Origin of the sequence: Microcoleus sp. S13_B4, from assembly GCF_036700885.1 — a bacterium.
Lineage (GTDB): Bacteria > Cyanobacteriota > Cyanobacteriia > Cyanobacteriales > Microcoleaceae > Microcoleus.
Window position 1 is genome coordinate 1 of the sequence record NZ_JAUBPU010000035.1, and the last position, 57,671, is coordinate 57,671.

The following is a 57,671-nucleotide window of genomic DNA, read 5'->3' on the forward strand; positions in this document are numbered from 1 at the left end:
ATATTTTTTGGATACTCAATAATTCTGCTCCAATATACCATATTCTGTTAACATAAAATTTAGATGCGTTTGCCCTGCCTTTCTACCTGGTGGCGCCGGGTTTTTTGTGTGTTTTTATGCCGTTCTGGGAAAACAATGCCTGTTTTTGACTTTAACATAATCGGCGCTTATCCTTCCCTCACATTGAGGCAGGAAAAACTCATGTTTTACTCGGCTTGAATATATCGATCACTCTTGTTATTAATATGCGATCGATTATTCAGCAAGCCCTAAATATATCTTTGAGTATGCTACAACTAAAGCCAGCGAGACGTTGAGCTTGAGCCATGTTTTGAAAGCCATGATCGCGATACAAATTAAGGGCAAAGTTTCGTGCGATTGCCCAAGACTGAACGAGTCCAACGGTGCGAATGCGACAAGCATCTTCTCCTTGAGTGACATCACGGACATAATGGACTTTGTTTTCGACTCCCCAATAGCCTCGAATTCTTTGAGCAAGGCAAGCGGCTGTTTCAGTTAAGGAAGTGACGTAGTAGCGAGTTTCCGTAGAGAATTCAATGATGTTCGCTCGATAGACATGGCGTTCGGATTCAACTCTAATTAAGGTTTTTAGTCCCGGAAAATCAGGAATTACCGTCAAGTCTTGACTGATGCTGACGGTACGTTTTTCAATCCGACCATGCCCTTTATTAATCTGGAATGACGTTTCTTGCGGTTGAAATGTGGCGGATACTGCTGTCAATAATCCAGATTGATTGCCTTTGAGTGCGCCCACGTAATGATTGCTACTATCAATTATGGTGTGAGCAGTTTTTTTTGGGTGCTGATGGCATCAAAGGCGAACACAACACCTTTGAGTGCCATCTGCTCAATAAAAGCAGGGATTGCCGTAATTTCATTCGTTTTTGAATCTACCTCATAGGGTTCGAGAATCAACCCACGTTCCACAATGTAGGCACAAACCCAGCATAATTGCTGGATGGGAATCGACCGTTGGGTCGTTAGTGGGACATTCATAGGACCCACGTAATACTTTCCCATCCAGTGCAATCGTTTCTCCTGGCAAAGGTTGAATCCCAAAAAACCTCGATAAACAACCCGAATAAGTCTGATACTCTAACCGCAGTAATGTCCGCCGAATCGTACTGTACGAGGGTAAGCGCCCCGAAGGCGGTTGAAATAAAGTTACTAATTGCTCGTGATGGGCTTTTAACCAATCACCAATCGCCAGAAATCCACGATTTCCGGCAGCAACACCTAACGTAAACAAGGCTAAACACAGTGCTTGATGATGGCGTTGCCCTGCTCTTCGACGGGTATCGGGTAGGTCTGCAAAGGCTTTGACAATAGCAATTTGAGACATAACAGATCCTGTGAATGACTACGATAGTTTATTATCATATCAGCTACTCAACTAGAATGAAATAGCCCTGAACTGAGTGGTATCTGAACCCAAAATAAACAGAAAAAAAGGCACTCTTTTAGGTTAAGCTATAAAAACACACAAGCTCAACAGATTGCCTTATGAAGATTATTGAATCCATCTTACAACAAATGCCAGGGATTAGTCAACCCCAAAAGAAGTTTTCAATCACTTTATTCTCAACTATTTTGCTGGTCTATGGTAAGGTCAACTTCACGAATCTCAGTCGTTATAGTTATTTGAGCGAAAAAACCTACCGTCGTCACTTTCTCAAAAGCTTTAATTTTCCACAATTTAATCAATATTTCCTCGAATCTGCCTTAAATCCTGAACACACAGTCATTGCCGTTATCGATTGTTCTTTTTTAAGTAAAAGTGGCCACAAAACTGACGGTAAGGGTTATTTTTATAATGGTGTAGCGGGGAAATCGGAACAGGGGTTGGAAATTTCTGTGATTTCTATTGTCGAAATTGAGAGTCGTTTATCTTATAGCTTAAGCGTACAACAAACTCCATCACGCCCTCAAATAAAGTCGGTAAAAAAAACTGCCACCAAATCCGAAGAATTGCTGGTCTAAGAAATCTCGCAAAAAACAGGAGCCTCAAAGCTCAACGCCTGACACCACAAGAGTTGATGACTATGCACAACATCTAAAGAATACTCGTTATTTCTTCCCAAATTCTGTACGTTATTTGGTCGCTGATGGCTATTACTACCGCTCTAAATTCTGGGATGTTGTGCGGGAGTTAAATTTAGACTTTATTGGCAAGTTAAGAGTTGATGCTAACCTACGCTATCTTTATACAGGTGAACAAAAGAAACTGGGAGCTCCACGTAAATATGATGGTAAGGTTGACTGCCATGATTTGAGTCGTCTTAATTTTGTTAAAGACCTCAAACCGGGAGTTTCATTATATACATTAGTTGTGTGGAGTTGTTGTTTAAATTGCCCAATTAGTTTGGCTTGTATTTCTGAGGTTCAAGCCAACGGACAAATTAAAAATGCTTTATTATTTAGCACTGATATTCACTTGCCCCCTGAGCAAATTGTTGAATATTATCAGGCTCGTTTCCAGATTGAATTTATTTTTCGTAATGCCAAGCAATTTACGGGATTGTCTGATTGTCAAGCTCGTCATTTACCACGGCTTGATTTTCATTTTAATGCCAGTCTTATTGCCTTAAATTTGGCCAAACATCAACTCTCTAGTTGTCATTCATCTGCCAAGTCGTTTGTCTTTTCAATCTGTTCTTATAAACGCCTAGAATTCAATAAGCATCTACTTTGTACCTTTATTGATAAGTTAGATTTAGACCCGGATTTGATTTTAAATCATCCAAATCTTCCTTCAGTCTTGTCTTATGGTACTCTGGCTGCTTAAAAACTGTCCGGAGTATTGATCTCTATTTAAGTACAAGTTTTGAATTTGACTGCCGGCAAGTCTAATAAAGAGTTTAAATGAAAGTTCATCACTCTCGCTGTAAATATAAAGTGCTGAGGGGGGAGCTAAAATTATGATTTTTATGAACCCAACTTCTGAATAATATGAATTGACATGACAGTGAGCTGGTTATTTAATTGTAATTAGGCGGACAGATATATGTCAATTTCAGACTAGCAGTTATTCAGGAGACTGAAGCGATGCAGTTACAATTTAGCAACAAACAAATAATCTGGAGCAGTTTGCTGTGCTTTTCGGCAATTGCATTTCCCGTAACGAGCCAAGCTATAACAGTACAAGAAGTACCGAATCCCCGTCAACTAAATAACACTTGGGTAACAGACAAGGCAAACATTCTCAGCGACAGCACCGAAACTCAGCTAAATCAAATGATTTCGGATTTAGAGGAAAAAAACGGCTTAGAAATCGCTGTTGTGACAGTGCCGGATACTAAACCATCTGCGACACCAAAAGCATTTGCTACAGAATTATTTAACTCTTGGGGTATTGGCAAAAAAGGTAAAAATAACGGAGTTTTATTGTTGATTTCGTCGGGGAAACGTCGCGTTCAAATTGAAACAGGTTCTGGCATTCAAATCCTTTTGCCGGATGCGAAGGTAGTGGGAATTATTAAAACCGAAATTACGCCAAAATTTAAACAGCACGATTTTGACGGGGGTACATTAGCCGGGACAAAGGCGTTAGTAAATGTTTTACAAACTCCGACGGTAAATGGTCAATCTCAAACCACACTGCCTGTGGCTCCCATTGTACCAGATCAAGGGGTGAAACCGTCACCAATATCTAGTCAATCGCCTGTGATTAGCAATAGTACATCCACAGGTGAAGATTCATCGAATCCAATCTATGACTTACTTGGGTTGTTATTCATAGCATTCATAGCCTTTATACCTTGCTTCATTATCTTCAGGATATTTCGCAGCTTATTTTCTGGGACATCTCCTTCCCCCTCCCACCGCCGTTATCCGCGAAATTACAGCAGTAACAATTGCAATTACAGCACTAACAGTCCCAATTACAGCAGTAACAGCCACAACTATTGCAGTGGGGCTGGCCACTACAGCAGTCACAGCATCCATTACAGTAGCAGTAGCGACTACAGCATTAACAGCAGCAGCGATGATTGCGGTGGCGACTACAGCACTAATAGCAGCGACTACAGCATTAGCAACAGCGATTGTGGGGGTAGCTTGGGCGGTGGCGACTCCAGCGGTGGCGGTGGGGGTGGCGATTACAGCATTAGCAGTAGCGACTGCGGGGGTAGCTTTGGCGGTGGCGACTCCAGCGGTGGCGGTGGCGGTAGCGATTACAGCAGTAGCAGTAGCGATTATTGCGGTGGCGCCGACTACAGCAGTAGCAGTAGCGACTACAGCAGTAGCAGTAGTGACTACAGCAGTAGTGGGGGTGGCGGTGGGGATTGGTAATTCGGGAATGGAGGCAGAAACCGAGTTTTTTTAACAGGAATTAGTCCCCGTCTGCGGGGACTTCGGTTGTGGAGTTGCGGTTTCAACCGCCCCACTCGCGAGAAGCTAGCTAACTAAAATACTCTTCAACAATTTTCAAAATCCGCGAGGCTGCTAAACCGTCACCGAAGGGATTAATTGCCATTGCCATTGCGTTGTATGCTTCGTAATTGCTGAGCAATTCTGCGGCGGCTGTGAAAATTGTATCAGAATTAGTACCTACAAGTTTAGCGGTTCCTGCGGAAATTGCTTCGGGTCTTTCTGTGGTCTCTCGTAATACTAAAACTGGTTTACCCAAACTAGGTGCTTCTTCTTGCAAGCCGCCGGAATCTGTGAGGATTAAATGACATCTCTGAATCGCTCCTACTAATTCTGCGTAATCTAAAGGTTCAGTTAAAAAGACTCTCGGATTGTCGCCCAAAAGAGCTTGCAAAGGTTCTCGAACAGTGGGATTTCGGTGCAGGGGTAGCAGTAAAGCTGTATCGGGAAATTTATCTAAGATTTGGAGAAATGCGTCAGCAATTCCTTGTAAGGGTTCGCCCCAATTTTCGCGGCGGTGAACTGTTGCTAATATAGTGCGATATTTGCTCCAATCTAAGTTAGGAATGTTGCATTCTGGTTCGCGTTTGGCGACAGAAAGCAAGGCATCGATTACTGTGTTGCCTGTACGGTGAATTTCTCCCAAAACACCCGATCGCCTTAAATTCTCTTGGGCCAGCGCTGTCGGGGCAAAATGCAGCCGTGTGAGCTGAGATATCAACCGTCGATTAGCCTCTTCGGGGTAAGGATTGAATACGTCGTCTGTCCGCAATCCGGCTTCTACGTGACCTACGGGTATTTTCTGGTAAAATGCAGCCAAAGTAGCGGCAAACGCTGTCGTTGTATCGCCCTGAACTAACACGATTTCGGGCTGCCATTCTTTAAACAAGGCTTCTAAACCCTGCAAACTCCGGGATGTAATATCTGTCAAGGTTTGCTGGTGCTGCATAATTGCTAAATCCCGATCGGCTTTTAGATCGAACATTCGCATTACTTGCTCGACCATTTCTCGGTGCTGACCGGTTAAAATTACTTGGGTGTCAAAGGTTGGCGAACTTTGGAACAGTTGAATGACTGGGGCTAGTTTAATCGCTTCCGGGCGAGTTCCCAAGACGATGCAAACGCGGTGTGTAGCTTTGGGCATGGTAAAATTGGGTAGTTGAGATTTGTGAGGGTTTTAAAGGCTCAATATTTTATAGCAGGTTTGAATCGTTGGTTAATAAGAGTTATTTTTTTATGAACCGCAGAGGGCGCAGAGGGCGCAGAGGAGAGAAGAGAGATAGAAGGTGTTTTTTTGTGGCGTTATATCGTTTCTGCTTGCACTGTTGGTACATTTTTATTTTTTAATTTGTCATGCCCTATCGTTACATTCTATTTTATAAACCCTACGATGTTTTAACTCAATTCACTGACAACTCCAGCGAAACTAAACGCAGCACTCTCAAAGACTATATTCCTATTCCTAACATTTATGCAGTAGGAAGGCTCGATCGCGATAGTGAAGGTTTGTTGCTGCTAACCGATGACGGACAAATGCAGCACCGCCTCAGTGACCCGAAATTCGCTCACCCCCGCACTTACTGGGTGCAAGTTGAACGAATTCCCGATGCAAGTGCGATCTCCGCTTTGCAAACTGGTGTCACAATTCAAGATTATCGGACTCGATCGGCAAAAGTGCAATTATTGTTAGAAGAACCACCTTTGCCGCCCCGGGAACCGCCGATTAGATTTCGCAAAAACGTGCCCACAGCTTGGCTGGAAATGACTCTCACAGAAGGCCGGAACCGCCAAGTGCGCCGGATGACCGCAGCAGTAGGGTTTCCGACGCTGCGGCTAGTCAGATGTGCGATCGGGCCTTTACGTCTGGAAGGTCTCAAACCCGGTGAATGGCGCGAACTAACTCAAGCTGATTTTAGATTTTAGATTTTAGATTGGGGAATTACAGTCAACAGTCTTGACATTTAGGACATTCTTGATAGCTGAAACTATTACGGCGGCTGGATTTCCCTTTTTCCTTCTTCCTTCTTCCTTCTTCCTTCTTCTTACTTTCGAGGGGGCAAAATAAAACTCTCGTTTCCATTCTTATCTTTTTGCACCTGAGCTCCCAACTTGACAAGAGCTTGTTTCGCCCTTTGACGCACCACCTTATCAGTTGTTTGAGCATAAACCGTACTCCAAGCAGTAAACCGCACCGGCACGCTATCGGGATCTCGGCGCAAATACTCAGCAGTTGCTCGAAACATCGGCGCTAATTTCCGCCATTCCGGGCTTCCTTCCACCCAATCAGCGGCCATTTCGTGAGAGTGAATTGACTCGGGAATATCCCCCAACAGCAGCAACTCATCCAGACCTTTAGTTCGCCACACTATCCATGATTGGGAATGAATTTGCGGCGAAAGGGAAAGGGCGCTAGTACCGCGCTCTATCAAATTAACAGCAGTTTCAGGCTTTCCTTGATAAAAAGAAATAGCTGTGGAAAGAAACAGGTAGATGTCAGCCCACCGCGGGTCGCGCTGCGTAACAATGTCAAAATAATCTTGGCTGAGATTGTAGCCCGTCACATCTCGCGCTTCGTCGTCGCCAAAATACTGCAAAAATTTGAGAAATGTCCAATCTGCAATTAAATTGTCAAACCCAAAACCAGGGACACCTTTGAGCATTTTCAGCCGCAGGGCTTCTTGCTGGGCTTCTTGCTGTGTGGTTTGCTTGAACCTGGCAGGAGACATTGCAGAGAGCGGCTTTTGCCCCTGAACACGAACTGGGGACATTCCGCCCAACTGCCCGCTAGACTGCATGGCGACGACCCCCGCCAGCGCTGCTAGACCGATAACTCCATTAACGACCAGGCTCAACCACTTACGCGAAAATTGTTCGATTTTAGGTTCCACGGCACTTTTAAATCCAAGTTTTAAATTAAGTTTATGGAAAGAGAGTAATAATTGGTTGGCGATCGACTAAAAATCTCGTTAAACTGTCCAAAGGGATGGTGGAGCCTCCACACAATAGTTTAAGTAGTAGTGTGAGATTTTTTAGCAATATAAAATCTCAAATCAAAAATCTAAAATCGAATTGAGCCAAATTCAATGAATCAAGCCCGCAAACGCTTTTCTAAATTACAGGCAGCCCTGTTCAGTGGGGCGATGGCAACAACCGCTTCGATATCTTTACTCGTTCCCGGCCTGAGTCAATCAGTCCGCGCCCAGCTTCAAGATAGCCCCAAAGCTGTCTTAGACGAAGCTTGGCAAATTGTCAACCGAGAGTATGTTGATGGCAGCTTTAACAAGACTGACTGGCAATTGACTCGCCAAGAACTGTTGAGCAAAAACTATACCTCTCGCGAAGCTGCCTACACCGCTCTCCGCAAAGCCCTAGAGAAATTAAACGACCAGTACACCCGCTTCATGGACCCGAAGCAGTACGAAGCGCTGACGAATCAAACCTCCGGGGAACTGACAGGGGTGGGGATGAGGCTCGAAGAAGACGAGAAAACGAAAGTGATTACCGTAGTCGAGCCGATGGAAAATTCCCCGGCATTGAAGGGGGGGATTCTAGCGGGCGATAGGATTTTGGTAATTGACGGCAAAACTACCAAAGGCATGACTGTCTCGGATGCGGCTCAGGTAATTCGGGGCGACGAAGGTACGAAAGTCACGCTGCGGATTGCTCGCGAGGGCAAAAGCGAGTTTGATATAACTCTGACTAGGGCGAGAATTGAGGTAGCAGCGGTTCGCTACAGCCTCAAGAAGGAAGGCGGTCAGAATGTGGGTTACATCCGTTTGCAAGAGTTTAGCTCTCACGCCGCCGAACAAATGCAGGGGGCGATTAAAAAGCTCTCGGATCAGAAAGCTGACGCTTTTGTGTTGGATTTGCGGGGCAATCCCGGCGGGTTGCTGCGAGTGAGCATTGATATCGCTCGGATGTGGATGGATACAGGGGCGATCGTCCGCACAGTCGATCGCGCGGGCGATTCTCAGGAAATGCGCGCAAACCGCACTGCAATCACTAACAAGCCTTTGGTGGTGCTGGTGGACGACAACTCAGCCAGCGCCAGCGAGATTTTGGCCGGTGCTCTGAAGGACAACAAGCGCGCAACTGTGATGGGCGGCCAAACTTTTGGCAAAGCTTTGGTGCAGTCGGTGCATTCTTTGGCTGACGGTTCGGGATTGGCGGTGACGATCGCTCACTACTATACTCCCAACGGTACAGATATCAGCCACAAGGGGGTTACTCCGGATGTCAAAGTAGAAGTAACCGACGAACAAAAGTTGAAATTAGCTAACAAACCGAAGTTGGTTGCGACTAAGGACGATCCTTGCTACGCGCAGGCGATCGCACTTTTGAAAACTAGCGCTTCCTTGGGTCGTCCCGTTCCTGCTGAGGCTCATGCTCCTAAGAAGTAGTTGAAACCGTCAGTCCTTAACAATTAGCTTTAAGATAAAACCCGCGCCGGCGGGTTTTATTTTTGTAGTTTTATTTAGCCTCAGATTGCTAGAAAATGGTTTGTAATAACAGCCAACTATTTAATCCTACTATAATACTAGCCACTAACCAAGCTAAGGTTTTCAGCCAAAATGGATTCACAAACTCTCCCATTAAGTTGCGGTTTGAGGTAAACATTACCAAGGGAATTACTGCAAAGGGTAATTGCAAACTGAGAATGACTTGACTGAAAACCAGTAAAGTAGTTGTACTGCCTTCCCCAAACAAGATAATTACGATCAAAGCCGGCACAATTGCAATCAATCGAGTCAGCAAGCGCCGCAACCAAGGCCGCAGCCGAAAATTTAGAAACCCTTCCATCACAATCTGTCCTGCTAGAGTTGCAGTCAAGGTTGAGTTCTGCCCCGAAGCCAATAAAGCAAACGCAAAAATTGCACTAGCAGAACCCACACCCAGCACTGGAGAAAGTAGTTTGTAAGCATCTTGAATTTCTGCTACTTCGTGATACCCGGAAAAATGAAAGCTTGCAGCAGACAATATCAGAATTGCTGAATTAATAAACAAAGCTATTGACAGCGCTACGGTAGAATCTATTGTGCCAAATTTAATGGCTTCCCATTTTTTCTCAGAAGCTTCTTCCCAAGCGCGAGTTTGCACGATGGATGAATGCAGGTAGAGATTGTGGGGCATCACAGTTGCCCCTAAAATACCAACCGCAATAAAAAGCATTGCCTGATTTTGCAAAATCTCTAGGCTGGGAACATAACCGAGTAAAAGTCCTCCGGCATCTGGTTTGGCAAAAATTATTTCTGCGATAAAGCAACCGCCAATAATTGCAATAATCGTAATCACCAAAGCTTCTATATAACGAAAGCCTTTACCTTGTAAAAATAACACCATTATCACATCTAGCGCAGTGATGCACACTCCCCACACTAAGGGTATGCCAAATAGCAATTGCAGTCCGATCGCACTACCAACAAGTTCAGCTAAATCGCAAGCAGAAATAGCAATTTCACAAAGTATCCACAGCACAAAAGTGACTCGCGGACTAAAATAATCTCGACAAGCTTGTGCCAAATCTCGTCCCGTTGCCACTCCCAAGCGCACGCAGAGTGATTGCAGCAAAATTGCCATCAAATTAGATAGCAAAATCACACTTAATAGCGAGTAGCCAAACTTTGCTCCCCCCGCTAAGTCAGTCGCCCAGTTTCCGGGGTCCATGTAACCCACTGAAACCAAATATCCAGGCCCTGCGTATGCCAGCATTTTACGCCAGAAACCTTTGCTGTTGGGAACGGGGATGCTGCGGTGGACTTCAGGCAAGCTGGGCCTATTTTCCGAGTCAGTCATTGGTTGTACCGTTCAACACTTTTCATATTTTTTTCATAATATGACAAGTTTAGCGGAATTTCATCATTCCCATGGCTCAAAATCCGGCAGAGTCACCGTATATATTAAGTTGTGTATATTTTGAGGTTGAACCGAGGTGCGCGCGATCGACTATGATGAGGTCGATCGGCAAAAATCACTCTTATCTGCGAATACTCTATTTCAAAACTCTAGTCGCATTGAAAATAGCTGCTAAAGCCACCCCAACATCGGCAAAAACTGCTTCCCACATTGTCGCTAAACCAAAAGCAGCCAAAGCAATAAATATGCCTTTGACTAACATGGCAAAAATGATATTTTGCCAGACAATATTATGAGTTTTTCGGGCAATTTGGATAGCTTCAGCCACCTTTGACGGTGCATCTGCCATAATCACAACATCGGCAGTTTCGATCGCCGCATCGGAGCCCAAACCCCCCATCGCTATGCCCACATCAGCCCTAGCAAGCACTGGTGCATCATTAATTCCGTCTCCAACAAAGACAATTTTATCGCCTTTTTTAGATTGACCGATCAGTTTTTCGATCGCCTCTAATTTTCCTTCGGGTAATAACTCGGCTAAGTAGGAATCTAAACCGAGCTTTTTCGCAACACTATCGGCTACAGCTTGATTATCTCCTGTGAGCATCACGATTCGCTCAACACCTAATTTTTTGAGGTCGCCAATAGCCTGTACTGAGTCTTCCTTAAGCTCGTCAGCAATCAAAATATACCCAGCGTAGCTGTTGTCTACCGCTAAATGGACGATCGTACCTTCAGCATTGCAGACATCGTGATGGATATTTTCTCGGTGCAGCAAACGGTCATTTCCGGCAAGCACAATTTGATTATTTACTTTTGCTCGAATGCCGTGTCCCGGTATTTCTTCGTAATCTTTCACATCCGATGAATCTATTTTTCCGCCGTAAGCTTCCAGAATTGATTTTGCAACTGGATGATTGGATTGAGATTCTACTTTGGCTGCTATTGCCATTAACTCTGTTTGGGAAAAACTCTTCTGAGGCACAATTTGTGCTACTTTAAAAACTCCTTTGGTCAGAGTTCCTGTTTTGTCCAAAACAACTGTCTTGACTGCTGTCAGGCTATCTAGAAAAGTCGAGCCTTTAACCAAAATACCGCCCTTGGCTGCACCACCAATTCCCCCAAAGTATCCCAGAGGAATGCTAATCACCAATCCGCAAGGGCAGGAAATAACTAACAAGACTAGGGCGCGGTAAACCCATAAAAAGCGATCGGCATTAGTTGCTCCTGAAATGAACAAAGGCGGAATTAAAGCCACTGCTAGCGATGCAAATACTACAAAAGGCGTGTAGTAACTGGCAAATTTGGTGATAAATTTCTCAGTTTCAGCTTTTTTGCTTCTGGCATTTTCTACTAATTCCAGAATTCGGGATATTGAAGATTCACCGAATAGTTTGGTAACTTTGACGGTGAGAACTCCTGTCTGGTTAATTGTTCCTGCTAAAACAGTTTCTCCAGCTTTCACTGTTCGAGGTACTGATTCTCCAGTTAGTGCAGACGTGTCAATCTGAGAATTGCCGTCGATAATTTCACCGTCTAAGGGAATTTTTTCTCCCGGTTTGACAAGGATGATATCGCCGACGGCTACGGTTTCTGGCGAAACTTTTTTGATGTCGCCATTTGCCTTGAGGTTGGCGCTGTCTGGGCGAATTTCTAAAAGTGATCGGATCGATTGACGCGATCGCCCAACGGCAAATTCTTGAAAAAGTTCTCCGATTTTGAAAAACAACATCACCCCGACTGCTTCAGGGAGTTTGTGAATAGCTACAGCGCCGAGTGTTGCTATAGTCATTAAGAAATTTTCATCAAAAAATCGACCTCGCAGAATGTTGCGACTCGCACTGGTTAAAACATTCCATCCGCTTAAAAGATAGGCTGGGATGAAAACCAGATATTCACCTATAGAATAGGGGGTGTTGTGCAGTTTTTCTTCAAAAATTAAACCTCCGATAAACAGTACAACAACCAATATCACAGGAATCAATTCTTGATTCAGGTTAAAATCTCCGTGGCCGTGGTCGTGGTCATGGCCGTGGCCGTCGTCGGGGTTATGATTCTCATGGCTGTGTTCGTGGTGGTCGTCGTGACTACAGCAGCCGGAATCGCTCGATTTTGCTTTTTGCATGGTTTTTCCTAGGTTTCGTCTAACAAATGATAGTATGAATAGATATTCATATTATAGGTTTAAAAATAAAACCTACTAGATTTTGAGTTAAAAATATAGTAGATTTTATAAAAATATTGTTAAGTTGGTAGAGAACGTTACGAGGGATTAAGAGTAATAACTATTCTCAGTTTGCGATTGAGAGAAAAAATGATTATCCATCGTCGTTAGTCATTAACTAATTAATCCGCCGGATAAACTCTAAGGGCAAACCATCAGTATCGGCAATAAAAGCTACTTCGTAAACATTTTGCCCGATCGCCTGTTGAGTCGGTTCTAATAAAACTTTCAAAGCTTGAAACTGGTTGGGTTGGTCTTTAGCAGCTTCCTCAAAACGTTCTTTCATAGACTCCAACCAGCTAGGCAAGTCAGTTGTCGCCTGAGTTAAATCAAAAGATAAATGATAATATCCAACATAATGCTCGTCTCCGAAAGCATCCGGTGCGGGTTTTGGTTCCGGGATTTGAATCAGTTCAATGCGTCCGTTGAGACCTTCCATCCAACAGGCTAGGGTGTAACCAGTGGTAAAGCGATCGCTCACAGTAAACCCCAACTGTTCGTAAAAGGCGATCGCCCGGTGAATGTTAGCAGTGCGAATCGAGGCGTGGTGCATTCGATTTTAGATTTTAGATTTTAGATTTTAGATTTTAGATTTTAGAAGGGAAGTAGGAATTCCAGCTTTGGATTTGAGATTTTAGAGGGTAAATTCGTAATTCGGAATTAAAAACGGTCGCATCTTTAGCGCGAAAGCAATAGAGCCTTCTTCCCTCTTCCCTCTTCCTTCTTCCTTCTTCCCTCTTCGTTCTTCCTTCACTTATTCAAACAACCGAAAATAGGGATATCTAATCGGAACTCCAGGCTCTTTTTCCAAATCAAAGTTAATCACTTCCCAACAAGGATCTTCTTGGGGCTCGGGGCTAAAATCCACAGGCAAACCGTACAGTCTCGGCCGCGGCGATTCCGACTGGCCGCGCCAAGGCGTACTGCGTTCCAAATAACCGCTGATTAAGTCGCGATAGCGTTGAGCGACGATCACGCGAGTTGCTCGGTAGCCTTGAGTATAGAGTCGATCGAGCGCTTCGTGAATTTCAAACCGAATCCCGTCCGGGTGCGTGTGCTGGCGATACCATTCATTCTCCCAGCGGCGCCAGTGCCGCCCAGACTGAAGGTGAACCAGTTCCCCCGTTTTTGGATCTGCCTCAAATGCCCCGTGACGCGGACACAAATAGGTATCCGTGAGCGTTAGAGCCGGAATTGTTTGGCGACAGTGGGGACACTGAATTTCCGGGCCAAACATCGGGTATTGCAAGGCAACTTCAATCATTTATTTGCGTCCCAGCATATTTTCTCTGCAAAAGTCCCAAATACTTTTATTATATCCCGTATCAAGAACCAGCTAATCTGCTAGAAGTATAAAGATCGACCAACTAATGAGCAATCTCAACGAATCTCAGTCTGCACTTTCTTCCTATTGGCCCAGACCAGATCTATCCCAAGCGGCTTTTGTCGCTGAAGGCGCTGTTGTCATCGGCAGGGTAGAGGTGGCTGCGGGCGCTAGTATCTGGTACGGGGCGGTGGTGCGGGCGGATGTAGAGCGAATTGCGATCGGCTCAAGTACCAATATCCAAGATGGAGCAATTCTGCACGGCGATCCGGGGAAACCGACTGTTTTGGAAGATTTCGTGACAGTCGGACACCGAGCCGTGATTCACTCAGCTTACATTGAACGGGGCTGCCTGATCGGGATTGGGGCGATCGTCCTCGATGGAGTGAGGGTGGGAACAGGCTCTATCGTCGGTGCAGGGGCGGTTGTCACCAAGGACGTTCCCCCTCATACCCTAGTTGCGGGAGTGCCTGCCAAACGCCTGCGGGATGTCTCTGAGGAAGAAGCAGCCGAGTTGGTGGAACACGCTAAGCATTACGAAAAGTTGGCTCTGGTTCACGCGGGGAAAGGAACTGATTTGGGATTTGGTCACTTGATAGAATAAGATTTTAGCAAAAAACTATTAGTTTCCAATGGCTTACACCGCGCAAAAAATCCTCACCTTTGAAACATTCCTCGATCGATATTGTGACAACTTCCGCTACGAGCTCGCTGACGGAGAATTAGTTGACATGGAACCCACAGGCCCCCAGGAAATCGTCAGCGGTAAACTGGCAACTCAAATCGGCATCGCCATCACAGCAGAAAAACTACCTTGGTTCATTCCCCGCACTTGTTTAATCCGTCCATTTTCAGACGCAGCTACCGCCCGCCGTCCCGATATTGTCGTGTTAGATGAAACCGCCCTTGTCAGCGAACCTCTTTGGGAAAGAGAACCTGTGATTACGCTGGGACGATCTATTAAATTAGTGGTAGAAGTCGTCAGCACTAACTGGGAAACAGATTACGCCCGAAAAGTTGAGGAATATGCTATTTTAGGGATTCCAGAATATTGGATAGTTGATTATCGCGGATTAGGGGGTGTGGCTTTTATCGGTAAACCAAAACAACCTACTATAACCGTTTGCCAACTGATTGACCAAGATTACATCCAGCAACAATTTCGCCTCGGTCAACCGATTATTTCTCCTCTGTTAAAAAGCTTGCAAATTCGCCTAGATGATATTCTTCCCCGATAAAGTGGGGTGTCAAACTAGATATAGGAATTACGCACGGGGAGTCAGGGTTTCGACACTTCGACGGAGTTTATTCGGATTCATCTATCATCGGTTTTTGGGCAGCGTGTCGCACAAAAATAATCTGAACTCTATCATCAACAATCGTAAACAGAATCCGATAGGCATTTCGTCCCTTGCCGTAAACAAGTTGTCGTATTTCTTCTTCAAAAAAACTATTCTCAAACAAACGCGAAGGAACAGCGAGAAGGCATATTTTCTAGCGATAAGATAGCCTTGTACAAGCCTTCTAACCAATTTCTAGCCTTCTGAGAAGAATGATTACTCAACCAAAAATAAGATTCCTCGATCGCTTTTTGCGCTGCGGGTTGGATAATGACCTGATATTTCTGATTCATCGCTAACTGTCTAGCTTATCAAACAGTTGATTGAAAAAATCCTCCGCTTTTTGCCCTTCCCCTCGATCCATTTGTGCCAAACCCAGTTTAATTCCCTTTAAAGTCTCTAATAACTCAACCGCATCTAAAAGTTTCTGATAGGATTCAGCATCCTGAATAACTAACTCTGCTTTTCCGTTGACAGTTAGAACTAAAGGATGTTTTGTTTGTTTGAGCCGCTGCACAAACTCAGTCGTATTACGTTTAAAATCGGTGAGAGAATGTATGTCTCTTGAAAGGTTAATCATAATGATAACATGAAATTCGCATCTAATTAAATGTTAAACGATACCTGCGGAGTTTGTCAATCTAAGCTTAGGTGATATTCTGCCTCGATAAAGTGGCTTGCTGCAATCTAAAATCTAAAATCTAAATCAGAAACCGCGTTTTTTGCGTAAGTCCTATATATACTATTAAGACTCTGCCGGAATTCCGCCGATCGCCCTGCCCACTAACATCTATCATGAACGATCGCACATCCAATCCAAACATCCCCCCACAGGCCTGGAAACGTCCCATCGGCCTCGGTTGGGAGAATCCCTATACAGTCCGCTACGCAAGCAATCTCGACGACGGGCCCTGGCACGGAATGCCTCTGGGTGGGTTCGGTGCCGGCTGCATCGGGCGATCGTCCCGCGGCGACTTCAACCTCTGGCACATTGACGGTGGCGAGCACATATTTCGCAGTTTGCCCGCTTGTCAATTCAGTGTTTTTGAAGAAACTCAAGGCAAAAAACAAGCTTTTGCACTGTCCACTGAACCGCCTACCGATGGCAGTTTATCTAGTTGGAAATGGTATCCATCGGAAGGAAGAAGGAAGAAGGAAGAAGGAAGAAGGGAAGAAGAAGAAAGAACCGGGGAAGAGTCTAATTATTCGGGGAGTTATCATGCTTTGTATCCGCGCAGTTGGTTTGTATACGAAAATGTGTTTCATGCTCAATTAAGCTGTGAGCAATTTTCGCCAATTTTGCCGAACAATTATCAGGAAAGCAGTTACCCAGTTGCTATGTTTGAATGGGTGGCGCACAATCCTACAGATGCGCCGATTACTCTTAGCATCATGCTGACTTGGGAGAATATTGTTGGTTGGTTTACTAATGCCAATAAATCGCCGAAAGTGATGGTGCGAGATGATGGTAGTCCATTTTATGACTATCAACCCAGGTGGGGAGAAAGCGGCGGAAATATGAATTTGTTGGTGGAAGATTTTCACCGCATCGGTTGCGTGATGACGCGGTTGACTGCTGAGGACGAACCGCAAGAGGGGGATGGACAATGGGCGATCGCAACTATTACTAATCCGGCGGTAGAAGTATTCTATCAAACTCGCTGGAACCCGGCGGGAAACGGTGATGATATTTGGCGCAACTTTTCTGCTGAAGGTTTTTTGTTGGATGACAAAGACGAGACAGCCGCAGCAGCAGGAGAACAGTTGGCTTGTGCGATCGCAGTTCGCTTTACTATTAGACCGGGAAAAACTCGCAAAATCCCCTTTATTATAGCTTGGGATTTGCCCGTTACTGAGTTTGCATCTGGAGTTTGGTACTACCGCCGCTATACAGATTTCTTCGGCCGCAACGGCAAAAATGCTTGGCCGATTATTCGCACTGCAATGAAGCATTCCGATACTTGGCGCGAAAATATTGAAGCTTGGCAAAAACCGATTTTAGAACGGAAAGATTTGTCAGACAGTTTTAAAATGGCTTTGTTTAACGAGTTATACGCCCTGACAGACGGCGGTACTCTTTGGAGTGCGGCTGACGAACGCGATCCCAAGGGTCAATTTGCGGTTTTGGAGTGCATTGATTACCGCTGGTATGAAAGTTTGGACGTGCGGCTTTACGGTTCTTTTGCTTTGTTGATGCTTTGGCCGGATTTGGAAAAGTCGGTGGTTTTAGCGTTCGCTAGGGCAATTTCAGCCGGAGACGATACGCCGAGAATTATTGGCTGGAATCAAGCTTCGGCTATTAGAAAAGCTGTCGGGGCGACGCCGCACGATTTGGGTGCTCCTAACGAACATCCTTGGGAGAAAACCAATTATACTAGCTATCAAGACTGCAATTTATGGAAGGATTTGCCTTGCGATTTTGTGTTGCAGGTTTATCGGGATTTCCTGTTGACTGGCGGCACAGATTGTGAGTTTTTGCAAGAGTGTTGGCCGGCCATTGTTGAGGCTTTGGCTTATCTGAAAACTTTTGATGAGGATGGGGACGGAATTCCTGAGAATTCGGGAGCACCGGATCAGACGTTTGATGACTGGCAAATGCGGGGGATAAGTGCGTATTGCGGGGGTTTGTGGTTGGCGGCGCTGGAGGCTGCGATCGCGATCGGCGAAATATTGGAAGATGCAGCACCGGAGATAATTCCTAACCCTCAAGCAAAGATAGCATTATATCACAGTTGGCTGTTACAAGCAAGACCGAGCTATCAAGAAAAACTGTGGAACGGTCAATATTACCGTTTGGACAGCGAGAGTAACTCGGAAGTGGTGATGACAGACCAACTATGCGGTCAATTTTACGCGAAACTGTTAGGATTGCCGGATATTGTGCCGCCCGAATGTGCAGTCAGTGCTTTAGAAACTGTGTACAATTCTTGCTTTTTGAAGTTCAACGATGGCGAGTTCGGTGCAGCGAATGGGGTGATGCTGAACGGTTCGCCGGAAAATCCGAATGCGACTCATCCTTTGGAAGTTTGGACGGGGATTAATTTTGGGTTGGCAGCTTTTTTGGTACAGATGAGAATGGAGGATAAAGCGTTTAAATTGACGGATGCGGTGGTGAAGCAGATTTATGAAAATGGGTTGCAGTTTCGCACGCCGGAAGCGATTACGGCGGGGGGAACTTTTCGGGCGAGTCACTATTTGCGGGCGATGGCTATTTGGGCGATTTACGGGGTGTTGACCAATTTTAAATAGGGCAAAATGTATATTAGCTGGTGAATCCGACTAAAATTTAAGCTTTCAACTCCATTTTTAGCAAGGAAAACGGTTAATTCAACTATCAATAAAATTGACCGTAAAAAATTTTAGCCTTCGAGGAAGACATTAATCTTTCATGCTCAAACTTCAGCTTGGCTAAAATTTGAGCATGAAAAAGCCCGGAGATGGGAGGCGATCGAACTCGGCTATAAAGGAGAGAGAAAAAGGGTCTGAGGCAATTGTTGACACCAATGCAGTCCGCACCTTACTTGTATATAATTTGGAGCGATCGCCAATTTCAAGATAAAATAGAAAAATGTCAAATCCCTTACTTTCCCTCAACTACGAGCCCGCCATCGAATCTCTCGGTGGCGACTATTTTGATGAAGTCTCTGCTGCCGATTTTCCGCAACACATTCTCCGGTTCCGCAACGATGAATTATTGCCGAAATTGGGTTTAGACCCCGCAGAAGTAACCGACCAACATTTCATCGAAGCCTTCGGCGAATTTCACTGCGTCCGTCCTTTTCTAGCACTTCGCTATCACGGCTATCAATTCAACCAATATAACCCCAATTTAGGTGACGGTAGAGGCTTCTTATATGGCCAAGTTCGCGGGACTGACGGCAGACTTTACGACTTCGGTACTAAAGGTTCTGGCCGCACTCCGTACTCGCGGGGCGGTGACGGTAGACTCACTCTCAAAGGGGGAATTCGCGAAGTTTTAGCAGCCGAAGCTTTGCACCGGTTGGGAGTGCGGACATCTCGGTGTTTTAGTTTAGTTGAAACTGGGGATGCTTTGTGGCGAGGAGACGAACCATCTCCGACGCGATCGTCCGTAATGGTGCGTTTCAGTCATTCTCACATCCGGTTTGGAACTTTTGAAAGATTGCACTATATCCGCCGCCCGGATTTAACTAAAAAACTTTTAGATTTTGTTATTGAATATTATTATCCAGAACTGCATTTAGAAGCAAGTAATGCCGGTGTTTCGCCGCCCGAAAAATATGCGCTATTTTATGAAGATTTAGTCAAGCGAATAGCTGAATTAGTCGCTCAGTGGATGGCAGCAGGATTTTGCCAGGCCGTGCTGAATACTGATAATATGTCAATTACCGGAGAAAGTTTCGATTACGGGCCTTTCGCTTTTATCCCAACTTACAAGCCGGAATTTACAGCAGCTTATTTTGACTATTCGGGTCTTTATTGTTACGGCAATCAACCGTTGATTTGTAGGGACAATTTAGAGAAGCTCCAGGAACCGCTAGCAGCGGCGATTCCTCAAGCTGATATGGATGCGGCTTTGGCGAAGTTTGGCGATTATTATAATGCAGCTTATCGGCAGTTGATGCTCAATAGATTGGGATTTGAGGATTTGCCCGAGGCGGAGGGAGATGAGTTGTTGAAGGTGACAATTAAAATGCTGGCGGAGTCTCAAGTAGGCTATCACGATTTCTTTTTTGAACTGCGAAGACAGTTCGATCGCACTTGGCGAGATGATGCTAGTCAAATTTTTGCTGAGGCGGAACCTGCCGACTTGATAGCACCTTGGCGGCAGTTGTATTATCACGTTTTGCAAAGTTTGTCTGCGGATGATATGGATAAAATGGCGGACTGTTTGCGGAGGCACAATCCCGAACAATCGCTGTTGAGGCCGACGATTGAGGCTGTTTGGGAGGCCATTGCTATTGAGGATAATTGGGAACCGTTTTATGAATTGGTTAAACGACTTCAAGACCCCGAAAATTGATTGATAATAGCTGGCATTAATAGCGCTCGGGGGTTGGTTCACCTGCATTTTCTGTTGGTATTAAAGATTAGCGTGAACCAGCCCCAACGCAATCTGAGATCCTGAAAAATTGCCACATAAAAAATCTAAGAGTGAGAAATAAGGACGAATGACTACTTGAGCTTTTCAATCTCAAATTGTGCATCTTTGTAACCGCCAGTACGCCCTTGATCTAGAAACATTTTGCCGGCTTTTTCTAAATCGCTAATCGCTCCTGCTTTGTCTCCCAAGGAGCGGCGAACCATGCCTCTACCGTAGTAAGCAGCAGCATAATTCGGACTGATGCGAATAGCTTGCACGTAATCGGCGATCGCACTATTGTAATTCTTTAACTCCTGATAAATCTTAGCCCGATTGGCGTAAGCTTCAGCATTGTTGGGATTGAACCCGATTGCTGCTGTAAAATCTGCGATCGCCCCCTGGGCGTCACCCCCGGCGCTGCGAGCTAAACCACGATTGTTAAAAGCATTAAAATCATTCGGATTTACTGTCAGCGCTTGAGTGCAATCGGCAATTGCTTTCGGATAATCCTTCAAATTTAAATAAGCAATGCAGCGATTGTTGTAAGGAACCCCATCCTCATCGCTCAGCGAAATTGCCTGAGTGCAATCGTCAATTGCCGCTTGATACGCTCCCAAATTCAACTGGGTGCTACAACGATTAGCGTAAGCATCTCCACTCTTAGGATCGATGGCAATTACCTGAGAATAATCCGCCAAAGATCCCTGATAATCTCCTAGGTAAAAGCGAGCTCTCCCCCGACTGTAAAAAGCATCAACATTCTTAGCATCAAGTTTAATTGCCTCAGTATAATCTCCAATCCCCCCCTGCAAATCGCCACTCCCAGCACGAGCCAACCCCCGCGAATGATAAGCTTTAACAAGCTTCGGCTGCAACCGAATTACTTCGGTAAAATCCTGAATAGCCATCTTGTAGTCTTGCTGTTCTAAATAAGCAACTCCTCTTTCATAATATGTATCAGCATCCTTGGGCTGGAGATTCAAAGCTTGAGTGTAATCCTCAATCGCCCCACGCTTGTCGTTAAAATCGTGACGGGCGAGGCCGCGGTTAAAATAAGCCTGAACATATTTAGGATTGAGAGCGATAGCCTGAGAATAATCCGCAAGTGCTTCTTGATACTTTTTTAAATCATAATTAGCATTACCGCGGTGGTAAAAACTCTCAGCATTTTTAGGATTCAATTGAATTGACTTATTAAAAGCCTGCAAAGCTGCATCCGCATCTTTATTGCGAGACTTTTCTACTCCCTGTTCGTAATATTCCTTAGCTTTAATTGGATTCGGGCGGCCCCAATAACTAAACATAAATATCATAACTATCGCCGCCCCGACGCCCGCCCAAATCAGCAACCAAAATCGACTTCCCAAACGTGAATAAAAAGGAGCAGAAGAAACTAATATGGGAGAAATACTTTTCTTTTGAGCGGTATTCACCGGTTCTTGGCGGTGTCTCAACTTGCTGAGAGCTGCCAACACTTCCTCTGCCGATTGATAGCGTTTGCCAAATTGGTGACAAACCATTTTGTCAATTATATTGGCTAATCCCACAGAACATTGAGAGCGGTTTCGCCAAACAATTTCCCCCGTATGAGAAGGACTCGGATCTTGCAATTTTGGCAAATCCGTACCCGGTAAACCAGTGATAGCTTGGACTGCCATCATCCCGACTGCATAGAGGTCACTGCTAAATTGCGGGTTGCCTTGAAATTGTTCGATCGGCATATAAGCCGGAGTTCCAGTAGCAATGGTGCGCGGAAATTCTGTATCGTAGTCACTGACGTGACTCGCAACTTCTTTAACCGAACCGAAGTCAATTAAGACTAATTTGCCGTCTGGTTTGCGGCGGATTAAGTTGGAGGGATTAACATCCCGGTGAATAACTCCCTGAGAGTGTACGAAGGCGAGAAGCTGTAACACTTCTTCTAACAGAGCCAGCACTCGTTCTTCCCGCCAAGGTTGACCCGCTACAATTTCCCTATTTAGGGCGTGTCCGGGTACAAACTCTTCGACGAGGTAGAATTGATTGGATTCTTCAAAATAAGCGAGTAAAAAGGGAATTTGCTCGTGTTTACCCAGTTTTTCTAATATTTCTGCTTCTTGTTTAAATAAGCGGTAAGCGGTTTTGAGAACTGTGGAAGTGTTGCTGGGAGGGCGCAGTTGTTTGACTACACATTGAGGGTGGCCCGGCCGGCGAGTATCGACAGCTAAATAAGTTTGTCCAAAAGCTCCTGAACTGAGAATTTGCACTACGCGATAACGCCTGTCTAAAAGTTGACCAACCATGTTCATATCGGGACTTGCGAATTGGTAACGGGGAGGTGGTAATGGGGAATTGGTAACAGGGAGTTGGTAACGGGGAGTTGGTAACGGGTAGTTGGTAATTTGGCCTTCTTCCTTCTTCCTTCTTCCTTCTTCCTTCTTCCTTTTTTCTTCTTTTTTTAACATCTGACTGATGATTAATAACTTATTTAGGGTCGTTGATTTGTGCTTGTGCGTTTTGGAAACCATCGGCTCTTCCTTGTTCTAGAAAGAGGGTTGCAGCTTTCTGAAAATCCTCGATCGCCCCGGTACGGTCTTTGAGTTGGCGGCGGACGAGGCCTCGGCTGTAAAAAGCGCTAGCATTGTTGGGGTTGAGCCGCAGCGAGTGAGCGAAATCCTCAACCGCTAAAGGGTAATTTTTTAGTTCTGAGTAAATAGTACCGCGATTGCTGTAAGCTACTGCATCGCTGGGATTCAGCCGAACTGCTTGAGTAAAATCTTCTAAAGCTCCCTGTTTGTCTCCCGAAGCCGATCGAGCTAATCCTCGATTGCTGTAGGCCTTGGGATTGTTGGCGTTGAGTCCGATAGTCAAACTGCAATCTTCGCTGGCCTTTTGAAATTGTTTTAAATTCAGATAAGCAACGCAGCGGTTGTTGTAAGCTGCTTCATCTTTGGGAGCAAGGCGAATTCCTTCGGTGCAATCAGCAATCGCTTTGTCGTAGGTGGCCAAATTCAAGTAAGCGCTGCACCGATTGGTATAAGCATCCGCGAGATCTGGTTGCAATTCAATCGCCTTAGTATAATCTTCCATCGCTCCTTGATAATCTGCCAGATTAAACCGTGATCGACCACGACTGTAGTATACGCCAGCTTGTTTGGGGCTAATTTGAAGGGCTTGAGTAAAATCTGCCATTGCTCCTGTTTTGTCGCCTGCTGCCGATCGAGCTAAACCCCGATTGCTGTATGCTGTAGCATCCTTGGGACTGAGCCGAATTGCTTGAGTGTAGTCTTCAATTGCCCTGCGGTAGTCGCCCAAATCGTAGTAGGCTAAACCCCTCTGAGAGTATGCCTCACCGTCGCTGGGATTGAGTCGCACTACTTGGGTGAAATCTTCCACGGCCCCCCGCTTGTCCCCGATGTCGAGGCGGGCCATACCTCGATTGTAGAGAGCTTTGGTGTGGCTAGGATTGACTTTAATTGCTTGCGTGTAATCCTGTATTGCTTGCTCGGTTGCCCCCATGTCGTAGCGAGCGTTTGCCCGCTTGTAGAAAGTTTCCGCATCGCTGGCATTCAGGGCGATCGCTTGAGTATAATCGGCGATCGCGCCTGTTGTGTCACCTTGCTGCGCCTTGGTAACGCCGCGGGCTAACCATTCTTTTGCCCTCGCCGGACTTTGACTCTGCCACAAGTAAATTATCAGTGCCGTGAGGATTAAAGCTGCCGCTGTTGCAGCCAACAGCAGCAGTTTGGTTGGGCTTTGTCTTCGCGGTTGACTCATAGCGTCCGTGATGATTGTGGCTGGTGGCGGCTCAACCTCCAATTTTACGGCGATTTGTTTGAGGTCTGCTAAAACTTCGGCGGCCTCCTGATAGCGTTCCTCGCAGTCAGGGCGCACCATTTGATCGATAATATCTGCTAGGGCTGCCGAACAAGTTGCCCGGTTTCGCCAGGGAATTTCGTTTTTGTTGTTTTTTAAGGCACTCAGTTCGTTGGGTGAGAGTCCCGTCACGGCAAGCTGGGCGATCGTACCTAGAGCGTAGATGTCACTATTGTAACGGGGGTTGCCGCTCAATTGCTCGATCGGCACGTATAACTCCTGGGGCACCAAATCCTGTTTTTTTGCCTCATGCCGTTTAACCGAGTTCGGGGAAGTTTGGGCCAACAAATGACAGTTAGCAAGTTCCGGGTTAATTTCTTTGTCTAAGCTAAAGTCAACCAATACAAATTTGCCGTCTGACTCGCGCCGGATCGCTCTGTCTGGTTGAATTCTGCGGTGAATGAAACCTTTCTCGTGTATGAACACCAAAATCTCTAATATTTCTGATAGCAGACCAATTACTTGCTCTTCATCCCAAGGTTGACCGGCTATTAGTTCTTGACTTAAAGGTGAGCCGGCAATAAATTCTTCAATTAAGTATAAACTTTGATTTTCCTCAAAATACGCCAATAATTCGGGAATTTTGTCGTGTTTTCCCAATTTTTCAATTATTTCTGCGTTTCTTTGAAATATAACTTTGACTAATTCGGGAGTTTGCGAACTTGTGCCGGGGAGTCGCATTTCTCTAACCGTGCATTGCGGATACCCGGGACGGTGAGTATCTGCTGCTAGATAAGTTTTTCCCACCTCACTTGAGTCTGTGACTTTAAGGATGCGGTAACGTCTGTCTAGAAGTTGACCAATCATGCTTTGCCCTCTACCCTGTCAATGTTCCATTATTGCATGAAATCAGAATAGCCAAAATATTTGGCTGAGTAATTTAAGTTCGATCGAGCCGTGACTCCCACCCAAAAACGGATAGTTGCTTTCCCACAGGAGTCGTTAGCCTCCCAAAATTTTAGATCCGAGTTGAAGCTCCCCGATTCATCTGTGGAGTCAATCTAAAATCTAAAATCTAAAATCTAAAATCGACTGACTGAGCAAACGGGCGATGGGATTGGCGAGCCAAGTCCAGCGCTGTAGCCACGCTCTTCTAATATCTTAGAAAAAAAATGCTGAAATTGTTTATCCTCTCAATGAAAACTGTATAATTTAACAACCGGGGCGGAGGTGGCTCAAATGAACGTACAACTCGTGGAATCCCTAATTCAAGTTCTCCTGTCTCTCGAAGCCGCCGAGCAATTAGCGATTGTAGGAAAAAGATTAAAAAATCTTCCTTGCCCTTTGACTCAGAAACTCGTGCAGCTTGCCCAAAAGGGCAGGAATTTATTTTTTTTGAATGACGAACCAGAAATTTATATCCTCGAATACCGACAAGCAATTGCCTGATACTCAAAAACACGAGATTGAGAGAAATTTTAAATGTGTGAACAATAAAAATGTCTGAATCATTAACAAAAGGAGGCACGATCGCAGCGATCGCCACTGCCATAGTTCCCCAACAAGGCAGCGTTGGCATTGTGCGAGTTTCCGGTTCCGCAGCTTTAAAAATTGCCGAAACTCTGTTTTGCGCCCCAGGACGGCAAATATGGGAGTCTCACCGCATTCTTTACGGTCATATCCGTCGCCCCACAACTCAAGAATTAGTCGATGAAGCTTTATTGTTAATCATGAAAGCGCCGCGTTCTTTTACTCGCGAAGATGTGGTGGAATTTCACTGTCACGGCGGCATTATGGCGGTGCAGCAAGTCTTGCAGTTGTGTTTGGAAAATGGGGCGAGATTGGCGCAGCCGGGAGAGTTTTCGCTGCGGGCTTTTTTGAACGGGAGGCTTGATTTAACTCAAGCTGAAAGTATTGCAGATTTGGTGGGAGCAAAATCGCCTGCTGCTGCACAAAGTGCTTTGGCGGGTTTGCAGGGAAAATTAGCGCAGCCAATTCGCAAATTGAGAACAACTTGTTTGGACGTGCTGGCAGAAATTGAGGCGAGAATTGATTTTGAGGAAGATTTGCCGCCTTTAGATGAAGCTAAAACTTCTTTGGAAATAAATCATATTTTGGAGGAATTGTCAACAATTTTGGCAACGGCAGATCGGGGAGAATTGTTGAGAACTGGTTTGAAAGTAGCGATTGTTGGGCGGCCTAATGTGGGAAAGTCGAGTTTGTTGAATGCGTGGAGTAAGAGCGATCGGGCGATCGTCACGGAGTTGCCCGGTACGACGCGGGATGTGGTAGAATCGCAGCTAGTTGTGGGCGGCATTCCGGTGCAGGTGCTCGATACTGCCGGCATTCGAGAAACCGAAGACAAGGTAGAAAAAATTGGCGTTGAGCGATCGCGCGCAGCAGCAAAACAAGCCGATTTAGTGTTGTTGACAATTGACGCAGAATCTGGCTGGACTGAGGGCGATTCGGAAATTTACGAACAAGTAAAGCACCGCCCCCTAATTATAATTATCAACAAAATCGACCTAGTAAAAACCATCCCCCACTTACCTTTTCCCCCTGAAATTCACCGTATAGTTACCGCAGCAGCAGCCCTCGATCGAGGCATAGAAGACTTAGAAACAGCAATCTTAGATGCCGTCAGCGGGGGAGATTTGCAAGCAGCAAACTCAGATTTAGCAATCAACCAGCGGCAAGCAGCAGCCTTAACCAAAGCTAAAATTTCTCTGGAACAATGCACAGATACTATTAGCAACAAATTGCCTTTAGATTTTTGGACAATAGATTTGCGGGGGGCAATTCAAGCATTGGGGGAAGTTACGGGCGAAGAAGTGACAGAATCAGTGCTAGACAGAATATTTAGCAGGTTTTGTATTGGCAAATAGCAATGGTAAAAGATTGTTTATCTTTAACTGCCAAGCAGATATTATAATTATGTGTTAAACGTGAAACAGCCAACAGATAACAGCAGTGCCATTACCTATCTACCACATCACCCCCATTGACAATCTAGAATCTATTATTTCGGAAGGTGGATTGTTAGCTTACAACGTTATGCTTGAGACAGGAACTAACTACACTAATATCGCCTACGAAAATATCCAAGATCGTCGCGCTAGAATCCGCGTTCCCTGCGGTGCAGGTGGCGTACTGCATGATTATGTTCCCTTTTATTTTGCACCGCGCTCTCCGATGTTATACACCATTAATCAGGGCAATGTACCAAACTATACTCAAGGTCAAGCAGCACTTATTCACCTAGTTTCTGATGTAGAAGATATAGATGCTAGAGGTTTAGAGTTTGTTTTTACTGACGGTCATGCAGTCATGGGATTCACCGATTTTTTTGACGACCTCAACTATCTAGGTGCGATCGACTGGGATGTTATGGAATCTCGTTATTGGTTTGATACAAATGAAGACAACGACCGGAAACGCAGGCGTCAAGCCGAGTTTTTAGTTAGAAACTTTTTCCCTTGGGAGTTAATCACAGAAATCGGCGTCATCAATTCTACAATCAAAGCAAAAACAGAAAAAATTTTACAAAATTTTACGCATCAACCCTCCGTAATAGTGCAGAAAAATTGGTATTATTAGAATAAATAAAAACCTGGAAGTAAAAGTGATTGAAATCAAGGAAGGCAACCTTTTAGAAGCAAATGCAGAAGCCTTAGTAAACACAGTTAATTGTGTAGGAATTATGGGCAAAGGAATTGCCTTGCAGTTCAAGCAGGCTTATCCCGAAAACTTCCGCCAATATGAAAAAGCTTGTCGCGCCGGTGAAGTGCAGCCGGGCCGAATGTTTGTAGTATCTTCTGGCAATCTATTTAATCCCCGATACATTATTAATTTTCCGACTAAACGTCACTGGAGAGGCAAATCAAAAATCGAAGATATTCAAACTGGACTAAAAGCTTTGATTCAGGAAGTAAAGCAATTAGGCCTCACTTCTATTGCTGTTCCTCCGCTAGGCTGCGGGAATGGTGGCTTGTCTTGGAAGACAGTCAAACCGCTAATTGAATCAGCTTTTTCGGAACTGCCAAATGTGCAAGTTTTGCTGTTTGAACCGCAGGCTACTCCGCAAGCTGATTCGATGCGGGTTGCCACCGACAAACCCCAAATGACTCGCGCTCGTGCCTTATTTATTAGCTTGCTGGAATTGTACGGAATTCCTGGCTATCGCTTGACAATGCTGGAAATTCAAAAGCTAGCTTATTTTCTTCAGGTAGCAGGTGAACCACTAAAATTGCAGTATGTGAAAGAAAAGTACGGGCCTTATGCAAATAATCTCAATCATGTTTTACAGAAGCTGGAAGGGCATTATATTCGAGGTTATGGAGACAGAAACCGAGAGGCACAAATCTATGTGTTGTCTGAAGGTAAAATAGCCGCGCGGGATTTTTTACAAAATGCTGCTGATGCTAATGTTAGACTAGAGCGTGTGAGCGGGTTAATTAATGGTTTTGAAACTCCTTACGGCATGGAACTGTTGGCAACTGTTCACTGGGTTGCTAGAGAAAATAGGGAAGCAGCAGAGGATTGCGAAAGAGCGATCGAACTTGTACGTGAATGGAACATTCGCAAGAATGAACTATTTAAGCCTCAACATATTCGCAAAGCGTGGCAGCGGCTTCGCGAGCAGAGTTGGTTTTTGTAGCATATCTTCTGCCTTCTGACTAATGCTGACTGAGGACTAATTCTTACGATCGAGGTCTTCCCAGACTTGTAATATAAAGCACAGCTTCACCCGCCGGAATACCCAGAACGTCATTGACGCGATCGTCAAAAAAGCCCCCGATACCGCTGACACCCAAACGCAGTTGCATAGCTGCTAAATTCAACCGCTGGCCCAAATGACCCGCGTCCATGTGCAAATAGCGGTAAACTCGATCGCCATATTTTGCTACAGCCCTGTTCAAATCCGCCGTGTGAAACAACAGCGCCCCCGCATCTCTGCCCAAGTCTTGCCCCAAGCACAAAAAATGCAACTCCCTACGGAAATTTTTAAACCGAATTTGGCGCAATTCTTGAGCTTTCGGAGCGTAATAGTAACACCCTTCTTCTAACCCATTTACTCCCGAAACAGCAATAAAAGTCTCGATCAAACTTAGATCGAAATAGTCTGGATAACCGTCTAATCCTTGGTCGATGTAGTGCTGCGACTGATAAGTAAAATCTAGCATAGCTAGCAGTTCGCCCAAGCTCAAAGAAGCACCTGTATAAGCACGGGTAGAACGCCTTTTGAGCATAGTGTTTTCTAAATTTTCCAGGTTCACGCCCCAAGGAATCGAAGGAGTGACCGTCGAAACTTTAGTACAAAAGGGAAAGTTGTATTTATCCTCTAGTACCCCTTCACTTTCATCAAGTTTCCAGCCGTCAGCCCCGGTAGGGTCTGATTCTAAATGCGTGGCTTTGTGGAGGTATTTTAACAGTTGACCTTCGGAAATTTTCGGGTAATCTGTCGTGGTGTTTCCGGGCAAAGCTGTTTTAAATTTAGGCAAGTTTTGGTCAATATCTAGCAAGTCGGCTAAAGCAACTACACAAATCGCTCCTTCTTGCTCCGAGTCGATGTATAGTAATTCATTGACAGCTTCGTCGGCGAATCCTCCAATCAGGTGAGGTCGGTAATCGTTGACAGCGCAAGCTAACTCGATATTGCTCAATAAATGGCCAGTGTCTAGAAAAATTCGCCGATAAGCTCGGTCTTCGTAACGCCAAGAAGAACGGAAAAAAACAGTGGTAATGGCGATCGCCAATTGGGTATTTTCTAGTGCGGGCGACTGGAAACAGGCTGCTTGCAATGCCGGCCAAACTTGACTGTCCCAAAAATGAACAAGTGAATGAGTTCTGCACTGATAGTTGTAGAGTCCGGCCGGCAACTGGGCAGTGCCACGGGAGATTAAATAAACCTCTGCTGGGTAGAGTCCACCCGCCGACGGTGCCGATCGCAAATACAGGTAACTGTCATCTACCGTCTGCACTTTTGCCGTCAACCCGTAGCTGCACAGCAACAAGCTAGATAACCGATGCCACCAAGCGGCATCGGGTTCGGCATCCTCCGAGGGGTCTTTTAGATAAGGCTTGAGGTCAAAATACGCTCCAATTTTATATTCTTTGAACGGCACAGGTTGCTCTGTCCAATCTAGCTGTTTGCTTTTGGCGGCAATGGTTTCAGGGTCGTATTTTGTCCGTTCGTGGTAGTGCTCAGCAATGGAGAGAGGAAGTTCTGGCATATTTCAGTAGAGGATTGGCTTTGGTTTCTTGATCGATCTTGACATTACTAACCGCTTACTGGTCGAGCAAGGCAGAAATTTACAAATATAAAAAAAATCTTAGAAAAAATGCGACTGTTGTTACACAAGCTTAACATAATAAGAGACATAAGTATAAATACGCAGAGTAATAACCATTAATTACTGTTATGGATTGGCTGCAGTAGCTGTCGTCATGAGGAGTGAAAATGCAAAAGCTAAGCGCTGAGGAATTGCTTGCTCAGTATGCTGAGGGCCAGCGAAACTTTAACGCCGTTGACTTAAGTGAACATAACTTGTTTCAAGCAGATTTGACAGAAATAAATCTTTCTGGTAGCGTTCTGAGGCGAGCTTATTTGCCCTACGGAAATTTGACTCAAGCCAATCTTTATAAAACTGATTTGCAAGATGCTGAATTGGGCGACATTCAACTTTATCAAGCTAACTTGTCGGAAGCAACTTTATCAAGAGCAAACTTATCACGAGCTAATTTACGTCACGCCAATTTGCAAGGTGCTAATTTGCAGAAAGCCAATTTGCAAGGTGCGGATTTGTACAATGCAGATTTGACGAATGCCGATTTGAGATATGCGGATTTGAGCCGAGCTAATTTAGAGAAAGCAAAGTTAAGCAAAGCTCAATTAGCGGGCTGCAACTTATTTCGATCGCGCTTGGTTGATTTGTCGGAAGCGGAGTGCGATCGCACTACTATCGGCCCCGAAGGATATTGAGGATTTGCAGCGCTGCGGGCGATCGGCTTAATTGGTCGTGAAGCGTAGCTATCCCGTAGGGAATCGCCCTTTTTTACATTTCTTAACATCTATCGACACAGCGGAAAATGTGAGTTACAGTTGTAAAAAACTTATCGCTCCACAACATTGACAATAAATAACACACTTTGCCACCGGCAAACCGGGTAAAATTTATGAATTCTCCCGACGAAAAAGCCAGAGAACTCCGGCACAAAGAACAAGAACTGCGGAAGCGCGAACAAGAAATTCGGCTCCGCGAACTAGAATCCGAAATCGATCGCTCCGTGCCAGAACATCTAACTAGCAAGTACCAAGAACCAGACAGCCAAGTTAACGGCAAACTCAAACAGTGGCGCCGAAAAATTATAGCAGCCGCTCAATTTACAGGCATTGTCATTGCTGTTATCGTTGCAGTTCGCATAGCATCTTGGCTGGCAGCCGCGCTGATAGTGGGAGGCATTGCTTTGATAGCTTACAAAATGTTTATTGAAGAAGACAGAAGAAGTTGAAAATCCCCAGCCAAAAAATATCAAGAAATACCCATGAACCTTAAAGTAGAAACTAGCAACTTTCTCAACGATTTAGAGCGAGTAGCCGCCGTCCGCCGAGAAATTGCCACTCGCCTCAGCAACATCGCGACAGCCATCAACCAATCAGAATTAGCAGGAGGAGAAGGATCGGGAAAACTCGGTTTAGAAACAGACAACGCCGACATTAATGTGGCTAGTAAAAACTTGCGCCAAGGAGTCTTTCGGCTGCTAGTGCTAGGCGACATGAAACGCGGAAAAAGCACTTTTCTCAATGCGTTAATCGGGGAAAACTTACTCCCCAGCGATGTAAATCCCTGTACAGCTTTGCTGACGATTTTGCGCTATGGTTCAGAAAAAAAAGTTACGGTTTATTTCAATGACGGCAAAAGCCCAAAACAGCTAGATTTTAAAAGTTTTAAACAGAACTACACAATTGACCCCGCTGAGGCAAAACGCTTAGAAGAAGAAAAGAAACCAGCATTTCCAGATATCGATTGCGCCGTAGTAGAATATCCCTTAGCTTTGCTGGAAAAAGGCATAGAAATAGTAGACAGTCCCGGACTGAACGATACAGAAGCCCGGAATGAATTATCTCTGGGTTACATCAACAACTGCCACGCTATTTTGTTTGTACTCAGGGCAACTCAGCCTTGCACAATGGGTGAAAGACGCTATCTAGAAAATTATATCAAAGGTCGCGGTTTGAGCATTTTCTTTCTGATCAATGCTTGGGATCAGGTGCGCGAAAGTTTGATTGACCCGGATGATCCTGAAGAATTAGCAGAAGCAGAAGGGAAACTGCGGCGGGTTTTTCAAGCTAATTTGGCTGAATATTGTTTAACAGAAGGACACGATATTTACGACGAGCGAGTGTTTGCAATTACCTCAATTAAGGCGCTCAGGTTGCGGATGAAAAACCCGGATGCGGATTTGGCAGGAACTGGTTTTCCCGAGTTTATGGCGGCACTGAATACGTTTTTGACCCAAGAAAGGGCGATTTCGGAATTGCGTCCGGCGAGGACTTTGGCGCGTCAAATTTCTGCTCGTGTCCGCGAAGCTGTTGGGCGCCGCCTACCATTACTCGATCGCGATGTCAATGAGTTGAAAGAAAAGATTAATTCAGTTGAGCCAGAGTTTAAAAAGCTGACTCAGATTCGCGATGAATTTCAACAAGAAATTATCGAAGTTAGAGATAGTAAATCGCGGGCGATCGCAGATTCTTTCCGCGCCTACGTTCTTAACCTAGAAAATACCTTTGAAACAGATTTCTTACGGTATCAACCTGAACTGAGATTTCTGGATTTCTTCAGCCAAGACAAGCGAGAAGCCTTTGAAGCATCGCTCAAACGAGCATTCGAGCAGTACATCAACGACAAACTAGCAGCTTGGACTCTCACGGCTGAACAAGAGATGAATTCAGCATTTTCGCAACTCTCGCAAAGTGCGGCAAATTACGGAGCATCTTACACAAAAGTGACTGAAAAAATTACCGAAAAACTGACCGGGCAAAAAATACCAACAGCAGTCAGCAACTCGAAGGAAGATAACTCGCCAGCTTGGGCAAAATGGGCGATGGGATTGTTCTCGTTAACGACCGGAAATCTGGCGGGCGTAGCAATGGCAGGAGCGGGTTTTGATTGGAAAAATATCCTGCTTAATTTAATTACTGTGTTAAGCGTTAGTACGATTCTTGCTAGTTTTACGGGGATTGTTTTGGGGCCGCTGTATTTGGCGTTGTTGGGGATGGGTGTTGGGGTTTTGCAAGCAGACGGAGCTCATAAACAGTTGGTGAAAGCCGCGAAAAAAGAGTTAGTGAAATATCTGCCGCAGGTGGCTCAAGAGCAGTGGCAGCCGATTCACGATGCTGTAAAAGAGTGTTTTGATGTTTACGGGCGGGAAGTGGGCGATCGCATGAATGCGGATATTAATTCTCGGAAAGCTGAATTAGATAATTTGCTCGAGCAAAAAGAATCTCGCGAGATTAATTGTCAGGCTGAATCGCAGCGGTTCAAAAAATTAGAGGCTGATGTTTCTGCAGAGTCGCAGAGTATTGAATCGCTATATCAAGCTTTCCTAGCATCCGCTTGAAATAAACAACAATATGCCACAAACCGAAATTTATCAAGACCTGACCGACAATCTCAAATCAGCACTCGGTATTCTCGAACTCGACAAAAACTCCCAACTCTATCGAGATACCACCTCAATCTGCGACTATCTCGCCAAACCAACTTTTCAAATTGCTGTCTTTGGCCCGTTTAATTACGGCAAGTCAACTTTGCTCAATGCTTTGCTGGGAAATCGTGCTTTGCCGATCGACCTTGTGCCCACTACAGGTGCTGCCATTTATGTCAACTACGGCGAGGAATTGCACGCAAAAATTACCCTCAAAGACGGCACGGAAATTAGCGAACCGGGGACTGATGTTTTGAAACGCTACGCCATCCTTGACGACGCGAGACAAATGCGGGATGATGTGGCGGCCGTGAATGTTTACTGTCCCCATCCATTCCTGCAAACCGGTGTGGAATTGCTGGATTTGCCGGGAACCAATGACCGGGAAGAACAGGATAATTTGGTTCGGGATAAATTGCTAACGGCTGATTTAGTTGTGCAGGTTTTAGATGCTCGCAAATTGATGACTTTAGGCGAACGGGAGAACTTGAGAGATTGGTTGAGCGATCGCCAAATCAACACTGTAGTCTTTGTTGCCAATTTTCTCAATCTACTCGAACCAGACGAGCAAAAACAAGTTTACAATCGGTTGTTGTTTGTTGCCGAAAGTTTTCGCTCGAACTTGCCGAACAATATCAGCAATATCTACCGCGTCGATGCTTTGCCGGCTTTGAGGGCGAGGCTGAAAGGAGATGTGGCGGCAGCCCAAACTACAGGAATTGCCACGTTTGAATCGGCTTTGCAAAGTATTGTGGCAGCTCAACAGGAACAACTAGCAGTTAAGTTGCCCAGAATTGAAGCTATAGCTACTAAAATTTGCCAATCTCTCCGAGCCAAAGCTGAAACTGTCACCGCAGAAATAGCCACAGCTCAAAAAAAGCATACAGACAAAATTGAAATTAAACAAAAAGCCGAAAAACTGATATCAAAAGGCTTTCAAGCCAGCGTTTCCGACTTCGAGATTTGGCTTTACCAGCCCACACTTTTGCAGCGGTATCAATCGGAAATGGCGCTGTCGCTTCAGGAAGGGAGTTTTGATGCGTGGAAGCTAAAATTTCAGCGAGAGGCCTTACATCAGCAGCAAACGATCGCAGAATGGGTAAATAAAGCTTGCGAATTCTTTGAGAAAGAACAGCCGATCGCACTTTTGATTTCGTTTCCTCCATCCCCGCAAGTCAGTTTACCGGAACCGCCACCACCTCCAGCTCAAAAGTCGAACGAGGGCGAAGTGGCTCCAGTGGCGATCGCAACGGGCTTAGGTTGGCTGTTGGGCGGGCCTGTGGGAGCCGCAGTAGTCGGCGGTGCTAGCTATATTTTGAATAAAAGAACTGGGTATGAAAAGCCGCCTGAATCGTCAGAAGCTTATCTAAATCAAGTAAAGGAAATTTGCAGTGAGGCTGCTAAAAACTATCTCGCTCGCTTCAGCACCGATACTTTTTCTATGCTGCAACACTACAAGGAAATCGCTGGAAAAGTTATCTGTTTTCAAGGCAGCAAAGAGCCGCTACAGACCAATATTCAGCAATATCAGATACAGTTAATCAATAATTTGTTAGAAAATATCGAATCCTCCCTTCAAATGACCAAATCTGTAATTAATCGCCAATGATGCGAACCGACATTAGAGCTAGTACGAATCTTTAAAACACCAATTTATTTGCTGACTAGAAAGCGATTAATCCGAATATAAATCAGCAGCATAAACGTCTTTCAAGTCGGTAAAAACTGAGATATTGCACCATTATTACACTGGAGATATGACCCTGACTTTGGAAGCTGTGTCGGGCTAACTTCCACACCGATTATATAACCACAAGTTACACTAGACATTGTGCAAAAGTCTATATTTGTATGCGTTTTAAACACTTTGCATTAGGGCTTTTGTATTCACGAACACAGGGAGACTGAGCAGTGATTTATTCCTTTAGACAGTTGGATAGCTCAAGCACATCTGATCAAGGCTAGAGAAAAGATTCCTTCTAGCTCTTTAGGGTTATTTCTGTGACCTACTTTGATAGAGGTTTTTTGCATCTGTTCCTCTAATACTGTAAGTAAGTCCTAGTTATTTATTAAAGGAGGCATTTATGAATATCAGCAGACGCAAGTTGTTAAAGGTAACTTCTGCTTCGGGTTTGGTTGCAGCAGGGCTGGCTGCTTCAGAAGGGTTGTTGAAACCCGTGTTAGCTCAAGATGAACCGACCCAAGTAGATGTTAAAAATGAAGTTGCCCAAGGTCAAACCCAAAGCGGCGAGATGAGTTACAGGACACTGGGACGCACAGGAGAGCGAGTGTCTGCAATTGGCTTGGGGGGACACCATATAGGACGGCTTCGAGAGGAGCAAGAAAGTATCAAGCTGATCCGCAGTGCGATCGACCGCGGCATCAATTTCATGGACAATTCTTGGGATTATCACAACGGACGCAGCCACCGCTGGATGGGTGCAGCCCTCAAGGATGGCTACCGGCAAAAGGTGTTTCTGATGACCAAGATTGACGGCCGCACCAAGGGCGCTGCGATGATGCAGATTGATGAATCGCTGAAGGCGTTGCAGACGGATCGCATTGACCTGATGCAGCATCACGAAATTATTCGGATGGAAGACCCCGATCGCATTTTTGCTCCCGGCGGCGCTATGGAGGCGGTAGTGGAAGCGCAAAAGGCGGGCAAGATTCGCTACATCGGGTTTACAGGACACAAAGACCCTTTGGTTCACCTGCGAGTGATGGAACTTGCCGCTCAAAACAATTTCCGTTTTGACGCGGTACAGATGCCGCTGAACGTGATGGACGCTCATTTTAGAAGTTTTGAGCAACAAGTTCTGCCGGTGCTGGTGAAGAACCAAATAGGTGTATTGGGGATGAAATCTATGGGCGACCCTTACGTCCTTAGAAGCAATACCGTAAGTCCGATCGAATGTCTCCACTATGCGATGAATCTGCCTACTTCAGTCGTGATTACGGGCATTGATAGTATGCAACTCCTCGATCAAGCGTTTGAGGCCGCTCGCACGTTTAAGCCGATGGATCAAGCACAAGTTGCAGCAATGCTGAATCGCACTCGCGAGGCGGCGACAAAAGGGCAATACGAACTGTATAAAACTACTAACCAATTTGATAGTACCGCCATGAACCCATCGTGGCTAGGATAAGTGCTTTTGTATTCATCAGCACATCTAGACTTGAGGCCGAGCAAACGCAGCCTAATGGCGAGCACTTGGGAAATCTTCCCCAAATTTTTTCGCATTTGGCTCCGCTCGGGGCTGCCTAAAATTTAGATAAAGCAGTACAAAGTTTATGAATAACCCCTCTATAGAAGTGCAAAAAATCCGAGCCATTGGGTTGACTGTGACAGATGCCGATCGCTCCCAGGATTTCTATACGAAAGCCCTCTCGTTTGAACCTGTTTCGGATATTACGGTTGAAGGGCAAAATTACAGCGATCTCGAAGGCGTTGATGGGTCAAAAATCCGCATTGTTACTTTGCAGCTTGGGGATGAAGTGATTGAGCTGATGGAGTATCTTAACGTTGAGGGAAAACCCATCCCGAAAGATTCGCAAAGTAATGATTTGTGGTTTCAACATCTGGCAATTGTGGTCAGTGACATCGATCGCGCCTATGCAAACCTGTGCTCTTTTCCTATTGACCCCATCTCCACTCAACCGCAGACAATACCGCCTGAAAACAAAGAAGCTGCTGGCGTGCGAGCTTTTAAATTTAAAGACATTGACGGCCACAATTTAGAGCTAATTTGGTTTCCTCCCGACAAAGGACAAGAAAAGTGGCATCAAAAGGGCGATCGCTGCTTTTTAGGAATCGATCACAGCGCGATCGCGATTAGCAACACCCAGCAAAGTCTCCAGTTTTACCGCGACTTACTGGGAATGCAAGTTGATGGAGGCAGCCTCAACCAAGGGGAAACGCAAGTTCGCCTCGATAATTTGCCAGAAGCTAAAGTCAAAATTACCGCACTACGACCGATTCAAGGCGGTTTAGGAATTGAACTATTAGACTATCTAGTTACTCCAAAAGGCCGCCCCATACCAAGAGATTGGAAAAGTTGCGATATTGCCAATATGCAAGTGGAACTAATTGTTAACGATCTTGAGCAACTATTGGAAAAGTTGCGACAAAATGGGGTAGAGTTTGTCTCGCCACGACTTGTGCATTTCTCAGGTAATTCCAGTTCTTACCGCCAAAGTTGTCGGGTCAAAGATCCTAACGGACACGCAATCTTACTGACATCCCAGCTAGCTAATTATAGCGCTTATAATCACGACTAACACATTAATCTTTTTCACATTCTGAACTTTAGCCCTTAATTAAGTATCTATCTTATCTTTGTTATCTCCTAACATTTGAATCACTTTTCGAGCGACGACAAGACCGACTACCGCACCGCCGACCCATTTAATAACCTCCCCTGTTTGAATCGGGTGCAAGTGGCGCTCAAACATTTCATCTTTTAACCATTCCGTTGTTACTTTAAAATTATGAATTGGAGTAGGTAATAACTCTAAGTAACTACCTTGGCGGATTAAGTGACCGACTTCTCCGGCAACTTCAAAGCTATTATAAATGCTAGCCGCGCTTTCTTCTATCCCAAGTTTTAGCAGCGTTCCCCGCAGGTTAACTTCAGCAGGTTTTAGGCTATTTCCTAAAGCGAGAGCTTTCAAATTGTGAGCAATTGCAGCTCCCTGCTGATAAGCAACTTGAGCGGTGGCAGGTAAAGAATTGCCTTGAACCGTTGCACAATCTCCGCCAGCAAAAACTTCTGGAAAATCTAGCAGTTGTAGTGTAGGGTTCACTAAAGGGTTTCCGTGTTTGTCTCGGCTTTCCTCAGAAATTGCTAAATCTTTAATGAGCGAGTTAATGTTAGTTCCTGTCGTCCAAATTACTGTAGATGTAGGTAAGGTTTCTCTCTGTTCGTGGCGCAGATATTCAACTTCGTTGACCCGAATAGCAGTCGCTTTTGCCTCCATCATAAATTCTACGGGTACAGTGCGCTTTTGCAGAGCATTTTTCGCAATTTCGCGCAGGTGACTATTCATATCGTTGTCAAGAATTTCCTTGCCGTGATTGAGTAAAACGACCCTTACTTCTGCTGGATTGCCACCCATTGCAGCAAACCAATTAGGTAGTAAATCTCCTAATGTACCTGCCATTTCCACACCAGAAGCTCCAGCACCTACTACGGTGACTGTCAGGAATTTGCGACGCTGTTCTGCATCTTGAATCTGAAGAGCTTGTTGGAAGCAATCGCGTAGGTGTTTATCAATGGCGATCGCATCTTCTCCGGTACGGAAAGGGAACGCATGTTCTTGAGCTCCTTCTATACCAAAATATCCTGTAACGCTGCCTAAAGCTAAAACTAAATTGCTGTAATTGTAAGAATCCCCCGATGTTACTTTCACTTCGCGCTCGTGCAAATCAATGGATTGAACGGCATCTTTAACAAAGATGACACCGCTATCTTTTAGCAATTCATCATAGCGCGGCCAAACTTCTTCTGCACCCATCTCCCCGCTAAAATATTCATAAAGTAACGGCTTAAAGCAAAAGCGCTCCTCTTTTTCTATCAAAATTACAGAACGGGGATAGTGTTGATGGCTCAAGTGCAAAGCTGTAAATAGCCCCGCAAAGCCACCACCTACAATTACAGTTTGATAGATTGTGTTGTTCATAATACTGTTCGTTAATCTTGATAAGTTTTGACGTAATAAAATTGTTGTCTCCGTATGGACGGAAGAGTTTATTAATCCATTCAATGCTTTTAAAACAAAAGTTTTCCCCCTAACAATCTGTTTTATTAAGTCGAATAAAAACAAATTTTTGAGAGAATTTTTTATTTTAACACTATTATTATTTAGTCCTCAACTATACAAAAAAGCAACTCCATTATAACTAAGTTTAACTTAGAGGTAAGGGTTCTTCACAAGCATCTGTCTTAAGAAAGAGATAAATTTAACAAATATACTTCTTAAGAGATAAATATATTTTTCTTCCAAATGAGTATACGCTATAATTAGCAAGATCTTGAAGGAAATAAATCTATAGTAGCTAGCTTTGTCACAACCTTGACACAAACTTGTTATCAAGTTGACAAGTAAAATCTCTATAAGTGTAAAATAAATTAAAAAAATGACGGAGAAAAAATTATGAGCTTTTCCCCTGAGCTTCTGAAAGGCCAAAAAGCTCTCGTAACGGGCGCAAGTTCTGGTATCGGCGAAGCGATCGCCCGTTCTCTAGCTTCAGCAGGTGCATCTGTGGCAGTCAATTACCACTCGGAAGCTGAAGAAGCGCAGAAAATTGTGGCTGACATTAAAGCTGCGGGTACAGAAGCGATCGCTCTTGGTGCCGATGTCAGCAAAGAAGATGAAGTTAAGGCTATGTTCAGCCAGATGTTCAAGGAATTTGGTACGATCGACATTCTGGTTAATAACGCAGGTCTGCAAAAAGATTCGCCCTTCGTAGACATGACAATCGATCACTGGAACATGGTGATTGGAGTGAATCTAACGGGACAGTTTTTATGTGCCCGCGAAGCTGCCAAAGAATTTATGCGGCGGGGTGTACAACCCGATATTTCATCGGCTGCTGGGAAAATTATTTGCATGAGTTCAGTACATGAGGTAATTCCTTGGGCGGGCCACGTCAACTATGCTGCTAGTAAAGGCGGTATTAATATGATGATGCGGAGTATGGCTCAAGAACTCGCCCCCCATAGAATCCGAGTCAATAGTATTGCGCCAGGGGCCATCAAAACCCCCATCAATAAATCAGCATGGGATACCTCAGAAGCCGAAGCAAAATTATTAAAACTGATTCCTTACGGTCGAGTTGGGGAAGTGGAAGATATCGCTAAAACTGCTGTTTGGCTGGCTTCTGATGACTCGGATTATGTTTGCGGTGCAACGCTGTTTGTGGATGGCGGGATGACATTGTATCCAGGATTTGCCACAGGTGGCTAATCGAGATTCTGGAATCTAAAATCTTATGGGATCAGTTAAATGGATGCTGAACAGAAACGAATTCAAGAAAATGCTGAAATGAAAGCCCACTGGAACCGCTGGGGATCTTATTTAAGCGATCGCCAGTGGGGAACCGTCCGCGAAGATTATTCGCCCTACGGTACGGCTTGGGAGTATTTCCCCCACGATATGGCGCGATCGCGTGCCTACCGCTGGGGTGAAGACGGGTTAGGAGGATTTTGCGATCGCCACGGTCAAATTTGTTTTGCCCTAGCACTGTGGAACGGCAAAGATCCCATTTTGAAAGAGCGTTTTTTTGGGCTTACGAACAGTCAAGGAAATCACGGAGAGGATGTCAAAGAATACTACTTTTATTTAGACAATACACCAACTCATTCTTATATGCGCTGGCTGTACAAATATCCACAGCAGGAATATCCTTATACTTTGTTGGTTGAGGAAAATGCGAGGCGCGACAAATCTCAACAAGAATTTGAGTTGCTGGATACAGGAATTTTTGAGGGCGATCGCTACTTCGATATCGTTGCTGAATATGCCAAAGCATCCCCAGAAGATATTTGCATTCGCATCAGCGCTACTAACCGAGGTTCGGAAACAGCAAGTCTTGACTTATTGCCGAGTTTATGGTTTCGCAATACTTGGTCATGGACGGGTAGCGAAAAACAAGCACAGGTTTCTAAAGCAGCCGAGGGAATTATTAAAGCTCACCATCAAAAATATGGCGATCGCTGGCTGTTTTGTCAAGATCATCCCCCCCTGTTATTTACAGAAAATGAGACCAATCTACAACGTCTCTACAGTGTCGCCAATACCTCACCTTATGTTAAAGATGCTTTCCACGAATTGATCGTTCACAATCGCAAAGATGCTGTCAATCCCGCTCAAATTGGCACCAAAGCTGCCGCCCACTACCACCTCGAAATTGGTGCCGGAAAAACGGCAGTTATCCAACTCCGATTTACTGATTCTTACACCGATACTCCTTTTAGCCAAGAGTTTGCGGACACATTCATTCAAAGGCAAAAAGAAGCCGATGAATTTTATGACTCGCTGACCCCAAATCTTGATGAAGATATCCGCAACGTACAGCGTCAAGCCTTTGCGGGATTATTGTGGACTAAACAGTTTTATGCCTACGATGTTCGCACTTGGTTGCAAGGCGATCGCGCAGAACCCACACCATCAGCTCAGCGTTTAAATACTCGCAATGCTAACTGGCGAAATTTATATGCAGAAGAAGTCATTTCCATGCCCGATAAATGGGAATATCCTTGGTTCGCGGCCTGGGATTTGGCATTTCACTGCATTCCGATCGCCTTAATTGATGCGGACTTTGCCAAGCGGCAATTGCTACTGCTAACTCGCGAGTGGTATATGCACCCAAATGGTCAAATTCCAGCTTATGAATGGGCATTTGGAGATGTCAATCCACCCGTGCAAGCTTGGGCGGCATGGCGAGTTTATAAAATTGAACAAAAGCGAGTAGGTAAAGGCGATCGCGACTTCCTGGAACGGATGTTTCACCGACTGCTGCTCAATTTTATTTGGTGGGTAAACCGCAAAGATCCTCAAGGTGCAAACCTCTTTCAAGGTGGCTTTTTAGGTTTAGATAATATTGGGGTATTTGACCGCAGCAAACCCTTGCCAACGGGCGGCTATTTAGAACAAGCAGACGGGACTGCTTGGATGGGAATGTTTGCACTGAATATGTTAGCGATCGCGTTAGAACTTGCCAGCGAAGATCGAGTTTACTCCGATATGGCGCTCAAATTTTTTGAACACTTCCTCTATATAGCTGATGCTGTTAACCATGTCGGCCCAGAACAAATTGCTTTATGGGACGATGAAGATGGATTTTACTACGATGCTCTGTCCCAGCCTAACGGTCAATGTTGCTTGCTAAAAGTCCGTTCAATGGTGGGGATGACGCTGCTATTTGCTGTCGATACTCTGGAAGCTGACTTATTAGAAACAGTGCCGGGATTTAAAGAGCAAATCGATTGGTTTTTCCAGAACCGCCCGGAACTGGCCAAGAATATTGCTAGTATGGAAATTAAAGGAGTCGGTCAGCGGCGGCTGCTTTCAATTATCACCCCCGAAGCATTGCAGCGCGTCCTCAAAAGGCTGCTTGATGAAAACGAATTTCTCTCGCCCTACGGCATCCGCTCCCTCTCTCGCTATCACTTAGAACATCCATTTATTTTTGAGTGGGATGGTACTAAATATCAGGTAGACTATGAGCCTGCTGAGTCTACGACGGAGCAATTTGGTGGCAATTCTAACTGGCGCGGCCCGATCTGGTTTCCGTTAAATTTCTTATTAATTGAATCCTTGCAAAAATACTACCATTATTTCGGCGATGATTTCAAAGTAGAATTTCCTACGGGTTCTGGAGTTATGCTGAATTTATGGGAAGTTGCCTTGCAACTAGAGCAGCGGCTAAACAGCATTTTCCTGAGGGGAAAAGATGGTAAAAGACCTGTTTATGGCAGTTTAGAGAAGTTTCAAAACGATCCTCACTGGCGCGACATGATTTTGTTTCACGAATACTTTCACGGCGACAATGGTGCAGGATTGGGCGCGTCCCACCAGACGGGATGGACTGCACTGATAGCCAAACTGATTCAGCAAGTGAGTGAAAAGCCATGAAACTGATACAATTTTGTTTTACATAGCACGTCTAAATGAGTTGTGTGCATCGTAGTGGGAGCATCTTGTTAACGGTACAATTGCCTGAATGATTTAGACGCACTAAATCAATCTTTAGATAGATATCCAATTGGCAATTCTAAGCGAATAGTTAGTAGCAAGGCTAACTAAATTTTGTCGTTGCTATATAAAGTAACCGTAACGCATTGATGCCCTAAGGAGAAAGTAATGTCGGCTCTACCTCTCAATAGCGAAAATCTACCTTACCCCGATCCAATCCATCCGATTATTGTTCACTTTGTGATTGCGATGGTGTTTTTCTCGTTTTTTTGCGACGTTACTGGCTATTTTACCCGCAATCACCGCTTGTTTGAAGTGAGTTTCTGGAACCTATTTGTTGCCGCGATTTCCATCTTCCTAGCTGTCATTTTTGGTCAGTTTGAAGCTGGTTTGGCGCAACCTTATGAGGTAGCTAAGCCTGTACTAGATTTGCACACAATTACTGGTTGGTTGCTGGCGGCAATCATTGCCGCTATTACGGGTTGGCGCTTCGTAATTCGCAGGCGCGACCCATTGAAAGTACCGACTGCTTATCTGGGTGCCACAACATTTTTGAGCTGCTTGGTTTTTTTCCAAACATATTTGGGGACTCGGCTGGTTTGGGTGTACGGGTTGCACGTAGAACCGATCGTTGAAGCGACGAAAAGAGGAATTTTACAATGAACTCCCAACTTGTGCAGCAACTTGTCGATCAGTTGGGGTTCAAGCTAGGTGCAAATAGGCTGCCCTACGAAGTGCCAATTCACCCGAATTTTGTGCATTTCACGCTGGGTTTGTTTATCATTGCGATCTTATTTGATATAGCAGGCAGCCTTTTTCCCTTAGAAAGACCAATCTTTAAATTTTTGGCTCTCCCTGCCATGCGATCGAGCTTTTATGATGTGGGTTGGTACAATTTGGTGGCAAGTGCGATCGTCACATTTTTTACTGTAGCAGCGGGCTTTTTCGAGATTATGCTCGCAGCTCCGGCAGCGAATGTCAAGAGCGCGTGGGGGTTGGGAGCAGGCCCAACGATGATCTTGCACGGTTTGGGCGGAGTTTTGCTGTTGGGAGCGATCGTTGCCATGACTGTGTGGAGGGGGTTTCAGCGCTACCGCTGGCGCAAAGAAGCCACCAGGCAAGTACAGTGGAGCTATTTGCTCGCAGGCGTTGTCATGCTGGGTTTCCTATTCGTTCACGGGACGCTGGGAGCACACCTGGGAGACCAGTTTGGGATTCACAATACCGCTGCGGGTTTGCTCCGACAGGGGGGGAATCCTAGTTCTGCGCTCAAGTAAATAGGTAAACAAATTAAGAGTTTTCAGTTAGAGTACGCATCTTCAAAGTTTCTACCCCTTTTTGTGATGAAAGTTTTCAAGGCCTTGCTATTAGCTATTGCGATCGCGGTGGATATGGTCGCCAGCCACTGGGTGGGACAGCAGGCTTATTCTTGGATGCCCAGTCAGGGAACAGCAGAAGCTAAACAAGTTGACAATCTGTTTAGCTTCCTAGTGTCGATCGGAGCGTTTATTTTTGTGGGAATTGTGGGCATTATCCTATATTCGATCCTCACTTGCCGAACACCGAAAGGAGACTTCAGTCATGGGCATCCTGCGAGGGGAAATTGGAAAATTGAGCTCCTTTGGACAGTAATTCCGGTTATTTTAGTATCTTGGATCGCCACTCAAAGCTACATCATTTATCAGCAAATCGACATCCAGGGTTTGACACCGATCGCACACTTGCACCTGCCTCTGGAAGAACCTGTTTATGCTGCCAATAAACCCAGTGAAAACAACAACAATTCTAAACCAGTTAATGAAGAAATTGAGGTAATTTCTAAGCAGTGGTCTTGGTCTTTCCGCTATCCGCGCCGGAATGTTACCAGTACAGAATTGCACCTGCCCGTTAATCAAAATGTGCGGCTGACCTTGCAATCCCAGGATGTTATTCACGGTTTTTATGTTCCTGAATTCCGCATTAAGCAGGACATTATCCCTAACCGCACTCTTAACTTTGTGTTCGCGCCGATCCGAGAAGGCAAATATCGGTTGAGGGATTCTCAATTCAGCGGCACTTACTTTGCATTGATGGAGGCGGATGTGTACGTTGAATCCCCGGAAGCTTACGATCGCTGGCTGGCAAAAGCTGCGGCACAATCGCCAACTCCTGCAAACAATCAGGCGGTTTCTGAACACACCCACCACGTCCAGAAAGCCAGAGGTAGTTTCTGGCCGACTGTTTTGCCGGCTCAGCCTCCTGTTGTAAATCATGCCAACTGATCGAAGCATCGGCAAAAAACCAAGTTTCCTGTTTATTAATAATTAACAACTGAAAGATGACAAATAACTCGATGGAAAACATTGCCGGTGGTAATAATTCTGAAAGCGATCGCACTGAAAATCCGATTGGTTGGGGGCGCTACCTCAGATTCAGTAAAGATCACAAAGTTATCGGCATTCAATACCTAATCACTGCCTTTATCTTCTTCCTGATCGCGGGTTTATTCTCGATGATTATTCGCGCCGAACTGATCCAACCGCAATTAAATCTAGTCGATCGCCCTCTCTACAATGGCTTGTTCACGATGCACGGCACGATGATGATCTTCCTGTGGGTGTTCCCGTGTCTGGTGGGTCTAGCTAACTATCTGATACCGCTGATGATTGGGGCGCGGGACATGGCGTTTCCTCTCCTCAATGCCATCTCCTTCTGGATAATTCCCCCGGCGGGCTTGCTACTGCTGTCGAGCTTTTTGTTGCCCAGCGGTACCGCCCAAGCTGGCTGGTGGTCTTACCCGCCGGTTAGTATCCAGAACCCGTCGGGTCATTTAATCAACGGTCAACTGATCTGGCTTTTGAGTGTCGCACTGCTGGGCATCTCGTCGATTATGGGGGGAGTTAACTTCGTGACGACGATACTCAGGATGCGGGCACCGGGCATGACGTGGTTTCGGATGCCCATCTTCGTCTGGACGGTTTTGAGTGCTCAGTTGCTGCAACTGTTTTGCCTGCCAGCCCTCACTGCGGCTGCGGTGCTGCTGTTTTTCGATTTGGCGCTGGGGACAACCTTTTTCGATCCCTTTAACGATGGCAGTCCGATTCTTTACCAGCACTTATTCTGGTTTTACTCACACCCAGCAGTGTATGTGATGGCGCTGCCTGCCTTTGGCATCTTCTCGGAGATATTGCCGGCTTTTTCCCGCAACCCTTTGTTTGGCTATAAATCAGTCGCGATCGCATCCTTTGCCATTTCTGTAATCAGCATATTCGTCTGGGTACACCACCTGTTTGCCAGCGGCACCCCTGGCTGGATGCGGATGTTGTTCATGTTCTCCACGATGTTGGTGGCCGTACCCACTGGTGTCAAGGTATTCGCTTGGACTGCTACTGTCTGGGGCGGAAAGCTGCACCTAGAAACGCCGATGTTGTTTGCCTTGGGAGGTGTGGTGATGTTTCTTTTCGGTGGCATCACTGGTGTCATGCTGGGGGCAGTGCCGTTTGACCTGCACGTAAATAACACCTATTTCGTAGTCGGCCACTTCCACTACATTGTCTTCAACACTGTAACAATTGCGATTTTTGGAGCAATTTACTACTGGTTTCCCAAGATGACGGGGCGGATGTATGCCGAGGGCTGGGGTAAAATCCACTTCTGGCTGACTTTTATCGGGGCTAATCTCACTTTCTTTCCGATGCACCCATTGGGCTTGCAAGGGATGGTACGCCGAGTTGCTTCTTATGACCCGCAATACCAAGGGTTGAACGTTATTGCCAGTTTGGGGGGATTTCTGCTGGGGGTGGCGACGCTGCCTTTTATCGTCAATATGGTGGTTTCCGCGTTGCAGGGCCCGAAAGCCACTAATAATCCTTGGCACGCTACGGGGTTGGAGTGGACGGTTTCTTCGCCGCCGCCAGTAGAGAATTTTGCCCAGATTCCGGTTGTGACTTTGCCGCCTTACCACTACGTCGATTCTCCAGATCCGATCGCCCAGGCTTCTGCTCAAGAATAGCTGCAATTTCCATCCTGAAAGAGTTACTTATGGCAAATCCTACGCATTCAGGGCGATCGCGCCACTCCTCGCCCAAAGGAAGCAAGCAAAATTCTCAAGAGCACGGAAACGGGATGTTTGGCTTTACCGCGTTCTTGCTTTCGGAGAGCATGGTCTTCCTCAGTTTTTTCGCGGCTTACATCATCTTGCGGCTGACAACTCCCAACTGGCTGCCTCCAGGTGTGCCGAAATTAGAGGTGCTTAAACCTGCGATTAGCACGGCGGTACTGGTTTCCAGCAGTTTTGTCATTTACTTTGCAGAACGCGCCCTCGATCGCCGCAAACTCGCCCAATTTCGCTTGCTGTGGCTGGCGGCATCGTTGATGGGAACTTACTTTTTAGTTAATCAGGCGATCGAGTGGAACCACCTATCTTTTGGGCTGACGACGGGGTTATTTGGCGCGACATTTTATCTGCTGACGGGGTTTCACGGTTTGCACGTTTTTGTCGGGATTATCTTGCAGCTAATTATGCTTGTCCGTTCTTTCATTCCAAGCAATTACAACGTCGGTCACTTCGGCGTGAGTGCAGCTTCTTTGTTTTGGCACTTTGTTGATGTGATTTGGATTGTTTTGTTCTCGCTGGTTTATCTGTGGTAGTTCTATTTCTTTGCCCAAACCCTACCCTTGCGGTTTTGATAGTGCTTGTAATTCTTCCCAATTGTAATGTTTGGGCAATTCAACTGGCTTAGCATTAGCGCCTAAACCTAACCCGCTCGCAGGCTGAATTTCGGCGATCGCCTCTGAAGCAACATCAGCCACCGCATTGCCGGCAATACCACCCGCGATCGCTCCTGCAATGCTACCAATGGCAGCACCAACCTTTCCCCCAACAGAATTACCAATGGCAGCACCGGCAACACCGCCACCGACTGCGCCCAATCCTGTGGCGATCGGATGATTATCGGGATTCTTTTGAGGATCGTTAAGATGTTTGTCGTCAGATTCAGATTGCTGCTTGTCATTCATCGTCGTAACCTCCTTAAAACTTGGAAGTTTAGATTTTGGAAATCATGGGTCAGGTTTGCACCAACAGCGAGACTAAGATGTGCTGTAGCGAGCTAACACCCACAGAGTAAAGCGCTCCAACCCCACCAACAGGGCAGTAATGCCGACGGCTAAACCAAACAAAACTAAGTTGTTTTCGTTACTCGCCTTCAAAGCAAAACTTAGGGAAGTAGAGACGGCAGGGGGATGGACGACATCCAGCAGGATCATCAGGACGATTGTCACCACCATAGCTATGCCACCGGAGAGATATCCAGAACCAAAAATCATGTACGCAATCCAGCCAATTGTTGCTGCCATTATTTGAGCAAGGCTCAGCGTTCGCATAGTGTTCGTACCGTGCTGGGGATCTAGGTAAATTAGAAACGCACTAGAAGCAAGGGAGGCAAATAAAAGGCGTTGGCGACTTAGCACTTCGACCAAAGCGAAGACGCCCAACACAATTGCAGTGGGTGCTACGGCCAATGCGAGCTCACCCTTGAGAGTTAACCTGCGCCTTATGGATCGATTTGCACCTTCTATTGGTTTTAAGCTGGAACGATTTCGACTCATGCTTCCTTTGCGATTGCGCTCTTCTCATGGAAACGGCGCTGCTCTCCCTGCCTGAGCTCACGCTCTAAGAAGTAGTTCAACAGCGTTCGCAGCAGAACGATCGCCCCTAAATTCAAAATATCCTGGCGGGTTGGTGCAACTGCGGTACGCAGGATATCACTCGCTACGGTAAATTCTAGCCCCAATGCCAGCACTCGTCCCAGTTTCAGACGAATACCTTCAGTTGCATCTACATGGTATCTCGAACGCAATAACAACTGATGCAGATACTCCCAAATTCCCCGAATGATACCCAGGCCAATGACAATTGCAGCCGCAATTTCTGCTCCTGCTGCCAAATAGCCCACGATTAGCTTGAGCCAGGACTCCAAAGGAATAGCTGCACTTTCTACTGGCGCCCCTCCTCCAACATTGAGGCTCAACAGAAGTACCAGCCCAAAAATCAGGCCCAGAGGCAATAACAGGTTGATGAGTGATTCGATGAAAAGCTCTTGTTTCATTGGCTGTTAGTTATCTCACCATGAACAACGAATCTGCCCGTTGCTACTTCAGCTTTTGTGCTAGGCGATCGCCAACGCGCAGCGCATTTGCCATAATCGTTAGCGTCGGGTTAACGCCTGAATTGGACGGAAAAAAACTGCCATCCACAACGTAGAGATTATCAACATCATGGGTGCGGCAATTCAGGTCAAGGACTGAGGTTTTGGAGTCTGTGCCAAACCGACAAGTGCCACATTGATGACCAACTGATTGTACCGGCATCTGGGCACGGGGATACAGGCTAAAGGGAATGACGTGCTTGGCACAACAACGGTTGAGGGATTTGAGTACAGATGTCCACCGGTGAATTAGGCGATCGCCTGCTTCCGTATTGTTCGGCGTATAATCTAGGTTAATCTTGTCGCCCGCCACCCGCACGCGATTATTTTTATCTGGCAAATCTTCTGTCTGCAACCACCAACCAACTGAGCGCTCAGCAATCAAATGCCGCTCATATTCAGGGATCAATTTTACCAGCGGAGCCATGAGCCCAGGAGCTTCAGCCGGCAGCATATCAGCTAACACATTGCCGGTATTTTGTACCATCCCCATTGGATAAGGAAAATCCGGCTCTCCCCAATAATAATCATTAACAGCAATTGTTTTTTGAAAGCTAGCTTGATTCACTTCTATGTGCATGGAAACTAGAGCGGTTGCCAGATGTTTCATCAAATTCCGCCCCACCTGATCGGAACTATTTGCTAATCCATTGGGGTGCTGTTCGTTAGCAGATTGTAATAACAAGACAGCCGAATTAATTGCACCGCAGGAAACCACCACAATATCGCCTGTAAACTGCTGTCGTTCCCCTAAAACTTCTGTTTCTACCCCCGTCACCTCTCGCCCTGACTCGCTGGTATGCAGTCGCAGGACTTTGGCATTAGTTATTAGGCTAACATTGGCATACCTTTCGCGGGTAGGACGAATCGCATTCACATCCGCATCAGCTTTGGCACCTACTAAACAAGGATAGCCGTCAAATGTATCGCAGCGAATGCAAGGGCTGTTTGTGCGATCGCCTTCATTCAGCTTTAATCCTAATGGCAAATGAAAGGGATTGTAGCCAATTGCTCGAATCTCATTTTCGAGTACCTGCATATCAGGTTCATGACTGACAGCAGGATAAGGATAAGCTTGGCTGCATGGCGGTTCAGTTGGATCGGTTCCTCGCTCTCCATGAACGTCATAGAGTGCTTCTGCTTGCGTGTAATATGGCTCAAAATCTGCGTATTTGAGCGGCCATTCTGGAGAAATTCCTCCCTTGTGAATTACGCGATCGAAATCTCGCTCGCGCAGTCGTAAGAGAGCCGCACCATAAACTTTTGTATTGCCGCCAACCCAATAGCCTGTCTGGGGTCTAAACTCCTTACCTTCCCTGTCGTACCAGCGCTCGTCCGTGTGGTAGCGCTCTTTTTGATAAACTTCTAACGCACTCCAATTCGCTTTTTCCCTGGGCAAAAAGTCGCCTCGTTCTAGCACTAAAATCTTTTTACCAGTCGGTGCGAGACGGTGAGCGAGCGTACCTCCACCCGCACCGGTGCCAATAATGATGATATCGTAGTGATTCGCGGGATTTACCATTGCCAAGTTTTTGCCAAATTGTGCTGGTTTGAGAATAATTTTACCTTAGATCACGGGTTAAATACTACCCAGAGATTCAGGAATCAAAACAGTATCAATGATGTGAAATACACCGTTATCTGCTTCCACATCTGGAGTGACTACATTAGAATCGTTTACCTTAACTCCATCAGACGTATTAATCGTGAGCGTTGAACCTTCGGAGGTGGTGACAGAATGAGTTTTGCCAATTTCTGCTGCTGTGATTTTTTGGTCGAGAATGACATGATAGGTTAAAACTTTAATTAGATCCGGGATATTTTCCAGCAAAGCTTTTACAGTTCCCAATGGCAGCTTAGAAAACGCTTCATCAGTTGGTGCAAAGACGGTGAAAGGGCCTTCTGCTTTTAAACCCTCTGCTAAGCTAGCCACATTGAGAGCTGTTACTAAATTAGCGAAGCATCCGGCATTGATTGCAGTATCTACAACGTGATGCCTTGTCAATCTCCTTAATATTTACAGGGGGTTTTACAGTTAAACTTGAAATTACAAAAGTGATTTTAGCTGCGATCTAGCAACACTTGCCCTGCATCAATTCGGATGCGAAATAGGCTGTAAGGTTTCTCGCGCAAGTCTTGCCCATTATGATAGCTGGGGTTCCTATTCCACTGATCTACAGTAAAGTAGAGATAGCCATCTTGGGCAACAAAAAGGCAATTGGGCCAAAGCATTCGCGCATCATGGGCGACTGTTTCCAACGTACCATCAGGTAGGCGGCGCAAAATCGAATTGTTTTCGTAGTTCGTCACATAAAGGCGATTTTTTGCATCGGAAACCATGCCACCGGAAGCGCCTTTTTCACCGTGATCGATGACTGTTGTGGCAACCTCTTCATCAGGTAGATTTTGATTAACTAATGCTTCAATGCTGACGCTGTAAAGGTGGCGACTTGCCAGAGGACAATAAAACAGCATTTGACCGTCACCACTGAGGGCAATACCATCACTACCTGTGTGAATGTGCTTCGGCGGTTTACCTGCGTGGCGCACCATCATCGGTTGACCTTCAACTACTGGCAAAAAGCCTGAAATTGGTTTAGTTGAAGGATGGTCATTGAGTTTGCGCCAACTTTTTCCAGAGGCTAAATCTACGACAACAATGCCGTTAGGCCCTTCTTCCGATGAGTCGGTAATAAATGCAATTCCTTCCTCTCCCCAGCGCAAATCGACGCGCACATCATTCAGGGTAGAATTGGCAGAGGCGACGGATTCTGGAAAGAGTATTTTTTTGACAATACGATCGCTTTCCAGGTCAATTCCCACCAGTTTCGGGCCGCCGGGAGGAACTGAATTTTGTTTGATTTTTGCGTGGTCTAACAGCCAAAGGCGATCGCGCGCGTCGATGGTCATGCCTTGTACGCAAAGCAACCGTTCTGAGGGCGAAGCTGAATCTAACTTGTGGATTTCTGCATTGGGATAGGGAACGGGATTGCCGTTTTTTTCTTGCGGCTGTTTGAGTTCCGCAACGGTGAATTCTACATCGTCAACCAGACGGGGGTAGCTGATGAAAATTCGCCCTTGCTTGGATACCGCAACACCGATGGGCATGGCACCATCGAATAGCGTTATTAGCTCTAGATTGCCAGCGGATTTGTCAGCAGGCAATGAAGGCACCGTGGCCAAAGGTTCGGTTGCGACCAAGTTCGCCATTGCACTAATCCTATTGAGATTATGAATGATTTAAAGAAGCAGAAATTTAGATGCTAATTATATCTAAAAAAGGTCTAGCCTGCTATTTAGTTAACAAAGCACAACAACTTTTTTGGATATTTTGCTCGGTTTAAATTAACATTCTTGATAAAATTTTTATATCTATCTAATGGCTTAAGTGAGATTTATATCTAAAGACTGATTTGTATTTGACTAATCATTGTTTCAGGATATAAATGACCTTTAAAAGGGTAGAAAATACTAATGCTTGAAGGCATCAATATTTATGACGATCGCATGAAATCGCTCCTGCGTCCTGGTGCTTCACTCCAGAAGGTTGCCAGCGGTGCAGTCTGGAGCGAAGGCCCGGTTTATTTCCATGAAGATGATAGCGTGGTGTGGAGCGACGCTCACGGCAACCGCCTGCTGCGCTGGAGTCCCAGTGAGGGAGTGAGCGTTTTGCGCGATCCGTCCGACTATCAAAGTGGCAATTACCGCGATCGCGAAGGTCGCCTTGTCTCGTGTTCGTCCGGTTTGCGCGCGATCGTCCGGCGCGAACACAGCGGCGAATGGCAGGTGTTAGTCGATCGCTATCAAGGCAAGCGCCTCAACAGCCCGAATGACCTGGTAGTGAAGAGTGACGGCACGATCTGGTTTACTGACCCCCCCTACGGCCTCACGCAGCCAAACCAGGGATACGGCGGCGAACAGGAACAGCCTGGATGTTTTGTGTACCGCTTCGATCCGGCGACGGGTGCGATCGATGCAGTGGTGACGGATATGTTGCGCCCCAACGGTCTCGCCTTTAGTCCCGACGAAAGCATCTTGTATGTGTCGGATAGTTCCGCTTTCAATATGCCCCAGGGGTATCACCACATCCGCGCCTATGATGTTGTAGGCGATCGCGATGTGGACAATGGCCGCGTGTTCGCAGTCATCGATCCTGGTGAACCCGACGGGTTGCGAACGGACGAACACGGCAATATCTTTACGAGTTCCAAAGATAGCGTGCAGGTGTACGCGCCCGACGGTAATCGCTTGGGCAAAATTCCGGTACCGGAGACTTGCGCTAACCTGACTTTTGGGGGAGCCCAGCGCGATCGCCTGTTGATAGCGGCTGGCACCTCTTTGTATGCGATCGATCTCAACACTCGCGGGGTGCAATAAGTAGAAGGGAAAAGGCTGTATAGCCGACTATTTACGAATCTGTACTTGACGTTTAATCATGTCCAGTTTGGAATATCTCAATAGATTGGAAATGACAAAATGATTTATAAATTTGCTATCGGCGTGGCGATCGCGCTTCTGTTCGCTCAAGTTTCACCTCATCTGCCAGAACTAAGTTTCAAACTGCTTAGTTCACTCAATCCCGTCTTTCCGGCAGATCTTCCCGGCTGGGCACTTTTATTGTTGAGAGTGGGTATCGGCGGCTTATTCCTGCTGCACGGCTACCCAAAAATAACACATCTTCGAGAGTGGTCTGAGGCTCTGAAAATGCCGCTGTTTCTGTGCTTTCTCTCAGCAGCTTCGATGTTAGCTGGCGGAGTTTGCCTGATTCTGGGATTTCTCACACTATTAGCAAGTCTGCCGATTCTCGGTTCAATGCTATTCGCTATCTATTTAGATATATCCAAACGGTTGCCTTTTGTTGCTAGCGATCCGTATTTAATTCCTGAAGGGCAGTATGAAGGGCCCAATGGCAAGGGCGAACCGCCAAGCTGGGAGAAAGCGTTTATGTACTGCCTGATGCTGATTGCGATCGCGATTTTAGGGCCTGGTGCATATTCGCTGGATGCTTTAATTTTTAGAGGCTAAATTATTCTTGCCAGCCCGTTAGCTTCGACTATTAGCATTTTGCGATCGTTCTTTACCTATTGTGCGATCGCAGTTTTGACCTAAAGCGAGGCTGACACCCACCGCCCTGTAATGCTGGAAAGCTTTACTACGACTAAGTTTGAGTAATAGAGTTAGTGGCTCTTCCGTATTGAATATGCTAAATAAATAGTAACCTGAGCAAATAAATATGAACAAATATATAAAAGACTGAATCAAGTTCTTGCCAGGATAGAAAGAATCTTAAAAGACGCCTCCAAATAAGTATTATTATCAAAACCCTCGGTTATTAAACAACTAGGAATTGAGGAAATATCCTTTATTAACAACTAACTAAGGTAATTATAGTGCTGTCTTAATAGATGTAATCAAACTCCATAGCCCTTATCGAAAAATGAATAAAACATCCATTAAAACCACAAACTCAAAATCAGGCGAGTTACATAAAATGTATTTATCTATCAAAATTATCCCTGAATCAAAATAAAAATTTAGACCAATTATTGAGCAAGAAATAAATGGACTAGAGGGATTCTGTAAACTTGAAGAATGACACTTGAGAGTAAAAAAATATTTTCCTGACACCCAGAACACTATTATCCGTTGGCTTGAGGAGATTATTGCTTACTTTGATAATAGGACTACCAGTGGTGTTCTTGAGGGTATCAACAACAAACTAAAGTTAATAAAACGTTCTGGTTAGGGTTTGAGGAATTTGGAAAACTACTCTGGTTAGATGTTTGCTTACTGAGCACTTTAAGTGTTAGTTTGGTACATCAACTAATCAAGAGCCGAGTTAATCAATAATTTGTTATAAAATATAGTATCCTACCTTCAAATGGCCAAATCTGTAATTAATGGCAAATGATCCGAACCGACATTGCGGCCAGTATGAATCTTCAAAACACTAATTTCTTTGCTGACTAGAAAGTGATCGATCGGAATATAAGCTAGGGGCATAAAAGTCGGCCAAGTCGGTAAAATGCCAAAACCCGATCGCGCATTTCGCAAATTTCCGGTTTTTACCATATTTTTGTAGAAGGGCGACCACATTGTGGTGTTGAAATCCCCAACCACAATCAGCGGATTTTTTACTTGGGCTGCATACTCGCCGATGCCTGCTAGCTGTTGGTTGCGAGCGATAAAACTTTGATGTTTGATCGGCACCGTCGGATGAGCAAGAATCAAAGAAATGATTTTACCTTGAAATTTAACATCAACCAACAAGCTCTTTCTTTGGTTTGAAAAGGCTCTAACAGAGGAATTATTTAAAGGCAGCTTGCTGTATATTGCACTGCCAAATCTCTCAGATTCTTGCTGGGTGGAAGAGTAAGGAAATATCTCCCTTAAAACCGATAACTCTCTTGCCCAAGATGAGTTGACTTCTACAAAAACCGCGATATCAGGTTGTTCTGCTTTAACCAGCGATATCACCTCAGAATATCGCCGATTACTCCTTAAAACATTTGAATGCAAAATCCGCAAGTTTTGTCCGGGAGTTGCTCCGGCTACTGCTGGCGCTGGAAAATACCAAGGAACAATTTCCGCTAAATTAATAATGATACAAAATGCGCTCACCAACAACCATCTTTTTTGTGAGCGCACGAGAGCGAACAATATAAAAGTAGAGAAACCCACCAGCAGATATTGTAGTTTAAAATGAGAACTCAGTTCAAAAAAAATGTTAAATTCTCCCAAATAACCGACTATTGACAACACGGCATTTACAGTTGCTGCGATAATAAACCATTTTAAAATTACGTACTTCAAGCTAAGGTTTTTGTTGGGGATGCTGTGCATCACCGCCCATTTGAGCTTGATTTTAAGGTCGTTGGTAATCAGCAATTTATCAATTTCTGTTACCAATTGTTCTGGCGGTTCCAACTCTCGCCGCTTTTGATAAAATCTCACCAGGAAGCTATCTACCACAAAATAACTAAAATAATTAGCAACAAAGCCTGCAAATACCAACACACCTAAACCGATCAGCATACCAAACGAACCGCCGACTTTGACCAAACCCGACCAAACGGCTGCGTCACCTGTTTTACCTGTAGCTAGTATGGCTATAAATAGCATTAAAGTAGGCAATCCGATGGTGATTGTGTTTCTGATGAGAGAGTCCATTCTACAATTTTAGATTTTAGATTTTAGATTTTAGATGGGAAATGAATCATGCAGTTTTTAGGGCAATGCACACCCCGCCTATTGACTTAAGAGCGACTTTAGAAAATCGGGATAATCCTTAAATTTCATAGATTTCTAATGGTAAGTTGTCGGGATCTCTGAAAAATGTAAAGCGTTTTTCGGTAATTTCGTCAAGGCGAATTTCTTCTACTTCTACTTGTTGAGATTTTAAGTAAGCAACTGATGCTTCTATGTCCTCAACTCCAAAAGCTAAATGTCTCAAACCGCAAGCTTCAGGATTGTTAATTCTTTCAGGAGGATGGGGAAATGAAAAAAGCTCAATGGTGTCGCCGTTTCCCACTCCCAAATCTAGTTTGTAAGAATTCCTCTCGGTTCGGAAAGTTTCTTTGATAATGGAACATCCCAATACTTCTACATAAAATTTTTTAGATGCTTCGTAATCCGAGCAAATAATCGCCACATGATGTATTGCTTTTATTTTCATCTTAAAAAATTTAGTTATAGCTGAAGGAATAAGGAAGAAGAAAGAAGGAAGAAGAAAGAAGCAGCAATGGTTTCAGCGACTAAGAATGTTAATAGCGTCGGGCGCGGTTGCTATAGCTGGGGTTTTTTTCAACAGCACAGCACGCTATTGACAATTATATTTGACGATCGCAGACTCGGCGAGAAACCCTGGGAAATTCAGGGCGATCGACCTTTATTTTCCCTCGCCCAAATCTTAATCTGAAAAATTTCTGCAAAAAAAGTACCCTACTTTGATAAAATGAGAGTTTTGCAGTCAATCACGCAATTTGCATCTCAGGAGACAAGGATTATGGCCCGTATGTATTACGACACCGACGCGAACCTAGACCTCTTAGCCAACAAAACGATTGCTATCATCGGCTACGGTTCCCAA

General features: G+C 45.3%; 52 protein-coding genes and 1 pseudogene (1 of these 53 running past the window's edge). 31 read left to right on the forward strand and 22 right to left on the reverse strand.

The window, feature by feature from the left end; translation table 11 throughout:
- Positions 1 to 259: 259 nt before the first annotated feature.
- From QT994_RS17915 to QT994_RS27880, 3 genes are read right to left on the reverse strand one after another with little or no spacing between them, the layout of a single operon-like run.
- Positions 260 to 775 carry an ISAs1 family transposase gene (locus QT994_RS17915; protein ID WP_333176660.1) on the reverse strand — a complete coding sequence of 172 codons (516 nt, stop codon included), beginning with the start codon at positions 773 to 775 and terminating at the stop codon, positions 260 to 262.
- A gap of 20 nt (positions 776 to 795) precedes the next feature.
- Positions 796 to 1,017 carry a hypothetical protein gene (locus QT994_RS17920; RefSeq protein ID WP_333176662.1) on the reverse strand — a complete coding sequence of 74 codons (222 nt, stop codon included), beginning with the start codon at positions 1,015 to 1,017 and terminating at the stop codon, positions 796 to 798.
- Entirely contained in the window at positions 917 to 1,363 is a 447-nt protein-coding gene (locus tag QT994_RS27880; protein ID WP_445243920.1) for a transposase family protein, read from the reverse strand. Before QT994_RS27880 ends, QT994_RS17920 begins: the two co-directional genes overlap by 101 nt.
- Positions 1,364 to 1,524: 161 nt before the next feature.
- Here QT994_RS27880 and QT994_RS17925 point away from each other — a divergent pair, with 161 nt between their 5' ends.
- From QT994_RS17925 to QT994_RS17935, 3 genes are all read left to right on the forward strand, one after another.
- On the forward strand, positions 1,525 to 2,001 hold the full coding sequence (locus QT994_RS17925) for a hypothetical protein (RefSeq protein ID WP_333176665.1): 477 nt from the start codon (positions 1,525 to 1,527) through the stop codon (positions 1,999 to 2,001).
- A gap of 115 nt (positions 2,002 to 2,116) precedes the next feature.
- A complete protein-coding gene (locus QT994_RS17930) occupies positions 2,117 to 2,806 on the forward strand; it encodes a transposase (protein WP_333176668.1) in 690 nt (229 codons plus the stop codon).
- 260 nt (positions 2,807 to 3,066) lie between these two features.
- A complete protein-coding gene (locus tag QT994_RS17935) occupies positions 3,067 to 4,311 on the forward strand; it encodes a TPM domain-containing protein (protein ID WP_333176671.1) in 1,245 nt (414 codons plus the stop codon).
- 109 nt (positions 4,312 to 4,420) lie between these two features.
- On the opposite strand, the gene wecB is transcribed toward QT994_RS17935, so the two are convergent.
- Positions 4,421 to 5,533: a non-hydrolyzing UDP-N-acetylglucosamine 2-epimerase gene (gene wecB, locus QT994_RS17940; protein ID WP_333043927.1), complete on the reverse strand. Its 1,113-nt coding sequence runs from the start codon at positions 5,531 to 5,533 to the stop codon at positions 4,421 to 4,423.
- Positions 5,534 to 5,742: 209 nt separating this feature from the next.
- On the opposite strand from wecB, the gene QT994_RS17945 reads away from it, so the two are divergent.
- Positions 5,743 to 6,312 carry a pseudouridine synthase gene (locus QT994_RS17945; protein WP_333176673.1) on the forward strand — a complete coding sequence of 190 codons (570 nt, stop codon included), beginning with the start codon at positions 5,743 to 5,745 and terminating at the stop codon, positions 6,310 to 6,312.
- Positions 6,313 to 6,431: 119 nt separating this feature from the next.
- Here the strand turns inward: QT994_RS17945 and QT994_RS17950 are convergent, their stop codons facing one another.
- On the reverse strand, positions 6,432 to 7,277 hold the full coding sequence (locus QT994_RS17950) for a hypothetical protein (RefSeq protein WP_333176676.1): 846 nt from the start codon (positions 7,275 to 7,277) through the stop codon (positions 6,432 to 6,434).
- 195 nt (positions 7,278 to 7,472) lie between these two features.
- Here QT994_RS17950 and ctpB point away from each other — a divergent pair, with 195 nt between their 5' ends.
- Positions 7,473 to 8,789 carry a carboxyl-terminal processing protease CtpB gene (gene ctpB, locus QT994_RS17955; protein ID WP_333176679.1) on the forward strand — a complete coding sequence of 439 codons (1,317 nt, stop codon included), beginning with the start codon at positions 7,473 to 7,475 and terminating at the stop codon, positions 8,787 to 8,789.
- A gap of 88 nt (positions 8,790 to 8,877) precedes the next feature.
- On the opposite strand, the gene QT994_RS17960 is transcribed toward ctpB, so the two are convergent.
- The 4 genes from QT994_RS17960 to QT994_RS17975 all read right to left on the reverse strand — a co-directional run bounded on the left by QT994_RS17960 (position 8,878) and on the right by QT994_RS17975 (position 13,730).
- Positions 8,878 to 10,182, reverse strand: a complete 1,305-nt coding sequence (locus tag QT994_RS17960) for an Nramp family divalent metal transporter (RefSeq protein ID WP_333176682.1) — start codon at positions 10,180 to 10,182, stop codon at positions 8,878 to 8,880.
- A 196-nt stretch (positions 10,183 to 10,378) separates the two neighbouring features.
- Positions 10,379 to 12,367, reverse strand: a complete 1,989-nt coding sequence (locus QT994_RS17965) for a heavy metal translocating P-type ATPase (RefSeq protein ID WP_333176684.1) — start codon at positions 12,365 to 12,367, stop codon at positions 10,379 to 10,381.
- Between the two features lie 217 nt (positions 12,368 to 12,584).
- On the reverse strand, positions 12,585 to 13,019 hold the full coding sequence (locus QT994_RS17970; RefSeq protein WP_333043936.1) for a VOC family protein: 435 nt from the start codon (positions 13,017 to 13,019) through the stop codon (positions 12,585 to 12,587).
- A 201-nt stretch (positions 13,020 to 13,220) separates the two neighbouring features.
- A complete protein-coding gene (locus QT994_RS17975; protein ID WP_333043938.1) occupies positions 13,221 to 13,730 on the reverse strand; it encodes a TIGR02652 family protein in 510 nt (169 codons plus the stop codon).
- A gap of 106 nt (positions 13,731 to 13,836) precedes the next feature.
- Between QT994_RS17975 and QT994_RS17980 the strand changes: the two genes are divergently transcribed.
- Positions 13,837 to 14,394, forward strand: coding sequence for a gamma carbonic anhydrase family protein (locus QT994_RS17980; RefSeq protein ID WP_333176687.1), 558 nt, complete (start codon positions 13,837 to 13,839; stop codon positions 14,392 to 14,394).
- Positions 14,395 to 14,422: 28 nt separating this feature from the next.
- Positions 14,423 to 15,028, forward strand: coding sequence for a Uma2 family endonuclease (locus tag QT994_RS17985; protein ID WP_333176691.1), 606 nt, complete (start codon positions 14,423 to 14,425; stop codon positions 15,026 to 15,028).
- 397 nt (positions 15,029 to 15,425) lie between these two features.
- Here QT994_RS17985 and QT994_RS17990 read toward each other — a convergent pair whose 3' ends face one another.
- Positions 15,426 to 15,710 carry a type II toxin-antitoxin system Phd/YefM family antitoxin gene (locus QT994_RS17990; RefSeq protein ID WP_172187146.1) on the reverse strand — a complete coding sequence of 95 codons (285 nt, stop codon included), beginning with the start codon at positions 15,708 to 15,710 and terminating at the stop codon, positions 15,426 to 15,428.
- A gap of 215 nt (positions 15,711 to 15,925) precedes the next feature.
- Between QT994_RS17990 and QT994_RS17995 the strand changes: the two genes are divergently transcribed.
- Positions 15,926 to 18,379: a GH116 family glycosyl hydrolase gene (locus QT994_RS17995; protein WP_333176694.1), complete on the forward strand. Its 2,454-nt coding sequence runs from the start codon at positions 15,926 to 15,928 to the stop codon at positions 18,377 to 18,379.
- Between the two features lie 319 nt (positions 18,380 to 18,698).
- A complete protein-coding gene (locus QT994_RS18000) occupies positions 18,699 to 20,132 on the forward strand; it encodes a protein adenylyltransferase SelO family protein (protein ID WP_333176698.1) in 1,434 nt (477 codons plus the stop codon).
- 152 nt (positions 20,133 to 20,284) lie between these two features.
- On the opposite strand, the gene QT994_RS18005 is transcribed toward QT994_RS18000, so the two are convergent.
- Positions 20,285 to 22,699: a tetratricopeptide repeat protein gene (locus QT994_RS18005; RefSeq protein ID WP_333176700.1), complete on the reverse strand. Its 2,415-nt coding sequence runs from the start codon at positions 22,697 to 22,699 to the stop codon at positions 20,285 to 20,287.
- Positions 22,656 to 24,854: a tetratricopeptide repeat protein gene (locus QT994_RS18010; protein WP_333176703.1), complete on the reverse strand. Its 2,199-nt coding sequence runs from the start codon at positions 24,852 to 24,854 to the stop codon at positions 22,656 to 22,658. Before QT994_RS18010 ends, QT994_RS18005 begins: the two co-directional genes overlap by 44 nt.
- A 372-nt stretch (positions 24,855 to 25,226) precedes the next feature.
- Between QT994_RS18010 and QT994_RS18015 the strand changes: the two genes are divergently transcribed.
- From QT994_RS18015 to darG, 4 genes are all read left to right on the forward strand, one after another.
- Positions 25,227 to 25,436 carry a hypothetical protein gene (locus QT994_RS18015; protein ID WP_333176705.1) on the forward strand — a complete coding sequence of 70 codons (210 nt, stop codon included), beginning with the start codon at positions 25,227 to 25,229 and terminating at the stop codon, positions 25,434 to 25,436.
- Between the two features lie 50 nt (positions 25,437 to 25,486).
- A complete protein-coding gene (mnmE, locus tag QT994_RS18020) occupies positions 25,487 to 26,872 on the forward strand; it encodes a tRNA uridine-5-carboxymethylaminomethyl(34) synthesis GTPase MnmE (RefSeq protein ID WP_333176708.1) in 1,386 nt (461 codons plus the stop codon).
- Positions 26,873 to 26,957: 85 nt separating this feature from the next.
- Positions 26,958 to 27,584: a type II toxin-antitoxin system toxin DNA ADP-ribosyl transferase DarT gene (darT, locus tag QT994_RS18025; protein ID WP_333176711.1), complete on the forward strand. Its 627-nt coding sequence runs from the start codon at positions 26,958 to 26,960 to the stop codon at positions 27,582 to 27,584.
- Between the two features lie 25 nt (positions 27,585 to 27,609).
- Positions 27,610 to 28,644 carry a type II toxin-antitoxin system antitoxin DNA ADP-ribosyl glycohydrolase DarG gene (darG, locus tag QT994_RS18030; protein ID WP_333176713.1) on the forward strand — a complete coding sequence of 345 codons (1,035 nt, stop codon included), beginning with the start codon at positions 27,610 to 27,612 and terminating at the stop codon, positions 28,642 to 28,644.
- Between the two features lie 43 nt (positions 28,645 to 28,687).
- Here the strand turns inward: darG and QT994_RS18035 are convergent, their stop codons facing one another.
- Positions 28,688 to 30,220: a SagB/ThcOx family dehydrogenase gene (locus QT994_RS18035; protein ID WP_333176714.1), complete on the reverse strand. Its 1,533-nt coding sequence runs from the start codon at positions 30,218 to 30,220 to the stop codon at positions 28,688 to 28,690.
- Positions 30,221 to 30,447: 227 nt separating this feature from the next.
- On the opposite strand from QT994_RS18035, the gene QT994_RS18040 reads away from it, so the two are divergent.
- From QT994_RS18040 to QT994_RS18065, 6 genes are all read left to right on the forward strand, one after another.
- Positions 30,448 to 30,969, forward strand: a complete 522-nt coding sequence (locus tag QT994_RS18040; protein ID WP_333040082.1) for a pentapeptide repeat-containing protein — start codon at positions 30,448 to 30,450, stop codon at positions 30,967 to 30,969.
- A 194-nt stretch (positions 30,970 to 31,163) separates the two neighbouring features.
- A complete protein-coding gene (locus tag QT994_RS18045; RefSeq protein ID WP_333176717.1) occupies positions 31,164 to 31,499 on the forward strand; it encodes a DMT family transporter in 336 nt (111 codons plus the stop codon).
- A 33-nt stretch (positions 31,500 to 31,532) separates the two neighbouring features.
- Positions 31,533 to 33,608, forward strand: coding sequence for a dynamin family protein (locus QT994_RS18050; protein WP_333176719.1), 2,076 nt, complete (start codon positions 31,533 to 31,535; stop codon positions 33,606 to 33,608).
- Between the two features lie 13 nt (positions 33,609 to 33,621).
- Positions 33,622 to 35,304: a dynamin family protein gene (locus QT994_RS18055; RefSeq protein ID WP_333176723.1), complete on the forward strand. Its 1,683-nt coding sequence runs from the start codon at positions 33,622 to 33,624 to the stop codon at positions 35,302 to 35,304.
- A gap of 475 nt (positions 35,305 to 35,779) precedes the next feature.
- Positions 35,780 to 36,844, forward strand: coding sequence for an aldo/keto reductase (locus tag QT994_RS18060; protein WP_333043963.1), 1,065 nt, complete (start codon positions 35,780 to 35,782; stop codon positions 36,842 to 36,844).
- A 145-nt stretch (positions 36,845 to 36,989) separates the two neighbouring features.
- Positions 36,990 to 37,976 (forward strand): VOC family protein, encoded by a 987-nt coding sequence (locus QT994_RS18065; RefSeq protein WP_333176725.1) that lies wholly within the window; start codon positions 36,990 to 36,992, stop codon positions 37,974 to 37,976.
- 39 nt (positions 37,977 to 38,015) lie between these two features.
- On the opposite strand, the gene QT994_RS18070 is transcribed toward QT994_RS18065, so the two are convergent.
- Positions 38,016 to 39,377, reverse strand: a complete 1,362-nt coding sequence (locus tag QT994_RS18070; RefSeq protein ID WP_333176727.1) for an NAD(P)/FAD-dependent oxidoreductase — start codon at positions 39,375 to 39,377, stop codon at positions 38,016 to 38,018.
- A gap of 474 nt (positions 39,378 to 39,851) precedes the next feature.
- On the opposite strand from QT994_RS18070, the gene QT994_RS18075 reads away from it, so the two are divergent.
- The 7 genes from QT994_RS18075 (at position 39,852) to QT994_RS18105 (ending at position 48,023) form a co-directional block, all read left to right on the forward strand.
- Complete coding sequence (locus QT994_RS18075; RefSeq protein WP_333043967.1) at positions 39,852 to 40,664, forward strand: SDR family oxidoreductase; 813 nt, start codon at positions 39,852 to 39,854, stop codon at positions 40,662 to 40,664.
- Positions 40,665 to 40,703: 39 nt separating this feature from the next.
- A complete protein-coding gene (locus QT994_RS18080) occupies positions 40,704 to 43,334 on the forward strand; it encodes an MGH1-like glycoside hydrolase domain-containing protein (RefSeq protein WP_333176730.1) in 2,631 nt (876 codons plus the stop codon).
- A gap of 228 nt (positions 43,335 to 43,562) precedes the next feature.
- Positions 43,563 to 44,057: a DUF2231 domain-containing protein gene (locus QT994_RS18085; protein WP_333043969.1), complete on the forward strand. Its 495-nt coding sequence runs from the start codon at positions 43,563 to 43,565 to the stop codon at positions 44,055 to 44,057.
- Positions 44,054 to 44,671, forward strand: coding sequence for a DUF2231 domain-containing protein (locus QT994_RS18090; RefSeq protein ID WP_333043970.1), 618 nt, complete (start codon positions 44,054 to 44,056; stop codon positions 44,669 to 44,671). The genes QT994_RS18085 and QT994_RS18090 overlap by 4 nt, the downstream gene beginning before the upstream one ends.
- A 66-nt stretch (positions 44,672 to 44,737) precedes the next feature.
- Entirely contained in the window at positions 44,738 to 45,655 is a 918-nt protein-coding gene (locus QT994_RS18095) for a cytochrome c oxidase subunit II (RefSeq protein WP_333043971.1), read from the forward strand.
- A gap of 56 nt (positions 45,656 to 45,711) precedes the next feature.
- Positions 45,712 to 47,385: a cytochrome c oxidase subunit I gene (ctaD, locus tag QT994_RS18100; RefSeq protein WP_333176733.1), complete on the forward strand. Its 1,674-nt coding sequence runs from the start codon at positions 45,712 to 45,714 to the stop codon at positions 47,383 to 47,385.
- A gap of 29 nt (positions 47,386 to 47,414) precedes the next feature.
- Positions 47,415 to 48,023 carry a heme-copper oxidase subunit III gene (locus QT994_RS18105; protein ID WP_333176736.1) on the forward strand — a complete coding sequence of 203 codons (609 nt, stop codon included), beginning with the start codon at positions 47,415 to 47,417 and terminating at the stop codon, positions 48,021 to 48,023.
- A gap of 21 nt (positions 48,024 to 48,044) precedes the next feature.
- Here QT994_RS18105 and QT994_RS18110 read toward each other — a convergent pair whose 3' ends face one another.
- From QT994_RS18110 to QT994_RS18135, 6 genes are all read right to left on the reverse strand, one after another.
- Complete coding sequence (locus QT994_RS18110) at positions 48,045 to 48,392, reverse strand: colicin V family bacteriocin (RefSeq protein WP_333043977.1); 348 nt, start codon at positions 48,390 to 48,392, stop codon at positions 48,045 to 48,047.
- A gap of 72 nt (positions 48,393 to 48,464) precedes the next feature.
- Positions 48,465 to 48,896, reverse strand: a complete 432-nt coding sequence (locus tag QT994_RS18115; RefSeq protein WP_333096708.1) for an HPP family protein — start codon at positions 48,894 to 48,896, stop codon at positions 48,465 to 48,467.
- An 83-nt stretch (positions 48,897 to 48,979) separates the two neighbouring features.
- Positions 48,980 to 49,483, reverse strand: a complete 504-nt coding sequence (locus tag QT994_RS18120) for a DUF1622 domain-containing protein (RefSeq protein ID WP_333176739.1) — start codon at positions 49,481 to 49,483, stop codon at positions 48,980 to 48,982.
- Positions 49,484 to 49,526: 43 nt separating this feature from the next.
- Positions 49,527 to 51,104, reverse strand: coding sequence for a GMC family oxidoreductase (locus tag QT994_RS18125; protein WP_333043981.1), 1,578 nt, complete (start codon positions 51,102 to 51,104; stop codon positions 49,527 to 49,529).
- A gap of 57 nt (positions 51,105 to 51,161) precedes the next feature.
- On the reverse strand, positions 51,162 to 51,587 hold the full coding sequence (locus tag QT994_RS18130) for a fasciclin domain-containing protein (RefSeq protein WP_333176741.1): 426 nt from the start codon (positions 51,585 to 51,587) through the stop codon (positions 51,162 to 51,164).
- A gap of 56 nt (positions 51,588 to 51,643) precedes the next feature.
- The gene (locus QT994_RS18135; protein ID WP_333176743.1) at positions 51,644 to 52,792 is read right to left on the reverse strand and encodes an L-dopachrome tautomerase-related protein; all 1,149 of its coding nucleotides are present in this window, start codon (positions 52,790 to 52,792) and stop codon (positions 51,644 to 51,646) included.
- A 264-nt stretch (positions 52,793 to 53,056) separates the two neighbouring features.
- Between QT994_RS18135 and QT994_RS18140 the strand changes: the two genes are divergently transcribed.
- The 3 genes and pseudogenes from QT994_RS18140 to QT994_RS18150 all read left to right on the forward strand — a co-directional run.
- Positions 53,057 to 53,959, forward strand: a complete 903-nt coding sequence (locus QT994_RS18140; protein WP_333176746.1) for an SMP-30/gluconolactonase/LRE family protein — start codon at positions 53,057 to 53,059, stop codon at positions 53,957 to 53,959.
- Between the two features lie 99 nt (positions 53,960 to 54,058).
- Positions 54,059 to 54,607 (forward strand): DoxX family protein, encoded by a 549-nt coding sequence (locus QT994_RS18145; RefSeq protein WP_333043989.1) that lies wholly within the window; start codon positions 54,059 to 54,061, stop codon positions 54,605 to 54,607.
- Positions 54,608 to 55,196: 589 nt separating this feature from the next.
- Positions 55,197 to 55,328: pseudogene (locus QT994_RS18150) on the forward strand (transposase); the annotation flags it as partial.
- Between the two features lie 131 nt (positions 55,329 to 55,459).
- Here the strand turns inward: QT994_RS18150 and QT994_RS18155 are convergent.
- Both QT994_RS18155 and gloA2 read right to left on the reverse strand, forming a co-directional pair.
- Positions 55,460 to 56,752 (reverse strand): endonuclease/exonuclease/phosphatase family protein, encoded by a 1,293-nt coding sequence (locus QT994_RS18155; protein ID WP_333176749.1) that lies wholly within the window; start codon positions 56,750 to 56,752, stop codon positions 55,460 to 55,462.
- Between the two features lie 118 nt (positions 56,753 to 56,870).
- Complete coding sequence (gene gloA2 / locus QT994_RS18160) at positions 56,871 to 57,257, reverse strand: SMU1112c/YaeR family gloxylase I-like metalloprotein (protein WP_333176752.1); 387 nt, start codon at positions 57,255 to 57,257, stop codon at positions 56,871 to 56,873.
- Between the two features lie 66 nt (positions 57,258 to 57,323).
- Between gloA2 and QT994_RS18165 the strand changes: the two genes are divergently transcribed.
- Complete coding sequence (locus QT994_RS18165) at positions 57,324 to 57,500, forward strand: hypothetical protein (RefSeq protein ID WP_333043993.1); 177 nt, start codon at positions 57,324 to 57,326, stop codon at positions 57,498 to 57,500.
- A 36-nt stretch (positions 57,501 to 57,536) separates the two neighbouring features.
- A protein-coding gene (ilvC, locus tag QT994_RS18170) for a ketol-acid reductoisomerase (protein WP_333043995.1) crosses the window boundary here: on the forward strand, positions 57,537 to 57,671 show its beginning. It continues 915 nt past the right edge of the window; the window shows 135 of its 1,050 coding nt (coding positions 1–135); its start codon is at positions 57,537 to 57,539; the stop codon falls past the right edge of the window.

Excerpts from the sequence above, each read along its gene's own strand:
- QT994_RS18075 (WP_333043967.1), top strand. The coding sequence starts at position 39,852 with ATGAGCTTTTCCCCTGAGCTTCTGAAAGGCCAAAAAGCTCTCGTAACG.
- QT994_RS17945 (WP_333176673.1), top strand. The coding sequence starts at position 5,743 with ATGCCCTATCGTTACATTCTATTTTATAAACCCTACGATGTTTTAACT.
- QT994_RS17990 (WP_172187146.1), bottom strand. The coding sequence starts at position 15,710 with ATGATTAACCTTTCAAGAGACATACATTCTCTCACCGATTTTAAACGT.
- QT994_RS18000 (WP_333176698.1), top strand. The coding sequence starts at position 18,699 with ATGTCAAATCCCTTACTTTCCCTCAACTACGAGCCCGCCATCGAATCT.
- wecB (WP_333043927.1), bottom strand. The coding sequence starts at position 5,533 with ATGCCCAAAGCTACACACCGCGTTTGCATCGTCTTGGGAACTCGCCCG.
- QT994_RS17935 (WP_333176671.1), top strand. The coding sequence starts at position 3,067 with ATGCAGTTACAATTTAGCAACAAACAAATAATCTGGAGCAGTTTGCTG.
- QT994_RS18120 (WP_333176739.1), bottom strand. The coding sequence starts at position 49,483 with ATGAAACAAGAGCTTTTCATCGAATCACTCATCAACCTGTTATTGCCT.
- QT994_RS18065 (WP_333176725.1), top strand. The coding sequence starts at position 36,990 with ATGAATAACCCCTCTATAGAAGTGCAAAAAATCCGAGCCATTGGGTTG.
- QT994_RS17985 (WP_333176691.1), top strand. The coding sequence starts at position 14,423 with ATGGCTTACACCGCGCAAAAAATCCTCACCTTTGAAACATTCCTCGAT.
- QT994_RS18145 (WP_333043989.1), top strand. The coding sequence starts at position 54,059 with ATGATTTATAAATTTGCTATCGGCGTGGCGATCGCGCTTCTGTTCGCT.
- QT994_RS18135 (WP_333176743.1), bottom strand. The coding sequence starts at position 52,792 with ATGGCGAACTTGGTCGCAACCGAACCTTTGGCCACGGTGCCTTCATTG.
- QT994_RS18105 (WP_333176736.1), top strand. The coding sequence starts at position 47,415 with ATGGCAAATCCTACGCATTCAGGGCGATCGCGCCACTCCTCGCCCAAA.
- gloA2 (WP_333176752.1), bottom strand. The coding sequence starts at position 57,257 with ATGAAAATAAAAGCAATACATCATGTGGCGATTATTTGCTCGGATTAC.
- QT994_RS18080 (WP_333176730.1), top strand. The coding sequence starts at position 40,704 with ATGGATGCTGAACAGAAACGAATTCAAGAAAATGCTGAAATGAAAGCC.
- QT994_RS18110 (WP_333043977.1), bottom strand. The coding sequence starts at position 48,392 with ATGAATGACAAGCAGCAATCTGAATCTGACGACAAACATCTTAACGAT.
- QT994_RS17995 (WP_333176694.1), top strand. The coding sequence starts at position 15,926 with ATGAACGATCGCACATCCAATCCAAACATCCCCCCACAGGCCTGGAAA.
- QT994_RS17965 (WP_333176684.1), bottom strand. The coding sequence starts at position 12,367 with ATGCAAAAAGCAAAATCGAGCGATTCCGGCTGCTGTAGTCACGACGAC.
- QT994_RS18045 (WP_333176717.1), top strand. The coding sequence starts at position 31,164 with ATGAATTCTCCCGACGAAAAAGCCAGAGAACTCCGGCACAAAGAACAA.
- QT994_RS27880 (WP_445243920.1), bottom strand. The coding sequence starts at position 1,363 with ATGTCTCAAATTGCTATTGTCAAAGCCTTTGCAGACCTACCCGATACC.
- QT994_RS17975 (WP_333043938.1), bottom strand. The coding sequence starts at position 13,730 with ATGATTGAAGTTGCCTTGCAATACCCGATGTTTGGCCCGGAAATTCAG.
- QT994_RS18060 (WP_333043963.1), top strand. The coding sequence starts at position 35,780 with ATGAATATCAGCAGACGCAAGTTGTTAAAGGTAACTTCTGCTTCGGGT.
- QT994_RS18155 (WP_333176749.1), bottom strand. The coding sequence starts at position 56,752 with ATGGACTCTCTCATCAGAAACACAATCACCATCGGATTGCCTACTTTA.
- QT994_RS18015 (WP_333176705.1), top strand. The coding sequence starts at position 25,227 with ATGAACGTACAACTCGTGGAATCCCTAATTCAAGTTCTCCTGTCTCTC.
- QT994_RS18035 (WP_333176714.1), bottom strand. The coding sequence starts at position 30,220 with ATGCCAGAACTTCCTCTCTCCATTGCTGAGCACTACCACGAACGGACA.
- QT994_RS17920 (WP_333176662.1), bottom strand. The coding sequence starts at position 1,017 with ATGAATGTCCCACTAACGACCCAACGGTCGATTCCCATCCAGCAATTA.
- QT994_RS18005 (WP_333176700.1), bottom strand. The coding sequence starts at position 22,699 with ATGGTTTCCAAAACGCACAAGCACAAATCAACGACCCTAAATAAGTTA.
- ctaD (WP_333176733.1), top strand. The coding sequence starts at position 45,712 with ATGACAAATAACTCGATGGAAAACATTGCCGGTGGTAATAATTCTGAA.
- QT994_RS17925 (WP_333176665.1), top strand. The coding sequence starts at position 1,525 with ATGAAGATTATTGAATCCATCTTACAACAAATGCCAGGGATTAGTCAA.
- QT994_RS18070 (WP_333176727.1), bottom strand. The coding sequence starts at position 39,377 with ATGAACAACACAATCTATCAAACTGTAATTGTAGGTGGTGGCTTTGCG.
- QT994_RS18090 (WP_333043970.1), top strand. The coding sequence starts at position 44,054 with ATGAACTCCCAACTTGTGCAGCAACTTGTCGATCAGTTGGGGTTCAAG.
- QT994_RS18055 (WP_333176723.1), top strand. The coding sequence starts at position 33,622 with ATGCCACAAACCGAAATTTATCAAGACCTGACCGACAATCTCAAATCA.
- QT994_RS17970 (WP_333043936.1), bottom strand. The coding sequence starts at position 13,019 with ATGCACCACGCCTCGATTCGCACTGCTAACATTCACCGGGCGATCGCC.
- QT994_RS18050 (WP_333176719.1), top strand. The coding sequence starts at position 31,533 with ATGAACCTTAAAGTAGAAACTAGCAACTTTCTCAACGATTTAGAGCGA.
- QT994_RS18165 (WP_333043993.1), top strand. The coding sequence starts at position 57,324 with ATGGTTTCAGCGACTAAGAATGTTAATAGCGTCGGGCGCGGTTGCTAT.
- QT994_RS18140 (WP_333176746.1), top strand. The coding sequence starts at position 53,057 with ATGCTTGAAGGCATCAATATTTATGACGATCGCATGAAATCGCTCCTG.
- QT994_RS18040 (WP_333040082.1), top strand. The coding sequence starts at position 30,448 with ATGCAAAAGCTAAGCGCTGAGGAATTGCTTGCTCAGTATGCTGAGGGC.
- mnmE (WP_333176708.1), top strand. The coding sequence starts at position 25,487 with ATGTCTGAATCATTAACAAAAGGAGGCACGATCGCAGCGATCGCCACT.
- QT994_RS17980 (WP_333176687.1), top strand. The coding sequence starts at position 13,837 with ATGAGCAATCTCAACGAATCTCAGTCTGCACTTTCTTCCTATTGGCCC.
- QT994_RS18085 (WP_333043969.1), top strand. The coding sequence starts at position 43,563 with ATGTCGGCTCTACCTCTCAATAGCGAAAATCTACCTTACCCCGATCCA.
- QT994_RS18125 (WP_333043981.1), bottom strand. The coding sequence starts at position 51,104 with ATGGTAAATCCCGCGAATCACTACGATATCATCATTATTGGCACCGGT.
- QT994_RS17960 (WP_333176682.1), bottom strand. The coding sequence starts at position 10,182 with ATGACTGACTCGGAAAATAGGCCCAGCTTGCCTGAAGTCCACCGCAGC.
- QT994_RS18095 (WP_333043971.1), top strand. The coding sequence starts at position 44,738 with ATGAAAGTTTTCAAGGCCTTGCTATTAGCTATTGCGATCGCGGTGGAT.
- ctpB (WP_333176679.1), top strand. The coding sequence starts at position 7,473 with ATGAATCAAGCCCGCAAACGCTTTTCTAAATTACAGGCAGCCCTGTTC.
- QT994_RS18010 (WP_333176703.1), bottom strand. The coding sequence starts at position 24,854 with ATGATTGGTCAACTTCTAGACAGACGTTACCGCATCCTTAAAGTCACA.